The sequence below is a fragment of the Dactylosporangium sp. NPDC005572 genome (genome assembly GCF_040605515.1).
Classification (GTDB): domain Bacteria; phylum Actinomycetota; class Actinomycetes; order Mycobacteriales; family Micromonosporaceae; genus Dactylosporangium.
In genome coordinates, this window is record NZ_JBEXCY010000095.1 from 1 (window position 1) to 41,630 (window position 41,630).

At 73.0% G+C, this 41,630-nt stretch carries 41 protein-coding genes, 1 tRNA gene and 1 pseudogene; 23 read left to right on the plus strand and 20 right to left on the minus strand.

Annotated features, from left to right (window positions below):
* Together ABZS66_RS34570 and ABZS66_RS34575 are read right to left on the minus strand one after the other, a co-directional pair.
* Positions 1 to 248: pseudogene (locus tag ABZS66_RS34570) on the minus strand (hypothetical protein); the annotation flags it as partial.
* Between the two features lie 69 nt (positions 249 to 317).
* The gene (locus ABZS66_RS34575; protein WP_354765162.1) at positions 318 to 1,397 is read right to left on the minus strand and encodes a DUF5937 family protein; all 1,080 of its coding nucleotides are present in this window, start codon (positions 1,395 to 1,397) and stop codon (positions 318 to 320) included.
* A 100-nt stretch (positions 1,398 to 1,497) separates the two neighbouring features.
* Here ABZS66_RS34575 and ABZS66_RS34580 point away from each other — a divergent pair, with 100 nt between their 5' ends.
* Positions 1,498 to 2,838, plus strand: coding sequence for an MFS transporter (locus tag ABZS66_RS34580; protein ID WP_354765164.1), 1,341 nt, complete (start codon positions 1,498 to 1,500; stop codon positions 2,836 to 2,838).
* Here the strand turns inward: ABZS66_RS34580 and ABZS66_RS34585 are convergent.
* Complete coding sequence (locus ABZS66_RS34585; RefSeq protein ID WP_354765166.1) at positions 2,753 to 3,097, minus strand: YkvA family protein; 345 nt, start codon at positions 3,095 to 3,097, stop codon at positions 2,753 to 2,755. The genes ABZS66_RS34580 and ABZS66_RS34585 overlap by 86 nt on opposite strands.
* 29 nt (positions 3,098 to 3,126) lie before the next feature.
* Between ABZS66_RS34585 and ABZS66_RS34590 the strand changes: the two genes are divergently transcribed.
* From ABZS66_RS34590 to ABZS66_RS34630, 9 genes are all read left to right on the plus strand, one after another.
* Positions 3,127 to 4,239 carry a damage-control phosphatase ARMT1 family protein gene (locus ABZS66_RS34590; RefSeq protein ID WP_354765168.1) on the plus strand — a complete coding sequence of 371 codons (1,113 nt, stop codon included), beginning with the start codon at positions 3,127 to 3,129 and terminating at the stop codon, positions 4,237 to 4,239.
* A gap of 144 nt (positions 4,240 to 4,383) precedes the next feature.
* Positions 4,384 to 5,049, plus strand: a complete 666-nt coding sequence (locus tag ABZS66_RS34595; RefSeq protein WP_354765170.1) for a response regulator — start codon at positions 4,384 to 4,386, stop codon at positions 5,047 to 5,049.
* A gap of 99 nt (positions 5,050 to 5,148) precedes the next feature.
* Positions 5,149 to 7,113, plus strand: coding sequence for a peroxidase family protein (locus ABZS66_RS34600; RefSeq protein WP_354765172.1), 1,965 nt, complete (start codon positions 5,149 to 5,151; stop codon positions 7,111 to 7,113).
* 874 nt (positions 7,114 to 7,987) lie between these two features.
* Positions 7,988 to 8,263, plus strand: coding sequence for a hypothetical protein (locus ABZS66_RS34605; RefSeq protein WP_354765174.1), 276 nt, complete (start codon positions 7,988 to 7,990; stop codon positions 8,261 to 8,263).
* Positions 8,264 to 8,275: 12 nt separating this feature from the next.
* Complete coding sequence (locus ABZS66_RS34610; RefSeq protein ID WP_354765176.1) at positions 8,276 to 9,010, plus strand: hypothetical protein; 735 nt, start codon at positions 8,276 to 8,278, stop codon at positions 9,008 to 9,010.
* A gap of 63 nt (positions 9,011 to 9,073) precedes the next feature.
* The gene (locus ABZS66_RS34615) at positions 9,074 to 9,769 is read left to right on the plus strand and encodes a hypothetical protein (RefSeq protein ID WP_354765178.1); all 696 of its coding nucleotides are present in this window, start codon (positions 9,074 to 9,076) and stop codon (positions 9,767 to 9,769) included.
* A gap of 21 nt (positions 9,770 to 9,790) precedes the next feature.
* On the plus strand, positions 9,791 to 10,840 hold the full coding sequence (locus tag ABZS66_RS34620; protein ID WP_354765180.1) for a hypothetical protein: 1,050 nt from the start codon (positions 9,791 to 9,793) through the stop codon (positions 10,838 to 10,840).
* 101 nt (positions 10,841 to 10,941) lie between these two features.
* A complete protein-coding gene (locus ABZS66_RS34625; protein WP_354765182.1) occupies positions 10,942 to 12,393 on the plus strand; it encodes an NAD(P)/FAD-dependent oxidoreductase in 1,452 nt (483 codons plus the stop codon).
* A complete protein-coding gene (locus ABZS66_RS34630) occupies positions 12,390 to 13,196 on the plus strand; it encodes an alpha/beta fold hydrolase (RefSeq protein WP_354765183.1) in 807 nt (268 codons plus the stop codon). Before ABZS66_RS34625 ends, ABZS66_RS34630 begins: the two co-directional genes overlap by 4 nt.
* A gap of 12 nt (positions 13,197 to 13,208) precedes the next feature.
* Here the strand turns inward: ABZS66_RS34630 and ABZS66_RS34635 are convergent, their stop codons facing one another.
* From ABZS66_RS34635 to ABZS66_RS34645, 3 genes are read right to left on the minus strand one after another with little or no spacing between them, the layout of a single operon-like run.
* Positions 13,209 to 14,300, minus strand: coding sequence for a Zn-dependent alcohol dehydrogenase (locus tag ABZS66_RS34635; protein ID WP_354765185.1), 1,092 nt, complete (start codon positions 14,298 to 14,300; stop codon positions 13,209 to 13,211).
* Positions 14,297 to 15,637: an aldehyde dehydrogenase family protein gene (locus ABZS66_RS34640; protein ID WP_354765236.1), complete on the minus strand. Its 1,341-nt coding sequence runs from the start codon at positions 15,635 to 15,637 to the stop codon at positions 14,297 to 14,299. Before ABZS66_RS34640 ends, ABZS66_RS34635 begins: the two co-directional genes overlap by 4 nt.
* A 15-nt stretch (positions 15,638 to 15,652) precedes the next feature.
* Positions 15,653 to 16,804 (minus strand): acyl-CoA dehydrogenase family protein, encoded by a 1,152-nt coding sequence (locus tag ABZS66_RS34645; protein WP_354765187.1) that lies wholly within the window; start codon positions 16,802 to 16,804, stop codon positions 15,653 to 15,655.
* Between the two features lie 45 nt (positions 16,805 to 16,849).
* Between ABZS66_RS34645 and ABZS66_RS34650 the strand changes: the two genes are divergently transcribed.
* Positions 16,850 to 17,470, plus strand: a complete 621-nt coding sequence (locus ABZS66_RS34650; protein ID WP_354765189.1) for a TetR/AcrR family transcriptional regulator C-terminal domain-containing protein — start codon at positions 16,850 to 16,852, stop codon at positions 17,468 to 17,470.
* On the opposite strand, the gene ABZS66_RS34655 is transcribed toward ABZS66_RS34650, so the two are convergent.
* Genes ABZS66_RS34655 through ABZS66_RS34665 form a run of 3 tightly spaced genes read right to left on the minus strand, consistent with a single transcriptional unit; the run spans position 17,471 to position 19,006 of the window.
* Complete coding sequence (locus ABZS66_RS34655; protein WP_354765191.1) at positions 17,471 to 18,178, minus strand: hypothetical protein; 708 nt, start codon at positions 18,176 to 18,178, stop codon at positions 17,471 to 17,473.
* Between the two features lie 33 nt (positions 18,179 to 18,211).
* A complete protein-coding gene (locus ABZS66_RS34660; RefSeq protein WP_354765193.1) occupies positions 18,212 to 18,811 on the minus strand; it encodes a hypothetical protein in 600 nt (199 codons plus the stop codon).
* A gap of 42 nt (positions 18,812 to 18,853) precedes the next feature.
* Positions 18,854 to 19,006 (minus strand): hypothetical protein, encoded by a 153-nt coding sequence (locus ABZS66_RS34665; RefSeq protein ID WP_354765195.1) that lies wholly within the window; start codon positions 19,004 to 19,006, stop codon positions 18,854 to 18,856.
* Between the two features lie 9 nt (positions 19,007 to 19,015).
* On the opposite strand from ABZS66_RS34665, the gene ABZS66_RS34670 reads away from it, so the two are divergent.
* Entirely contained in the window at positions 19,016 to 19,681 is a 666-nt protein-coding gene (locus tag ABZS66_RS34670; RefSeq protein WP_354765197.1) for a response regulator transcription factor, read from the plus strand.
* Positions 19,678 to 21,054: a HAMP domain-containing sensor histidine kinase gene (locus ABZS66_RS34675; protein WP_354765199.1), complete on the plus strand. Its 1,377-nt coding sequence runs from the start codon at positions 19,678 to 19,680 to the stop codon at positions 21,052 to 21,054. Before ABZS66_RS34670 ends, ABZS66_RS34675 begins: the two co-directional genes overlap by 4 nt.
* A gap of 31 nt (positions 21,055 to 21,085) precedes the next feature.
* Here ABZS66_RS34675 and ABZS66_RS34680 read toward each other — a convergent pair whose 3' ends face one another.
* The 6 genes from ABZS66_RS34680 to ABZS66_RS34705 form a co-directional block, all read right to left on the minus strand.
* A complete protein-coding gene (locus ABZS66_RS34680) occupies positions 21,086 to 22,006 on the minus strand; it encodes a TAXI family TRAP transporter solute-binding subunit (RefSeq protein WP_354765201.1) in 921 nt (306 codons plus the stop codon).
* Positions 22,003 to 22,605, minus strand: coding sequence for an HAD family phosphatase (locus ABZS66_RS34685; RefSeq protein ID WP_354765203.1), 603 nt, complete (start codon positions 22,603 to 22,605; stop codon positions 22,003 to 22,005). The genes ABZS66_RS34680 and ABZS66_RS34685 overlap by 4 nt, the downstream gene beginning before the upstream one ends.
* Positions 22,606 to 22,670: 65 nt before the next feature.
* A complete protein-coding gene (locus ABZS66_RS34690) occupies positions 22,671 to 23,744 on the minus strand; it encodes a glutamate--cysteine ligase (RefSeq protein WP_354765205.1) in 1,074 nt (357 codons plus the stop codon).
* The gene (locus ABZS66_RS34695) at positions 23,738 to 24,724 is read right to left on the minus strand and encodes an aldo/keto reductase (protein WP_354765207.1); all 987 of its coding nucleotides are present in this window, start codon (positions 24,722 to 24,724) and stop codon (positions 23,738 to 23,740) included. Before ABZS66_RS34695 ends, ABZS66_RS34690 begins: the two co-directional genes overlap by 7 nt.
* Before the next feature lie 95 nt (positions 24,725 to 24,819).
* Positions 24,820 to 26,598 (minus strand): 5'-nucleotidase C-terminal domain-containing protein, encoded by a 1,779-nt coding sequence (locus ABZS66_RS34700; protein ID WP_354765209.1) that lies wholly within the window; start codon positions 26,596 to 26,598, stop codon positions 24,820 to 24,822.
* Between the two features lie 68 nt (positions 26,599 to 26,666).
* Positions 26,667 to 26,921 (minus strand): hypothetical protein, encoded by a 255-nt coding sequence (locus tag ABZS66_RS34705; protein WP_354765211.1) that lies wholly within the window; start codon positions 26,919 to 26,921, stop codon positions 26,667 to 26,669.
* Between the two features lie 131 nt (positions 26,922 to 27,052).
* Here ABZS66_RS34705 and ABZS66_RS34710 point away from each other — a divergent pair, with 131 nt between their 5' ends.
* Complete coding sequence (locus ABZS66_RS34710; RefSeq protein ID WP_354765212.1) at positions 27,053 to 28,579, plus strand: M28 family metallopeptidase; 1,527 nt, start codon at positions 27,053 to 27,055, stop codon at positions 28,577 to 28,579.
* 21 nt (positions 28,580 to 28,600) lie between these two features.
* Here ABZS66_RS34710 and ABZS66_RS34715 read toward each other — a convergent pair whose 3' ends face one another.
* Positions 28,601 to 29,200 carry a TetR/AcrR family transcriptional regulator gene (locus ABZS66_RS34715; RefSeq protein WP_354765214.1) on the minus strand — a complete coding sequence of 200 codons (600 nt, stop codon included), beginning with the start codon at positions 29,198 to 29,200 and terminating at the stop codon, positions 28,601 to 28,603.
* A 55-nt stretch (positions 29,201 to 29,255) separates the two neighbouring features.
* Between ABZS66_RS34715 and ABZS66_RS34720 the strand changes: the two genes are divergently transcribed.
* Positions 29,256 to 29,987, plus strand: a complete 732-nt coding sequence (locus ABZS66_RS34720; protein ID WP_354765216.1) for a hypothetical protein — start codon at positions 29,256 to 29,258, stop codon at positions 29,985 to 29,987.
* Here the strand turns inward: ABZS66_RS34720 and ABZS66_RS34725 are convergent.
* Positions 29,984 to 32,230 (minus strand): hypothetical protein, encoded by a 2,247-nt coding sequence (locus ABZS66_RS34725; protein WP_354765218.1) that lies wholly within the window; start codon positions 32,228 to 32,230, stop codon positions 29,984 to 29,986. The two genes, ABZS66_RS34720 and ABZS66_RS34725, sit on opposite strands and share 4 nt — an antisense overlap.
* Before the next feature lie 66 nt (positions 32,231 to 32,296).
* Positions 32,297 to 33,184, minus strand: a complete 888-nt coding sequence (locus tag ABZS66_RS34730) for a hypothetical protein (RefSeq protein WP_354765220.1) — start codon at positions 33,182 to 33,184, stop codon at positions 32,297 to 32,299.
* Between the two features lie 144 nt (positions 33,185 to 33,328).
* Between ABZS66_RS34730 and ABZS66_RS34735 the strand changes: the two genes are divergently transcribed.
* Together ABZS66_RS34735 and ABZS66_RS34740 are read left to right on the plus strand one after the other, a co-directional pair.
* Complete coding sequence (locus ABZS66_RS34735; RefSeq protein WP_354765222.1) at positions 33,329 to 33,871, plus strand: hypothetical protein; 543 nt, start codon at positions 33,329 to 33,331, stop codon at positions 33,869 to 33,871.
* Positions 33,872 to 34,687 (plus strand): fused MFS/spermidine synthase, encoded by an 816-nt coding sequence (locus tag ABZS66_RS34740; RefSeq protein WP_354765224.1) that lies wholly within the window; start codon positions 33,872 to 33,874, stop codon positions 34,685 to 34,687.
* 33 nt (positions 34,688 to 34,720) lie between these two features.
* On the opposite strand, the gene ABZS66_RS34745 is transcribed toward ABZS66_RS34740, so the two are convergent.
* On the minus strand, positions 34,721 to 35,266 hold the full coding sequence (locus ABZS66_RS34745; RefSeq protein ID WP_354765226.1) for a class I SAM-dependent methyltransferase: 546 nt from the start codon (positions 35,264 to 35,266) through the stop codon (positions 34,721 to 34,723).
* Positions 35,267 to 35,337: 71 nt separating this feature from the next.
* Between ABZS66_RS34745 and ABZS66_RS34750 the strand changes: the two genes are divergently transcribed.
* Positions 35,338 to 35,757: a MarR family transcriptional regulator gene (locus ABZS66_RS34750; RefSeq protein ID WP_354765228.1), complete on the plus strand. Its 420-nt coding sequence runs from the start codon at positions 35,338 to 35,340 to the stop codon at positions 35,755 to 35,757.
* 4 nt (positions 35,758 to 35,761) lie between these two features.
* Here the strand turns inward: ABZS66_RS34750 and ABZS66_RS34755 are convergent.
* Positions 35,762 to 35,835 (minus strand) — tRNA-Leu (locus ABZS66_RS34755).
* A gap of 85 nt (positions 35,836 to 35,920) precedes the next feature.
* Here ABZS66_RS34755 and ABZS66_RS34760 point away from each other — a divergent pair.
* The 5 genes from ABZS66_RS34760 to ABZS66_RS34780 all read left to right on the plus strand — a co-directional run bounded on the left by ABZS66_RS34760 (position 35,921) and on the right by ABZS66_RS34780 (position 40,760).
* A complete protein-coding gene (locus tag ABZS66_RS34760) occupies positions 35,921 to 36,532 on the plus strand; it encodes a response regulator (protein ID WP_238014984.1) in 612 nt (203 codons plus the stop codon).
* A gap of 171 nt (positions 36,533 to 36,703) precedes the next feature.
* On the plus strand, positions 36,704 to 37,984 hold the full coding sequence (locus ABZS66_RS34765; RefSeq protein WP_354765238.1) for a branched-chain amino acid ABC transporter permease: 1,281 nt from the start codon (positions 36,704 to 36,706) through the stop codon (positions 37,982 to 37,984).
* Positions 37,985 to 37,994: 10 nt separating this feature from the next.
* Positions 37,995 to 38,993 (plus strand): branched-chain amino acid ABC transporter permease, encoded by a 999-nt coding sequence (locus tag ABZS66_RS34770; RefSeq protein WP_354765230.1) that lies wholly within the window; start codon positions 37,995 to 37,997, stop codon positions 38,991 to 38,993.
* The gene (locus ABZS66_RS34775; protein WP_354765232.1) at positions 38,983 to 39,957 is read left to right on the plus strand and encodes an ABC transporter ATP-binding protein; all 975 of its coding nucleotides are present in this window, start codon (positions 38,983 to 38,985) and stop codon (positions 39,955 to 39,957) included. Before ABZS66_RS34770 ends, ABZS66_RS34775 begins: the two co-directional genes overlap by 11 nt.
* Positions 39,954 to 40,760 carry an ABC transporter ATP-binding protein gene (locus ABZS66_RS34780; protein ID WP_354765234.1) on the plus strand — a complete coding sequence of 269 codons (807 nt, stop codon included), beginning with the start codon at positions 39,954 to 39,956 and terminating at the stop codon, positions 40,758 to 40,760. The genes ABZS66_RS34775 and ABZS66_RS34780 overlap by 4 nt, the downstream gene beginning before the upstream one ends.
* Positions 40,761 to 41,630 lie beyond the last annotated feature (870 nt).

A 41,630-nucleotide genomic window follows, 5' to 3' on the forward strand; every position in this document is an offset into this window, starting at 1 on the left:
GTCGACGGGCGGAGGATGCCGGCGAGGTAGTTGCCGACGTCGGCTGCGCCGGCTGCGGTCTGGATCGCGGCGTTCGACGGCAGCGTGTAGGTCACGCCGGCCGCGGGCTGGGCCGACACCGGGGCGGGGACGACATCCTGGAGGTTCACCACGGCCGCGACCGCGGGAGCGGCGGTGGCGACCCAGGCGATTCCGGCGGCGGCGGTGACGGCGACCACCGCGGAGGCGAGCAGGGCGGGACGTTGCACGGCGTCCTCCACTGAAACTGTAAAGTTTCCTGTGAATTTGACGGCAAGCGATGTACCGCTGTCAAGGGGTCACCGCAGCAGGGACGCGAGCAGGTCGGCGCCGAGCGTGGCGGTCGCCGTGACGTCGAGGCTGTGCCGCACGTAACGGCCGCTCCGGACCGTCGTGATCAGCCCGGCCCGCTTGAGGACGGCCAGGTGGCGGGACACCTCGGGCGCGGTCAGCTCCCAGGCGCCGGCGAGCTCGCCGGTGGTGTGCGGGCCGCGGGCCAGGGTCCGGCACAGCCGCAGTCGCACCGGGTGGTTGAGCGCGTCGAGCCGCCGGCGGAGCAGGTCGAGGGGGAGCGGGGCGGCGTCGTGCCGGTCGGCCGCCGGGTACTGCACCACGGGCCGCCAGCCGGGCGCGTGCACCGTCAGCAGGTGCGGCCGGCCGTACACCGACGGGATGAACGTGACCCCGTCACCCTCCGCGCTCGTGTGGTTGTCCTGCAGCTTGTCGAGCAGGATGCGCGTCCCGTCGAGCGTGACCGCGGGGGAGACGGCGGCCAGCGCGGCGGCCAGGCCGCGGCGGGCGTGCAGCTCGCTCTTGTGCCGCGCGTCGGCGGCGAGACGGTGCTCGACCTGCCGCCAGGCGTCGTCGAAGAACGCGTCCGCGCACGCTTCGAGGAGCTCCCGCACCGCGGCCCGGACCACCGGCGGGTCGGCGAGCAGCCGCTCGGCGAACGCGGCCTGCCGCGGCCCGCGCGCCTGCGCCAGTTCGAGGGCCCGGTCGGCGGCGGCCGGGTCGGTCAGCGGCGACGCCCGCCGGAACGACAGCCGCGACGAGCCGCAGGTCGTCACCAGCGCCGCGGCGACGTACGCCTCGTCGCTCAGCCGGTCGACGGCGTCGAGCTCGGCCGCCAGGTCCGGCCCGGGCCGCCCGGGCACCAGGAAGTCGGCCCGCGACGAGCGCCACAGGAACTCCGCCTCCAGCAGCCGGTCGGCGAGCGCCGGCTTGAGCCCGGCGAGCGTCGCCGTGGCCCACCCCGACAGCGCCGGGTGGTGCCCGGGCTCGGCCAGCACGTGCAGCATCGACGTCAGCTCCGCGAGGGGCGACACCGCGAACGCGATGCGCTCGGCCGGCAGCGAGGTGATGTCGATGGTGAGCGTCACGCCCTTCATCGTGCCAGCGCTCGCCGCGCTCCCGCGGTGAGTTGACGCGGTCCGTCAATCGGCGTGCCCGCGGCGGGCCGGGCGGCCCAGGCTGCACGGCATGCGATTCGGCGGTTTCGGGGCGCGCTACGCGGTGGCGCTGGCGGTGGACGCGACGGGTTCCGGCCTGCTGCGGCCGTTTCTGGTGTTGTACGGCGTGAGCCTCCTGCGGCTGGACGTGCCGGACACCGGGCTGGCGCTGTCGGCCGGCCTGCTGGCGGGCCTGGCGGTGGTTCCGCTGGTGGGCCGCTGGATCGACACGGGCGCCCGCACGGCCCCCGTGGTCGCGACCCTGCTGGTCCGCGCGGCCGGCGTCGCCGTGCTGCTCCCGGCGGGCGGCTTCTGGCCGTTCCTGGCCGCCGCCGTGCTGCTCGGCCTCGGCAACCAGTGCTGGCCGCCGGCCCACGCCGCCCTGGTCACGGCCCTGGCCCCGGGCGCCGCCGACACCCCGCTGGCCGCCGCCCGCGCGCTGCGCAACGCCGGCCTGGGCGTCGGTGCCCTGCTGGCCGCGGCCGCGGTGGTGGCCGGCCCGGCGCTGCTGCGCCCCCTGGCCGCCCTGACCGGCGTCACGTACCTGCTGGCCGCCGCGCTGGTCGCGTCGATGCGCGCGCCGTCCCTCCGCGCCGCTGCTCTCCGCCGCGCCGATCTTGGAGTTGTGGCTCCTCACAAAACTGGTCATTCCCGGGTCATTCGGGAACCACAACTCCAAGATCAGCGCGAGGGGAAGGCCGCGGGGGAGGTGGGCGTGGCGCGCGGGAGGGCGGCCGGGCGTGCCGGGCTCTGGGTGCTCAACGGGGCCAACCTGCCGCTCGCGCTGTGCTTTGCCGTGCTCGAAGTCGCCTTGCCCGTCGTGCTCACCGAGCACCTGCGGGCCGGTGGGGCGTGGTCCGCCGTGCTGTTCGCCGGGAACACTGTGCTCGTCGTCGCCCTGCAGGTGCCGCTCGTCGCCGCGCTCGCCGGGCGGTCGCGGCGGGCCGTCTTCGCGTGGAGCGGGGTGCTGCTCGCCGTGTCGTACGCCGGGTTCTGGGCGTCGTCGTCCGCCGGCGTGCTCGCCGCCTGGGCGGTGCTCTACACGCTGGGGGAGATCCTCTACGCAGGCAGCGGGACGGCGCTGGTCACGGCGGCGGCCGACCCGGCCCGGCTCGGGGCCGAGCTGGCCCGGTGGCAGCTGTCGACCGGGATCGCCAACGCCGTCGCGCCGGTGCTGCTGCTGTGGCTGCTCGACGCCGGGGCCGGTCGACTGTGGATCACCCTCGTGGTCGCCACCCTGGCCGGCAGTGCCGTCGCCGGGCGGTGGGGCCCGCGCAACCCGCCGGTCAGCGGGTCTTCTGCGGCGGGCGGCGCGATAACTGCGGGGGCAGCGGCGGGCGGCCCTGCTGCTGGCGCTGCTGGCGGGTCTTGACGGCCAGGCGGGTCAGGTACAGCAGGGCGGCGCCGAGGACGCCGACGTCGTCGAGGTAGATCGGGTCGGGCAACAGGTCGACCGGGAAGATCGTGTAGATGATCGCGCCCCAGAACGCGACCTTGCCGCCGGCCCCCATGGCCTGCAGATACTTGCCGGTCTTCCAGACCCGGATCGCGAGGACGATGGCCACCACCAGCACGCCGATCAGCAGCAGGGCGCCGACGGCGATGAGGGTGTAGAACAACTCCTCGGACATGCGCCGATTCTACGGGCGATACTTCCCCCATGCCCGTCGAGCCACCCGCGATCCTCAGCAACGTGCCCGGGTCGTTCCCGGAGTCCGTCCTGCGCGAGCGCCACCCGGCGATCGTCGCCCGCGTGCTCGACGGGATCCCGTACGCACCGGCGGTACGAGATGAGCTTGAACGGCTCTTGCAAGAGCCCGTCATCGAGCCGCTGCCCGCCACCGCGCACGACGCCGCCGACTGGGCCCGGTGGGGTGCGGGGATGTACGGGCGGTCGTGGTACGACGTGCCGTTCCTGTGGGCGGAGAACTTCTTCTACCGGCGGCTGCTCGACGCGACCGGCTACTACGGGCCCGGTCCGTGGCGGGGGATCGACCCGTTCGGGCCGCAGAAGGCGGCGGACCTGCCGGGGGCGGCGGAGCTGGCCGAGCTCGACGCCTTGCAAGACTTGCAAGAGGACGACCAAGCCGCCGCGCTGACGGCGGCGGCGCTGTGGGGGAACCGGGCCGACCTGGGCTTCCGGCTGGTGTCCGGCGGCTCGCACCGGGTCGACGAGCTGGTCGCCGACGACACCAAGGCGCTGTGGGGGCTGCTGCGCGGCGGCGGCACGGTCTGCCTGGTGGCCGACAACGCCGGCCGGGAGCTGCTGCCCGACCTGGTGCTCATCGACTTCCTGCTGCGCACCGGGCGCGCGGGGCGGGTCGAGCTGCACGTCAAGCCGGCGCCGTACTTCGTGTCGGACGCGCTGCCCGCCGACGTCCTCGACGAGCTGCGGCGGTTCCCGCCGCGCAGCGCGGTGGGGCAGCGGCTGCGGGCGGCGCTGCGGGACGGCTCGCTGTCCCTGCACGCCGACAGGTTCTACTGTGCGCCGCTCACCTTCCACGACGTGCCGCAAGACCTTGCAAGCCGGTTCGCGGCGGCGGAGCTGACCATCCTCAAGGGTGATCTCAACTACCGCCGCCTCGTCGGGGACCGTCACTGGCCGGTGACCACGCCGTTCGAGGAGCTCACCGGATACTTTCCGGGCGCGGTCGCGGCGCTGCGGACGGTGAAGTCGGACGTGGTCGTCGGGCTGGGCGCGGGCGCCGAGCGAAGCCTGCCCGCGTCATGGCGTACCAGCGGCGCTTTTGCGCTGGTCCAAGTTCGCGGCTGAAACGGTCGTCGAGGTGAAGGTCGGGCCGGCCCAGATCGAGGTCATGTTCGTCATGGTGAGCACTCTGCCGCCCGCCACTTGGCGAGCACTTGCGGTCGGCTTGCGAAGTCCTTCAAGGGTGTCCGGCGTCACTAAGGTGTCGACATGAGCAAGATCCTTGTCGTGGACGACGAGCCGCAGATCCTGCGGGCGTTGCGGATCAACCTGGTCGCCCGGCAGTACGAGGTGGTGCTCGCCGCCGACGGGACCGAGGCCCTTCGCCAGGCCCAGCAGGCCCGCCCTGACCTGGTCATTCTCGACCTGGGGCTGCCCGACGTCGAGGGCGTCGAGGTGATCCGCAAGCTGCGCTCCTGGTCGCCGGTGCCGATCCTGGTGCTGTCCGGCCGGGCCGACTCGCGGGACAAGGTCGAGGCGCTCGACGCCGGTGCCGACGACTACGTGACCAAGCCGTTCAGCATCGACGAGCTGCTCGCCCGGGTCCGGGCGGTCACCCGCCGGCTCGCACCTGAAGACGACTTGCAAGCCGTGCAAGTCGGCCGCTTCGAGGTCGACTTCGCCGCACGGAGCGTCAGCGGCGGGGTCCGCCTCACCAAGACCGAGTGGCAGCTGCTCGAGCTGCTGGCCCGCAACCCCGGCAAGCTGGTCAGCCAGCGCCAGATCCTGCAGGAGGTGTGGGGTCCGACGTACCTCAAGCAGACCCAGTACCTGCGGCAGTACATGACCCAGCTGCGGCACAAGCTGGAGGACGACCCCGCGCAGCCCCGGCATCTCATCACCGAGCCCGGCATGGGGTACCGGTTCCAGCCGTGAGGCCGGCCTTAAGACAGACTTGAGGCGGCTTTCATTGACCGCCACCACTCCACGGCGAAGCATGTGTCTCGGCGAGGCGGATGCACCTGTGGAGGAGTCATGGGTCATCGCGTCGGCAAGCTCATACCGCTCGTAGCGATCGCGGTGGTGGTGGCCGGGGGCACGGCCCTCGCCGCCGAACGGACCGCCGACCGCCGCCGGCCACCCGGCCGGGGGAGCGGCCTCGCGTTCGAGGTGCAGAGCCTCGACGGGTCCGGGAACAACCGGGCGCACTCCGACTGGGGGCGCTCGGGCAAGCCGTACAGCCGGGTGGCGCCCGCGGTCTACGCGGACGGCCGCGGCGCGATGGTCCAGGGACCGAACGTGCGCTGGATCAGTAACCGCGTGTTCAACGACTCGCACCAGAACGTGTTCAACGACCGGCGGGTCAGCCAGTGGGGCTTCGTCTGGGGCCAGTTCGTCGACCACACCGTCGGGCTGCGCGACGCGCCGCCCGACGAGCAGCCGCCGCCGGGCGCGGCGGCCAACATCGTGTTCAACGCCGCCGACCCGCTGGAGACGTTCTCGAACACGCTCGGGATGATCCCGTTCAACCGCTCCAACGCGGCCCCCGGCGGCGGGGTCCGCCAGCAGACCAACCTCGTCAGCTCGTACGTCGACGCCTGGGCCGTGTACGGCGGCACCGACGCGCGCCTCGAGTGGCTGCGGGAGGGGCCGGTCGACGGGAACCTGGCCAACAACGGCCCGCACCTGCTGCTGCCGGGCGGCTACCTGCCGCGGCGGGACAGCCGGGGCGACGCGGGCAGCGCGCCGACGATGTCGATCGACGGGCTGCTGCGCGGCCGGCCCGGCACGGCGATGGTCGCCGGGGACGTGCGGGCCAACGAGAACATCGGGCTCACCGCGGTGCAGACCCTCTTCGCCCGGGAGCACAACCGGATCGTCGACAGGCTGCCGGCCAACCTGACCGCCGAGCAGAAGTTCCAGATCGCCCGGCGGGTCGTCATCGCCGAGCAGCAGTACATCACCTACGAGCAGTTCCTGCCCGCGATGGGCGTGCGGCTGCCGCAGTACCGCGGGTACGACTCCGACGTCGACGCGACGCTCTCGAACGAGTTCGCCACCGTCGGGTACCGCGCCCACAGCATGATCCACGGCGAGCTCGAGATGTCGTCGGACGCCGACCGGTACCCGACGGCCCAGCTGGAGGCCTTCCAGAAACAGGGCGTCGAGGTCACCGTCGACGGCGACGAGGTCGAGCTGGCCGTGCCGCTGAACGTCGCCTATTTCAACCCGGATCTCGTACCGGCGGTGCAGCTCGGCCCGCTGCTGCAGGGCATCGGCGGGGAGTCGGAGTACCGCAACGACGAGCAGATCGACAACCAGCTCCGCAGCGTGCTGTTCCAGATCCCGGCCCCCGGCAACCCGCGCTGCCTCGACGGCGCCGAGCTGCCCGACTGCTTCACCAGCGTCGTGGACCTCGGCGCGGTCGACGTGCTGCGCGGCCGCGACCACGGCATGCCGAGCTACAACGACCTGCGCCGCGCCTACGGCCTGCAGCCCCGCCGCTCGTTCCGGGCGATCACCGGCGAGTCGACGGAGGCCTTCCCGCGCGACCCCACCCTGACCGCGGGCAAGGAGATCGACGACCCGAACAGCCTGGACTTCACCGCCCTGTTCGACGTCGAGGGCAAGCGGATCGCCCCCACCTCGGAGGCGGCCGAGACCTCGGTCACCCGGGCGACCCGCCGCACGGCGCTGGCCGCCCGGCTCAAGGCGGTGTACGGCTCGGTGGACAAGGTCGACGCCTTCGTCGGGATGGTGAGCGAGCCGCACGTGCCCGGCACCGAGTTCGGCGAGCTCCAGCTGGCCATCTGGACCCGGCAGTTCCAGACCCTGCGCGACGGCGACCGGTTCTTCTACCGCAACGACCCGGGCCTGACGTTCATCCGCCGCGCGTACGGCCTGGACTACCGCCGCAACCTCGGCGACGTGATCGCCGACAACACCGACATCCCGAGGGCGGGCCTGTCGCAGAACGTCTTCTTCGCCCCACCCGCCTGACCCCACCCGCCGCCCGCCCGCCCCCGCCGGGGCGGGCTGGCCTGTCGCGCCGACGCCGTGTCACGCCCGCACCCCCAACGGGCACCTCCGCCCCGAGCGCCCGCCGCGCCCGCGCCCTGTCGTGCGTGCCCGTCGTCGCGCCTGCGCCCCTGCGGCCCGCCGCTTCCCTCCGCGCTCGCGCCCCCGCTCGGGCCCTCTCGCCCGTGTGGCCCCGCTCGCCCCCGCGATCTTGGAAGTGTGGTCCCGTGTTTATCGCGGTATATCCGATATTTCCGGGACCACGACTCCAAGATCGCGGGGGGGCCGGGGCGGGGTGAGGGGGCGGCGGGGGGTGTGGTGGTCACCTCTGGGTGGGAACGGGGGTGAGCACCGGCCGCGCGGGCTCCGGACGCGCCGATCGGGGTAAGGCTGGGGCTGGTCCGAAGGGGGGTGCGCGATGTCGCTGGCGGTCGCCTGTATCGGGATAGCCCTGCTCATCGGCACGCTGCTGCGCCTGTTCGTGCGCTCGCGCCGCCGGCCGGCCGGGACCGTCGTGTCCACAGTGGATTCCGTGGTGCACCGCGTGCGGGGCACCCGTCCCAGGGGCCGGGCGGCCGCGGCGAGTGTGGCGCGCCTCAGACCGGGTAGGCCCGTCCTGCACCGGTGCCCGGTTCGGCCGGGCCGGGCTTCGCCCGAGAACGAAAGGATCGCGCGCATGCAACCTGAAGGCGACGAACTGGCGCCCCAGGCTGACGAAGCTCCGGCAGTGTCCCCGGCCAGTGGTGTGCCAACCAGCGGGATCGCATACCGTGGCGCCGCCGGTGACTCGGCGGAGGCAATGCCTCCGCCCTCGGCCTCCGGCTCGACCTACCGGTCGAACAACGGTTCCGGCTCCGTGACCGCGCTCGCAGCCCTGTGGAACGACAACGACCGCCAGCGCATCCGCGGGCGGTGGCAGGAGCTGCAGATGCGCTTCCTCGACGACCCGCACCTCGTCGCCGGGGAGGCCGAGCGGCTGGTGCAGGAGGCGGTCAGCGCCCTGTCCGCCTCCCTCGACGCCCGCCGCAGCCAGCTGCACCAGCAGCGGGCCGCCCGCGGCCTCGACACCGAGAACCTGCGCGCCTCGCTGCGCGACTACCGCGAGTTCCTCGACCGCATCCTGAGCCTGTAAGGAGCCGACCAGATGAACTCAACGACCATCACGATCGGGCTGGTGGTGATCGCCCTCGCGGTAGGTGGGTGGATCCTGCTGCGTGGCGGCAAGGAGGAGGAAGAGGACGCCGAGGTCGGCGGGTCGGCGCCGCCGGCTCCGCGTCCACCGGCCCAGGCGGCCACGGCCGGGCTCCAGGCGGCCCCCGGCGTCCCGCCCACCGCGGCGCCCGCCGGGCTAGCCCAGCCGGGGATGCCCGGCATGCCCGGAGGTATGCCCGGAGGCATGCCGGGCGGGATGCCGGGCGGGATGCCCCCCGGCGGGGTCCAGAACATGCCCGGCATGCCCGGCACCGGGATGCCGGCCGCCGCGAGCGGGTACGGCCAGCCGATGCCCGGGGCGCCGATGTCGTCGGTGCCCGCGTACAACAGCGGCGGCGGCTACGGCACGTCGACGCCGCAGCCCGGGTACGGGGCGCAGTCCGGCGGCGGGTACTCGGTCACCGCGCCGCTCACCACCGAGGGGCACGCGTACGAGGTCCGGACCCGCTGGCAGGAGCTCCAGATGCGGTTCGTCGACGACCCGCAGACCGCGGCCGGGGAGGCCGAGCGCCTCATCGACGACGCGCTCGCCGGGGTGACGGCGTCGCTGAACGCGCGCAAGGACCAGCTGAGCACCTGGCGGGCGTCCGGCCGCGACGACACCGAGCAGCTGCGGGCGGCCGTCCACGGGTACCGCGACTTCCTCAACCACCTCGTGGGGCCGTGACATCGGTCGTTCCGTTTGAGGGCCGGTCATCGGCGGGAATACCTCCATTGAAGGAGGACCGCCATGACAGCCACCCAAGTTCTGCTCACGATCATCGTGCTCCTGGTGATCGCCGCGCTCGGCTACGGTATCTGGTTCGTCACCCGGCGGCGCGCCCTGCAGCAGCGGTTCGGTCCCGAGTACGACCGGGCCGTCGCCGAGGGCGACAGCCGCCTCGCCGCCGAACGTGAACTGCGCGAGCGGGAACGCCGCCACGCCACCCTGGAGCTGCGCGAGCTCGACCCCGCGGCGCGTGCCCGGTACGCGGCGTCCTGGGAGGAGATCCAGGCCCGCTTCCTGGACGACCCGGCCGGCGCGGTCCGCGACGCGGACGCGCTGGTCACCGACCTGATCGCCGAGCGCGGCTACCCGACCGGCGACTACGACGAGCAGGTCGCCACCCTCTCCGTCGAGCACGCGCGCACGCTCGGCCACTACCGCGACGCCCACGAGATCAGCGGGCTCAGCGAGCGTGGCGAGGCGACCACCGAGCAGCTCCGCCAGGCCGTGGTGCACTACCGGACGCTCTTCGCCGAGCTCCTCGGCACCGAAACCGCCGGGAGCACCGAGACCGCCGAGACCGCCGAGACCGCCGAGAGCACCGGGACCACCGGGACCACCGGCGCGACCCCCGCGCGCATCGACACCACCGACACCACCGACGTCCCCGCACAGCGGGCGTCCGACGACGTGCCCCACGACACCAGCAGCCGGTCGTAGGGCCGGGAAAGGACGCTTGCGATGCAGCAGGAACAGCGCGGGTCGCTCGACGAGACGTACGTCCCCGAACCCCGGCGGGCCGAGCACGACGACCGCGACGAGCCGGCCGTCGGCACCGCCCACGCGGCCGACGCCGACGGGGTGGACGCCGACCCCGATCGGGAGCAGACCTATCCGGCCGGCACCTATGTCTCCGGTACCTCCGAGTCCGGCCGCGACGACCCCGATGCCGAGGTCGTGGACCGCGACGACGCCCTCGCCGAGGAGGACGTGCGCGAGGCCGAGGACGACGACGTGCTCGCCGACCACCACGGCCGGGACGCGATCGGCGACCGCGTGGACGAGGACGTCGCCGCGGACCGCGCCGAGGAGAAGGCCGAGGAGAAGGCCGAGGAGGAGCGCACCGAGGAGGGGGCCGAGGCCACCGACGACCGCCGGTGGGAGTCCGGGCACTCCGGCCCCACCGACGTCAGCGACCTCGACGTCCAGCCCGTGGACGACCGGGCCCGCGACGACGCCGAGGACCGCGCCTGGGCGGCCGGGCACGCCACCCAGCTCCGCGCCGGCTCGATCGACACCGAGCCCCCCGCCCACACCGACGCCGACACGCTCGCCGAGACCGACCCCGAAGCAGAAGCCGAAGCCGAAGCGGACGTGACCGACGGTGAGGCCGATGCCGAGACGGAGGTGGCCGACAGTGAGGCCGCCGCGGAGGAGGAGGCCGCGGAGGAGGAGGCCGCGGAGGAGGAGGCCGCAGAGCCCGGGGTGGCCGAGGAGCTGCGGCCGGGCGCGGTCGAGCCGGAGCCGCTCGCCGCCTTCTGGGCCGACGGCGCCGCGGACGGCCTCCGCGAGCGCTGGCGCGAGCTCCAGCTCCGCTTCATCGACGACCCCCGCTCCGTGGCCGGCGAGGCCGACCAGCTGGTCGCCGAGGCCGTCACCGCCCTCACCGCCGGCCTGGAGGAGCAGCGCCAGCGGCTCACCGCCTGGCAGGGCGAGGGCGACGACACCGAGCGGCTGCGCGCCGCGGTCCGGCGGTACCGCGACTTCCTCGACCGCCTGCTCGGCCTGTAACGGCACCGCGAAGGGCTCCCGCACGGCACGAGGGAGCCCTTCCGCCGGCAAGCTACCCGGTGGTAACGTCCCTTGGTACCGTCTAGTACCAAGGGGGCCGCATGCACGTCCGCGTCGCCGTCGTCGGGGCGGGGTTCGGTGGCCTGGGCGCCGCCATCCGGCTCAAGCAGCACGGCCACCACGACTTCGTCGTCTTCGAGCGGGCCGACGACCTGGGCGGCACCTGGCGCGACAACGGCTACCCGGGCTGCGCCTGCGACGTGCCGTCCCACGTCTACTCGTTCTCGTTCGCGCTGAACCCGGCGTGGAGCAACACGTACTCGCCGCAGCCGGAGATCTGGGACTACCTGCGCCGCGTCGCCGACCACCACGACCTGCGCCCGAGCATCCGCTTCGGCACCGAGGTACGACAGGCGTCCTGGGACGGCACGGCGCGGCGGTGGCGGATCGAGACGTCCCGCGGCGTGTGGACCGCCGACGTGCTCGTCTCGGCCGGCGGGCCGCTCAACGAGCCGATCGTGCCGAAGCTCGCGGGCCTGGAGACCTTCCAGGGCGCGACGTTCCACTCGGCGCGCTGGAACCACGACCTCGACCTCGCCGGCAAGCGGGTCGCCGTGATCGGCACGGGTGCGTCCTCGATCCAGATCGTGCCGGCGATCCAGCCCGTCGTCGGCCGGCTGTCGCTCTTCCAGCGGACCCCCGCCTGGGTGATCCCGCGTCACGAGCGCCCTCGGCGGCCGTGGGAGCACTGGATGTACCGCCGGATCCCCGGCGCCCAGCGCGTCATGCGCACGATCGTGTATTGGCAGGTCGAGGCGACCGTCGTCGGCTTCCTGCGCCCGTGGGTCATGCGGTACGCGCAGCGGCTCGCCCTGCTGAACCTGCGCCGGGCGGTGCGCGACCCGGCCCTGCGCGCGAAGCTCACCCCCGGCTACGCGCTGGGCTGCAAGCGGGTCCTCAAGTCGAACACGTACTACCCGGCCCTGACGCGCGACAACGTCGACCTGGTCACCGACCCGATCGCCGAGGTCCGCCCGCACGGCGTCGTCACCCGCGACGGCACCGAGCACCCGGCCGACGTGATCGTGTTCGGCACCGGCTTCCACGTCACCGACCTGCCGATCGCCGAGCGGATCCGGGGCCGCGACGGCCGGTCGCTCGCCGAGGTGTGGCAGGGCAGCCCCAAGGCGTACCGCGGCACCACCGTCGCCGGCTTCCCCAACCTGTTCCTGCTGCTCGGCCCGAATACCGGCCTCGGCCACAACTCCGTGGTGCTGATGATCGAGTCGCAGCTCAACTACATCATGGCGGCCCTGGACCGCATGCGCGCCCGCGGGCTGGCGAGCGTCGAGCCGCGTCCCGAGGTGCAGCGGCGGTACCTCGAGCGCCTCGACCACCGGATGGCGTCCACGGTCTGGGCGACGGGCGGCTGCCAGAGCTGGTACCTGGACGCGACCGGCCGCAACTCCACCCTGTGGCCCGGCTCGACCTGGCGCTTCCGCCAGCGCATGCGCCGCTTCGACGCGCGCGCCTACGAGGAGGTCCCCGCATGACCGTCCACTTCGAACGCTCCGGCGCCGGCGAGCCGCTCGTCCTCGTCCACGGCATCGGCCACCACTGGCGCGCGTGGGAGCCCGTGATCCCCGCGCTGGCGCAGCACTACGACGTCGTCGCGGTGGACCTGCCGGGGTTCGGCCGTTCGCCGGTACCGCAGCACGACCTCGGCATGCCCAGTGCCGTGACGGCACTGTCGGAGTTCTTCGCCGAGCAGGGCCTGGACCGCCCGCACGTCGCCGGCAACAGCCTCGGCGGCGCGATCGCCCTGGAGCTCGCCGCGGCCGGCCTGGTCCGCTCGGCCACGGCCCTGTCCCCGGCCGGCTTCGCGACCCCGGCCCAGGTCCGCCGCGCCCTGGCGGTCCTGCGCGGCCACCGCTTCGGCTCGTTCACCCCGGCCCCGGTGCTGCGCCTGTTCTACCGCACGGCGTTCGGCAAGGCATTCTCGTTCGGCTGGCTGGTGACCCACCCGTCCCGGCTGACCACCGAGCGGGCCCTGTCCGACACCCTGGCCCTGCGCGGCGGCAAGGGCTTCGCGCGGGTGGCCCGCCACGGCCACACGTACGCGTTCACGGCCACCACCCTCCCGGTCCCGGTGACGGTGGCCTGGGGCGACCGCGACCGCATCCTGCTCCCGGTCCAGGCCGAGGCCGCCCGCGCCGCGCTCCCGGAGGCCCGCCACGTGGCCCTCCCGGGCTGCGGCCACGTCCCGATGAGCGACGACCCGGCCGCGGTGGCGCAGGTCATCCGCGAGACGGCGGCCGCGGCGGTGCCGTCCGGTGAGGCCGCCGCGGCCGGGTGACGGGCCGGACGGTCAGAAGCGGACGAGCGTGCGGGCGCCCCTGCCCTCGCGCATCCGGGTGAAGGCCTCGCCGATGTCGTCGAGCACGACGTGGTCGGTCACCAGGGCGGCCAGGTCCAGCCGGCCCGCCCGCCAGTGGTCGAGCAGGATCGGCACGTCGACGGACGGGTCGGTGCTGCCGTACATGCAGCCCGTGAGCGTGCGGGCGAAGTACGCCACCTCCAGCGCGCTCAGCGACAGCATGTCCTTGGGTGAGCCCAGGCCGACGACCGTGGCCGTGCCGCCCCGGCGGGTCGTGGACCACGCGGCGCGGATCGTGTCGGCGCGGCCGACGCACTCGATCGCGTGGTCGGCGCCGCGGCCGCCGGTCAGGGCGCGGATCTCCTTCGCCAGCCCGTCCGACGGCGGGAGGAAGTCGGTCGCGCCCAGGCGGCGGGCCAGGTCCTCCTTGGCCGGGGCCGGGTCGACGGCGACGATCGTCGTCGCGCCGGCGATCCGCGCGCCCTGCAGGGCGGCCAGGCCGACGCCGCCCAGGCCGACGACGACCACCGACTGGCCGGGGCGCACCCGCGCCGAGTTGGTGACCGCGCCGACGCCGGTGAGTACCGCGCAGCCGAGCAGCGCCGCCTCCTCCAGCGGGATGTCGGCCGGGACCGGGATGCAGGCGTGGGCGCCGACGACCGTCTCGGTGGCGAAGGCGCCGGTGCCGAGGCCGGCGTAGACGTCCTCGCCGGCGGCGCTGCGCGCGAACGGCACGGCGCGGGCGTCGTCGGCGTGCACGCACAGGTAGGGCTCGCCGGCCTCGCAGAACCAGCAGCTGCGGCACGGCGGCGACCAGTTCAGCACCACGTGGTCGCCGGGCGCGAGCGTGGTCACGCCGGCGCCGACCTCGACGACCGTGCCGGCGCCCTCGTGGCCGAGCACCACCGGGAACGGCTGGCGCAGGGTGCCGTTGGCCAGCGACAGGTCGGAGTGGCAGACGCCGGCCGCCGCGAGGCGGACCCGCACCTGCGCCGGGCCGAGCGGGTTGAGCGTCAGCTCCTCCGTCGTGAGCGGGCCGTCGAGCGCCCGCAGCACCGCCGCCCGGACGGTCGCCCCGCTCACAGCTGGATCGCCTTCACGCTGGTGAACTCCTCGTAGCCGAACGCGCCGAGCTCGCGGCCGTAGCCGGAGTGCCCGATCCCGCCGAAGGGCGCGAGCGGGTTGAAGGCGCCGCCGTTGACGTCGACCTGGCCGGTGCGCAGCCGGCGGGCGACGGCGAGCCCGTGCTCCTGGGACCCGGCCCACACGCTGCCCGCGAGGCCGTACCTCGTCCCGTTGGCGATGCGCACGGCGTCGTCCTCGTCGCGGTACCGGATGATGGACAGCACCGGTCCGAAGATCTCCTCCTGCGCGACGGTCGAGTCGGGGTCGACCTCGGCGAAGACCACCGGGGCGACGAAGTAGCCGGTCGCCGGCACGTCGGCGCCGCCGAGCACCATCTTCGCGCCGTCGGCGACGCCGCGCTCCACATAGGACAGCACCCGGTCGCGCTGGGCGGCCGAGGCGAGCGGGCCGAGGCGGGTGGCCGGGTCGGTGGGGTCGCCGGGGACGTACTTCGCCGCGGCGGCCACGGCGAGGTCCACCGCCTCGTCGTAGCGCGACTCGTGGACGAGCATGCGGGTCCAGGCCGTGCAGGTCTGGCCGGCGTTGAGGTAGCAGTTGGCCACGCCGACCTTGACCGCGGCGGTGTGGTCGGCGTCGGGCAGGATCACGTTGGCCGACTTGCCGCCGAGCTCCAGCGAGACGCGGGTCAGGTTGGCCGCGGCGGCCGCCGCGATCTTCCGCCCGGCCACCGTCGAGCCGGTGAACGAGATGAGGTCGATGCCGGGGTGCCCGGCCAGCTCGGCGCCGGTCGGGTCGCCGTAGCCGGTGACCAGGTTGTAGACGCCCGCGGGCAGGCCCGCCTCCACCGCCAGCTCGTGCAGGCGCAGCGCGGAGAGCGGGGCGACCTCGCTGGGCTTGTGCACGACGGTGTTGCCGGCGGCGAGGGCCGGCGCGAGCTTGGCGACGGTCTGGTGCAGCGGGTAGTTCCAGGGTGTGATGGCCCCGACGACCCCGGCCGGGTCACGGACAATCCGGGAGTTTCCGATCTGTACCTCGTCGAGCGGCCGCTCGAGGTGCGCGACCATCGTCGACAGCACCGTCAGCGGCAGCCCCACCTGGACCTTGCGCGAGACGCCGATCGGCGTGCCCATCTCCGCGGTGATGAGCGCGGCGAGCTCGTCGGCGTGCGCGGCGAGGAGGTCGCGGAGCCGCCCGAGGTGCGCGGCGCGTTCGGCGCGGGAGAGCGCGGCCCAGGCCGGCTGGGCCGCACGGGCCGCCTCGACGGCGGGGGACACCGAGGGCGTGACCGGCACCGAGGCGATGACCGCCTCGGTGGCCGGGTTGTGGACGTCGATCACGAACCGTCTCCCTTACGCGAACGCGCTCACACCCGTGCGGGCGCGGCCGATGATGAGCTTCTGGATCTGACTCGTTCCTTCGTACACCGTCGTGACCCGGGCATCGCGCAGGTACTTCCCCACGGGGTACTCGTCGATGTATCCATAACCACCGAAGACCTGGAGGGCGGCGTTGGCGGCGCGGACCGCGGCCTCGCTGGCGAACAGCTTCGCCGTCGACGACTCGGTCGCGAACGGCCGGCCGCGGTCGATGAGGTCGGCGACCCGCCAGGTGAGCAGCCGCGCCGCGTCGGCCTCGACCGAGATGTCGGCGATGAGCTGCTGCACCAGCTGGAAGCCGGCGATCGGCCGGCCGAACTGGGTGCGCTGCCGCGCGTAGCCGACGGCGGCGTCGAGGCAGCCCTGGATGATGCCGACGCAGCCGGCGGCGAGCGACATCCGGCCCTTCGCGAGCGCGGCCATCGCGATCGTGAAGCCCTGCCCCTCGTCGCCGAGCAGCGCGCCCGCCGGGACGTGCACGCCCTCGAACGTGAGCGCGGCGGTCGCCTGCCCGCGCAGCCCCAGCTTGCCGTGGATCTCGTCGATCCGCAGGCCGGGCGCGTCGGTCGGGACCAGGAAGGCGGAGATGCCCTTCGGGCCGGGCCCGCCGGTGCGGGCGAAGACCAGGGCCACCTTCGCCCACGTGCCGTTGGTGATGAACATCTTGGCGCCGTCGATGCGCCAGCCGTCGCCGTCCGGGGTCGCCCGGGTGGTGAGGGAGGCCGCGTCGGAGCCGGTGTCCGGCTCGGTGAGCGCGAAGCAGCCGAGCGCCTCGCCCGCGCACAGCCTCGGCAGCCACTCCGCCTTCTGTCCCGGGGAGCCGTAGCCGTTGATCGACTTCGCGACGAGCCCGAGGGACACCGAGACGATCCCGCGCACCGACGAGTCGCCGCGCCCGAGCTCTTCGAGGACGAGGCAGTACGTCAGGTGGTCGCCGCCGCTCCCGCCGTGCTCCTCCGGGATCGTCACGCCGAAGATCCCCAGGTCGGCGAGCTTCTGCACGACCGACAGGTCGACCTGCTCGGCCCGGTCCCAGGCGGCCGCGTGCGGGGCGATCTCGCGATCGACGAACTCCGCGGTCATCCGTCTGACCGCCTGCTGCTCGTCACTGAGCGTAAGGTCCATGCCGACACCCTTTAACTAACGCCGTTAGTTTCTAAGATCGTAGCCATGGTCCGTCCCAGAACGCCACTGCTCACGCGGGAGCGCATTGTCGAAACCGCCACAGCGATCGTCGACGCCGACGGGCTCGACGCCCTCTCCACCCGGCGGCTGGCCCGCGACCTCGGCGTGCAGGCGCCGTCGCTGTACAACCACTTCGCCACGAAGGAGGAGATCGTCGATGCCGTCGGCGACGCGATCGTGGCCGGCGTCGACCTGTCCATGCTCGGCCGCGACCCGTGGCCGGTCGCGCTGAAGGCGTGGGCGCGGGCCTACCGGGCGGCGTTCCGCGCGCACCCGAACGTCGTGCCGTTCCTGGCCCGCGGCCCGGCCCGCCGCCCGGCCTCGCTGCGCCTGGCCGACGCGGTGTACGGGGCGCTGGTCGACGCGGGCTGGCCGCCGGCGATGGCGACCCGGATCGGGGCGACGATGCGGTACTTCGTGGCCGGCTCGGCCCTGGGCTCGTTCGCGCTCGGCTTCGTGGACGACCCGTCCCTCTACGCCGAGCAGTACCCGCACCTGCGCGACGCCCACCGCCTGGCCGGGCACCACGAGCAGGTCGACGAGGGCGCGTTCGAGCTGGGCCTGGAGGCCCTGGTCGACGGCCTGGAGCGCCGCTTTCCCGGGTAGCTACTTGCGGCGGCGGAACCGGCCCCGGCCGCCGGCCGTGGGAACGCGTCGGGGCTGCTCCGGGCGCGGTTCGCGGCCGGGCCGTTCGGTGCGCGGTTCCCCGCCGGGCCAGACGACCCAGCCGACGGCCGCAGTACCCGCGGCGATCACCGCGATGTCGGCCCACAGCAGCCCGCTGCCGCTGCCGTACTTGCTCTCCAGCTCGGCCGGCATGACCCCGTCCGGGTCGACCAGCACGGCCACGGTCTCGCCGACGAACGGCGCGCCCGCGTTGCAGTCGAGCCAGCCGAGGTCGCGCCCGTCGTCGGCGCCGCGCACCTCGCACTCCGGCAGGCAGTTGCCCTTGCGGTCGGGGAGGCAGCGCTGCGCCACGATCGTGCCCCAGACCTGCTCGGCGCGCAGGCCCACGACGACGGTGTACCCGGTGAGCAGCAGGAAGACGCCGCCGACGCCGAGCACCGCCCACGCCGTCCCGGTCCGCCGGGTCGGCTTGAGCCCAGGATCACGCTCGCGCTCCGGCCGGCTCCTGCCGTCGCCGAGCCAGTCGGGCAGCTTGGCCACCCCGATGACGACGGAGAGGAACACCACGAGGCTCAGCACGACGAGCGGCTTGATGTCGTTGCTGATGCTGTAGGTGAGGAATGCGACGGCGGCGAGCCACGCGGCGACCGTCAGTACCGCCGTGCCGCAGCGCAGGATCAACGACATGCCCGGAGGGTACGATCCCCGGTCACGTACCGGTCAGGCGGCGGCCTGGGAGGGCATCACCAGCAGCAGCTGGCCGCCCGGGCGGGTGCTCATGCGCACCGGCAGGCGCATCATGCGGCCGGCCCGGATCAGCACGGTCGCGGTGTCGAGGTCGGCGACCCGCAGGCCGGGGGAGCCGGTGCGGGCCGGGCCGGAGACCAGCAGCACCCCGCGCCAGGCGGCCTCGGCCAGCAGGCGGGCGTGCCGGACCTGGCGGGTCGAGCGCGGGGCCTCGGGCGCGCCGCACAGCTCGGCGTACCCCCGCCACCACGCACGGTCGAGGAAGTCGTCGGTGCCGGGCTCGGTGAAGACGCGGGAGATCTCGTACCGATGGCGGTTGCCCGCCGTGTAGCGGTGCACGCTGGCCGATTGGCCGGCCGCGTGGAGCAGTTCGACCAGCCGGTCCGCGGCGGCGGGCCGGTTGAACTCGGCGAGCACCCCCGACAGGGCCTGCGCGGAACGTGCCCGGGCGCCCCCCAGTGCCCGGGCACGGCCTCCACCCCCACACACCCCGGTACATCGCACCAGCACGGCCGCCTCGAACGCGGCGACGGTCGAGGCCAGATAGCGCTCGCCGGTTGACACGATGTCCACGTGGACACCGTCGCGTGCGCGGGGGTGCCGGCGGAACCGTCGTCAGCGTTCCTTGAGGAACTCTTGAAGGAGGACGACCTGGGTGCAGCGGTTCTCGGCCGGCGTGACGCCGTCCGCGTCGCGCGGCGACGCCGCGCAGAACGCGACCCTGCGGGTCCGGCGCAGCACCCGGCCGACCGCCCGCAGCCGTACCATGAGCGCACGATGCGGGTGATGGTGGTGGAAGACGACGCGCGGGTGGCGGCCGCCCTGGCCACGGCCCTGCGGCGGCGCGGGCACGAGATCGTGCACTGCATGACCGCCGAGAGCGCGCTCGACACGTTCGCCGCCGAGCCGTTCGACCTGGTGCTGCTCGACCTCAACCTGCCCGACGGCGACGGCATCGACGTGTGCCGGACGCTGCGGCGCAAGGACGAGAGCGTGGCGATCATCGCCGTCACCGCCCGGGCCGAGGAGCGCGACCGGGTCGCCGGGCTGCAGACCGGCGCCGACGACTACGTCGTCAAGCCGTACTCCATGGCCGAGCTCAACGCCCGCATCGAGGCCGTGCTGCGCCGGGCCGTGCGGGCCCAGCCCGCGCCGGCCGAGGTCGTCGTCGCCGGGCCGGTGCGGATCGACGTCGCGGCCCGGCGGGTGTCGGTGCACGCCCGCGAGCTGGCGCTGACCCGCAAGGAGTTCGAGATCCTCGCCGTGCTGGCCCGCACGCCCGGCGTCGTCGTGTCGTACGACCGGCTCATCCTCGCCGTCTGGCAGACCAGCTTCGTCGGCCGGCACACCCTCGACGTGCACGTCGGGTCGCTGCGGGCCAAGCTCGACGTCCCCGGGCTCGTGCAGACCGTCCGGGGCGTCGGCTACCGGCTGGCGCCGTGAGGGTCCGCCTCGTCGGGACCTACCTGGTGCTGCTCCTGCTGGTGCTGGCGGCGCTGGAGGTACCGTTCGCGACCATCATCGCCGGCCGGGACACCCAGCGGCTGGTGGCCGACCGGCTGGCCGACGCCACCCGGTTCGCCACGCTCGCCGAACCCGCGCTGCGGGCCAACGAGACCGCCGAGATGTCGGCCGAGCTGGTGCGCTACGACGAGCTGTACGGGATCACCGCCATCGTCGTCGACCAGGACGCGCACCGCACGGTCAGCTCCCGGCCCGGCGCGTTCCTCGACGACGCCGACGTGCTCCGCCAGGCGCGCCGCGCCCTGGAGGGCCGGGAGGCCAGCGACGACGGCACGGTCTGGCCGTGGCGGACGGACCCGTACGTCGTGGCGGTGCCGGTCGGCCGCGGCGGCGAGGTGATCGGCGCCGTCATCACGATCTCGCCGACCCGGGACCGGGCCAACGCGGTCGGCACCGCGTGGAGCATCCTCGCCGGCGGCGGCCTGGTGGTGCTGTTCGCCGGCATCGCCCTCGCCTGGCTGCTGGCCCGCTGGACGCTGCGCCCGGTCGCCGAGCTCGACGCCGCCGCGCACGAGCTCGGGGCCGGCGACTACGCGGCCCGGGTGCCGGCCGCCGACGGCCCGCCCGAGCTGCGCCGCCTCGGCACCGCCTTCAACGAGATGGCGGCGACCGTCGCCGACTCCCTCGAACGGCAGCGGGCGTTCGTCTCCAACGCGAGCCACCAGCTGCGCAACCCACTCACGGCGCTGCGGCTGCGGGTCGAGGACCTCGGCGCCGACCTCACCGACCCGGAGGCCGTCGAGGGGCACAAGCTCGCCCTGGAGGAGGCCGAGCGGTTCGGCGACGTGCTCGACAGCCTGCTCGCGCTCGCCCGCGCCGAGCGGGGCCGGTTCGAGCTGGCCGACTTCGACGCCGGTGAGGTGGCCTGGGCGCGGGTGGTCGCCTGGCAGCCGGTGGCGACCAAGAAGCAGATCACGCTGCGGTACGTGCGGCCGCCGCACCCGCTGCGGGCGCGGGCCGTGACGACGGCGCTCGACCAGACCCTCGACGCGCTCATCGACAACGCGGTGAAGTTCTCCGGCCCCGGCGCCACGGTCTCCGTCCGGCCCACCGCCGACGAGGGCGGCGTCGCCGTGCACGTCGTCGACACCGGCCCGGGCCTCAGCGAGCAGCAGCGAGAGCTGGCCACCGTGCGGTTCTGGCGGGCACCCGACGCGCAGAACGTCGACGGCAGCGGCCTGGGCCTGCCGATCGTCGCGGTGCTCGTGGAGGCCTCGGGCGGCCGGCTCGACCTGATGCCGAACACCCCGACCGGGCTGCACGCCTGCGTCTGGTTCCCGCAGGCGCCCTGACCGCTTCCTTCGGCCCTCGGCTCCTGGCCGGTTATGCCTTCTGGTCGCGGTAGTAGCGGGCGGCGCCGGTGTGCAGCGGCAGCGGCGGGGTGCTGATGGCCGAGCGGATGTTCAGCCGGGCCGCCGCCTGGTGCGCCTTGGCCAGCTCGTCGCGGCCGTCGAAGAGCAGCCGCGTCACGCCGTACGCGAGCAGGTCCGGCATCGACGAGCGCACCACGAGGTAGTTGGCGATGCCGACCGCCACGACGGTGGTGATGCCCCGGTACGTCGAGGCGGGCACGACCCGCTCCGCGTAGTAGTCGCCGTAGTTGTGGCGCAGGTCGGACACCAGCGCCTGCAGGTCGAGCAGCCGGATCGGGAACGCCTGGGCCAGGCCGGTGATCGACGACACCGGCAGGCCGCCGGAGAAGAAGAACGCGTCGACGTAACCCCCCTTCAACGCCGCCGCCGAATCGTCGAGACCGAGCTGGACCCGCTGCACCGACACCCCGGCCACGCTGAGGATCCGCTCGGCGGTGACGGCGGTGCCGGAGCCGGGCGCGCCGATCGAGACCCGCCGGCCGCGCAGGTCGGCGACGCTCTGCACGGGGCCGCCGGCGGCCACCACGATGTGGATGTAGTCGTCGTAGATGCGGGCCAGCGCGGCCAGCCGGCCGGGGCTGGCCCCGTGGCCGGCGCCCGCGATGTCGGCCTGGGTGAACGCGACGTCGGCCGTGTCGTCGAGCAGGTCGGCGACGTTCTCCTCGGAGGCGGCCGTCTGCAGGACGCTGGGCCGGACCTTCGGCAGGTACCGCCGGGCCAGCGCCGCGATCGCCGTGCCGTACTTGTAGTAGACCGCCCCGGAGCTGCCGGTCGCGATCCGCAGGGTGCCGGTCGCCTCCTCCCCGGCCGACTCGCACGCGCCGAGCAGGACCGCGCCGGCGGCCCCGGTCAGCAGCGCGCGCCGTCTCACGCAGCGACCCCCAGCAGGGAACGCAGCGCCGAGATCGTCGCCGGGGTGTCGTGGTGGTGCAGCGTGGTCATGCCGAGCGCCCGGGCCGGCTTGAGGTTGCCCGGCAGGTCGTCGACGTAGACGCAGTCCTCCGGCGCCAGCCCGACCGCCCGCGCGCCCAGCGCGTAGATCTCCGGGGCCGGCTTGCGCAGGCCCACGTCGCCGGAGATGACGACGCCGTCGAAGAGCTCCTCGAGCAGCACCCGGTCGTACCGGTCCACGCCCCACGAGTTGGAGATGAGCCCGGTGCGGATGCCCTGCCGCCGCGCGGCGCGCACGAAGTCGAGCATTGCCACGTCGTCGTCGGTGCCGCCCATGAGCCGCTCGATGAGCCCCTCGGGCGCGACGCCGAGCAGCGCCGCGAAGCCCCGCTCGAACTCGGCGTCGGCGAGCGTGCCGTCCTCCAGCCCGGCCAGCAGCGCACGGGCGGTCCCGTCGCCGCGGAAGAGGTCGCGCACGGTGCCGGCCGGCAGCCCCTCCCGGGCGCAGAACGCGTCGAACGACGCGAACACGTCGGTGGTGAGCACGCCGCCGTAGTCGACGAGGAGGCCACGATGCATGAGGCGAGGGTAGTACGCCGGAGCTGCCCGGCCCTGTGGAGAACTCCACACGGCCGGACCGGGCGTCAGGCGCCGCGCGTCTCCGAAGCCAGCGCCAGGGCGTTCGCCCGCAGCGAGTCGTGCCTGCGCTGGCGGGTCGCCGACGTGCCGCGGCTGCGCAGGCCGGTGAGCAGGTCCACGGCCGTCTCCCACTCGCCGCGCGCCTCCAGGGCCGGCCGCACGTGGGTGAGCAGCGCGTCGATCCGCGCGCCGGCCGGGACCGCGGTGCGGGTCGCCGGGTCGACCAGGTGGCCGCTCAGGCCGGAACGGGCCGCCCGCCAGGTGGCCGCCCGCAGCAGCACCTGCGGCGCCTCGGGCAGCGGCCGCCCGGCCGCGTCCTCCTCGGCGGCCGTCGTGACCAGCGCCCGGGCCAGCGAGGCGAGCAGCACGACGTCGTCGATGCGCGGGCAGGAGTCGGCGACGCGGATCTCGACCGTCGGGTACCGCGCCGACGGCCGGGCGTCGAAGTACACCATCCCGGCATCGCTGATCACGCCGCTCTCCACGAGCGTGTCGACGACCTTCTGGTACTCCGCGGCGGAGGCCAGGTCCGGCGGCGGCCCGACCGTCGGCCACCGGCTGGTGACGACGGTGCGGTAGGAGGCGTAGCCGGTGTCCTGGTGCGCGAAGTACGGGGAGCTGACGCTCAGCGCGAGCAGCGCCGGCAGCCACTCCCGCACCCGCCGGGTGATCCGCACCGCCAGGTCCCGGTCGGGCACCCCGACCTGGACCTGGCAGGCGGCCACCTGCTGCTCGTAGACGAGCTGGCGGTACTCCTGGGCCATCCGCTCGTAGCGCTCGTCGGGGTACACCCGGCTCGGCCGCGCCCCCGAGCCGGGCACCGTGCCGGCGGCGACGACGGCCAGGCCGAGCCGCTCGCAGGTCTCGGTGACCGAGCGCCGCTTCTTGATCAGGTCGGCCCGCAGCGCGGACAGGTCGGTCTGCACCGCGCTGGCCGTCTCGACCATCGAGCGGTGCAGCTCCGGCTCGGCGTCGGCGCCGCGCAGCACCCGCCGCGCGGCCGCCTCCAGCTCGCCGGTCTCGGCGTTGACGACGTGGAACTCCTCCTCCACGCCGATCGTGTCGCCGACGTTCACCATCGGCTGTGCACCGACGCGCGGATCAGCTCGTCGTACACCTCGCGGACCGCGTCGTGGGTGGCCGCCGGCAGCGGCGGGAGGTCGCCGACGGCCGCGTTGCCGCGGGCCTGCTCGCCGTTGCGCGCGCCGGGGATGACGACCGAGACGGCCGGGTGGTCGGCGATCCACCGCAGCGCGAACTGGCTCATCGTCAGGCCCTCGGGCCTCAGCGGCGCGAGCCGGCGCACGGCCTCCAGGCCGGTGGCGTAGTCGACGCCGGAGAACGTCTCGCCCTGGTCGAACGCCTCGCCGTGGCGGTTGTAGGTGCGGTGGTCGTCGGCGCCGAAGGTGGTGTGCTCGTCGTACCGCCCGGAGAGCAGGCCGCTGGCCAGCGGGACCCGCGCGATGATGCCGACACCCATCTTCTCGGCGGCCGGCAGCACATCGTCGAGCGGCTTGAGCCGCAGCATGTTGAAGATGATCTGCACGGTGGCCACGTTGGGCCGGGCGATCGCGGTCAGGGCCTCTGCGACGGTCTCGACGCTCACGCCGTAGGCGTGCATGCGCCCCTCCTGGACCATGAGGTCGAGCCCGTCGAAGACCTCGTCGGTGGAGTAGACCTCGCTCGGCGGGCAGTGCAGCTGCACCAGGTCGAGCGTGTCGACGCCGAGGTTCTGCCGGGACCGGTCGTTCCAGGCCCGGAAGTTGTCGAGGTTGTACCGGTACGCCTCCTGCGGTACCCGCCGGCCCATCTTCGTCGCGACGGTGACCGTGCGCCCGGTCGGCAGGCTCCGCACGAACTGCCCGACCAGCCGCTCGCTGCGCCCGTCGCCGTACACGTCGGCGGTGTCGATGAGGTCGACCCCCGCCTCGTGCGCCGCGATGAGCGTCGCGAGGGCCTCGTCCTCGTTCACCTCGCCCCAGTCGGCGCCCAGCTGCCACGCCCCGAGCCCGACCACACCGACCGGGACGCCCGTGCGCCCCAACGTCCTCTGCTGCATGCCCTTCACCCTATGCCGCCGATGATCCCCCCGCCCGCGGTGTGCTGCGGGCAGGGGGATCCGGCAGGGGGATCCGGGCCGGGAATCCCGTCCGGCTAGAAGACCGGCACGCCCGCGCGGACCAGCTTCCAGTTCGGGGTGAAGAAGTCGGCCGGGTCGATCGCGCCCTTCGCCTGCGCCCAGTCGATGAGCAGCTGGCGGATCTCCTGCTGCGCGTTGTACACCTGGGTCTTCACGATGCCGGGGAAGTTGCCGCCGCCGGAGCGCCGGTAGTTGTTCACCGCGACGACGAACTGCTCGGCGTCGCCGACCGGCGTGTCCGTGCCGGGGTGGACGAGGCGGGTGATGCGCTGCCCGACCGGCCGGCTGATGTCGATGTCGTAGTCGACGCCGGAGATGGTGTCGTAGTTGTAGTCGGGCACGGACGGGTCGTTGATCGCCGCCGGGTCGACCGGGGCGCCCGGCGCGAGCGTCACGAAGTACTTCGCCGAGTACTCCAGGTAGGCGCGCACCTCGGCGCCGGTGAGCACGACGGCTTCCAGCGTGTTGTCGTAGATGTACAGCCCGGCGACGTCCTTGATGCGGACCTCGCCGGCCGGGAAGACCGCGGTACGCGAGAAGGGCGCGGCGATCGACAGCACCGGCAGGGCCGTGCCGAGCGCCGCGGTCACGGTGTCGGTCTGGACCTTGTTGATGTAGTCGAGGATCGCCGTGTCCTTGTACCGCGACTCCGCCGCCGACAGCGTCTCGGTCGAGGTGGCGACGACCTGGTTGACGTACGCGACCGTCTTGGCGTGCTGGGCGCGGACCGCGGCGAGCACCTTCGGGTCGGCCTCGACCGTGTTGGTGTTCAGCGTCGTCGCCTGCTTCGCCGTGATCGTCCAGCGGTTGCGCTCGCGGGACAGTGTGAAGTCCATCCGGGTCAGCCGCTGGCCCCACTTCGACGGCTCGGACAGCAGCACCTGCGCGCCGGTCGCGGTGTTGGTGACGAAGCGCTGCGGGATGTCGTTGTGCGCGTGGCCGAAGAGGATCGCGTCGATGCCGGGGACCTGCTGGGCGATGAGCGCCGACGGGTTCTCGTTCGGCAGCTCCGGTCCGTAGCTGGAGGTGCCGCTGTCGCCGCCGTGCGCGGAGATCAGGATGACGTCGGCGCCGCGGCGGCGCATCTCCGGCACGTACTTCGCGGCGGTCGCGACCAGGTCGTCGAAGCGAAGCTTCCCCTCGACGTTGGCCCGGTCCCAGATCGCGACGCCCGGGTTGGTGAGGCCGAGGATGCCGACGCGCAGCGTCGGGGCGCCCTTGCCGAGGTCGACCTTCTTGATGACGTACGGCGCGAACGCCGGACGGCCGGTCTTCAGGTTCACCGCGTTGGCCGCGAGGGCCGGGAAGCCGAGCTGGCGGATCCACAGGTCGAGCAGCGGCAGGCCGTAGTTGAACTCGTGGTTGCCGAGCGTGACGGCGTCGTACTCGATGACGTTCATCGCCCGAGCCATCGGGTGCTTCTCGTGCGTGGTGGTGATCGGCTCCTGCTTGGCGTAGTACGTCGCCAGCGGCGTGCCCTGGATGGTGTCGCCGGCGTCGAGCACGAGCGTCGCCTTGCCGCGCCGCTCGGCCCGGATCCGGTCGACGAGCGTGGCGACCTTGGCCAGGCCGACGTCGTTGTGGGCGCTGTCGTCGTACTCGGCGTCCTTGTAGTAGTCCCAGTTGTAGACGTTGCCGTGCGTGTCGGAGGTGCCGAGCAGCGTCAGGTCCCAGGTCTTCGGCGCGCTCGGGTGGTGCGCGTCGGCGACGGCCGGGGCGACGAACGGGGCCGCCGCCGCGGCCGCCGCGGCCGAGAGGACGGTCCGCCGGGTGGTGCCGGAGGGATTGGTCATGTTGCGCCTTCCATGGTGGTTCGGGCGCATCGACCATAACCACCGGCCGCGGTGCGGCGACCCGCGACCTAACCCGTCCAGCCCAGTACCGACTCGCCGAAGGACAGCACGCCGAACCACACGGCGGCGTCGGCGACCGGCACGACGAGGGTCCACAGCGGACGGTCACCGCGGGCGAGACGGAACGCGACGACGGTGAATGCCGCCCAGACGAGCAGCAGCAGGCCCACCGCCCAGCCCGGGGCGAGCAGCCCGGACGCGGCATACCAGACGAATGTGGCGAGGTGGGCGGCGAAGCCGACCCAGCCGAGGACACGCGGCACGGCCTCATGATATGAGCCAGTCAATAGGTTGACGTCCTTCGATGTACGTCGGGATACTCGGGCGGCCCGCAGCGGACGGTCGACCCCGCCCTGACGGGCCGTGACCCCCTCGACCCTTGGGAGCAGCCCACGTGAAGACGTCCCGCCTCCTCGCGGCGCTCGCCGCGCTCGCCCCGCTGGCGCTCGTCAGCCCGGCGTCCGCGGCGCCCGCGAAGATCATGCTGGCCGCGGCGCCGAACATCTCCGTCACGAACGTCAAGGCGCACCTGACCCAGCTGCAGAGCATCGCCACCGCCAACGGCGGCAACCGGGCGCACGGCCGGCCCGGCTACCTCGCCTCGGTGAACTACGTGAAGGGCCAGCTCGACGCGGTCGGCTGGACGACCGCGGTGCAGTCGTTCACCTACAACGGCGCCACCGGGTACAACCTCATCGCGGACTGGCCCGGCGGCGACCCGAACGACGTGCTCATGGTCGGCTCACACCTGGACAGCGTCACCGCGGGGCCGGGCATCAACGACAACGGCTCCGGCTCGGCGGCCAACCTGGAGGTCGCGCTGGAGGTCGCCCGGCAGAACCTCACCACCACCAAGCACCTGCGGTTCGGCTGGTGGGGCGCCGAGGAGCTCGGCCTGCGCGGGTCGTCGGCCTACGTGAACAGCCTCAGCGCCACCGAGCGGGCGAAGATCAAGGGGTACCTCAACTTCGACATGGTCGGCTCGCCGAACCCCGGCTACTTCGTCTACGACGGCGACAACTCCGACGGCGTCGGCTCCGGCCCCGGCCCGGCCGGCTCGGCCGCCCTGGAGAAGGTGCTCCAGGACTACTTCACCTCGATCGGCGTGGCCACCGAGGGCACCGACTTCGACGGCCGCTCCGACTACGGGCCGTTCATCAGCGTCGGCATCCCGGCCGGCGGCACGTTCACCGGCGCCGAGGGCCGCAAGACCGCGGCGCAGGCCGCGAAGTGGGGCGGCACCTCGGGCACCGCGTTCGACCGCTGCTACCACAGCTCCTGCGACACGACCGCGAACATCAACGACACGGCGCTGGACCGCAACGCCGACGCGATCGGCTACGCCGTGTGGACCCTCGCGACCGGCACCACCACCCCGCCGGGCACGACCGTCTGGAGCGACACGTTCGAGACGGCGACCGGCTGGACGGCGAACCCGTCCGGCACCGACACCGCCACCGCAGGCGCGTTCGAGCGCGGCGACCCGGCGGCCACCTCGTCGGGCGTGGCGCTGCAGCTCGGTACCACGGTGAGTGGCTCGTTCGACCTGGTGACCGGCGCCGCCGCCGGCACGAGCGCGGGCGACTTCGACGTCGACGGCGGGCTGACCAGCATCCGCTCTCCGGCGATCACGCTGCCCGTGTCGGGGACGCTGACGCTGCAGTTCTCGTGGTACCTCGCCCACCTGAACAACGCCACGAGCGCCGACTTCCTGCGGGTGCGCGTGGTCGGCACCACGACGACGACGGTCTTCACCCAGGCGGGCGCCGCGTCGAACCGGGCCGGGTCGTGGGCCACGGCCAGCGTCAACATCAGCGCGTACAGCGGGCAGAGCGTCCGCATCCTCGTCGAGGCCAACGACTCCGGCACGGCCAGCCTGGTCGAGGCGGGCGTCGACGACGTGAGGATCACGCAGTCCTGACGCCGCGGGGGCGGTGCCGGTTCACGCCGGCGCCGTCCCCAGCAGGCTGCGCAGGCCGTTGAGATACATCGTCCGGTCGATCCGGCCGACGGTCACGTTCTGCAGGATGTACCCCTGGACGAAGCCGAAGATCGCCGTGCCGGTCGCGACCGGGTCGGCGCCGGCCGGCAGCTGCCCGTCCCGCTGGGCCCGGGCGGCGAGCGCCACGGTGCTGTCCCGGATCTGCCCGTAGATCCCGGACACCATGGCCGCGATCTCCGGGTCGTGCGCGGCCTCGCCCCACACCTGCACCGCGATGCGGACCGCGCCCCCGGCGTCCAGCTCCCGGTCGACGTGCCCGAGCACCTCGTCGAGGACGTCGAGCAGGGGCGGCAGCGGCTCCTGCCGCAGGAGCCCCTCGACGGTCGCGACGACCATGCCGACCTTCTCGGTGGCGATCGCCTTGATGAGCTCGGACTTGCTCGTGAAGTATCGGTAGAAGGCGCCGACCGAGAGCCCGGCCTCCTTGATGACATCCTGCATCGACGTCTGGTGGAATCCGTTGCGCACGAAGCAGCGCGTCGCCGCCTCGACGATCTGTTCCCGCCGGGCCGCGAGGTGAGCTTCCGAAACGCGTGGCACCCTCCGATTGTAGAACGAACGATCGCTCACTTTCACGGAAACGCCGAGGTGACGGATGGCACGCTGGTGGCCGGCGCTGCTCGGGCTGGTCCCGCTGCTGGTGGCGGCGGCCGACGGCGCCTGGCCGGCCGGCGTCGTGCTCGCGGTCGTCGTCGCGGCGACGGCGTTCGTCTCGCCCTCCCCGCGCAGCGCGTGGGTGCTCGCCGGCCTCGCCTGCGCCGCTTTCCTGGGCTGCTGGCTGTGGTCGGCCTTCCCGCCCGGCGCCGGGAGTCCGCTGCGCCCGCCGGCGTTCGACTGGTACGTGCCGGCCTGCGTCGCGGCCGGGCTTCTGTTCGTGGTGGCGTTCGGGGTGCGCCTGCAGCACGCGCAGCCGATGGCGAGCGACGGCCGGGACGGACCGGCGCGGGTCCTCGTGCTCGGCCTGTCCGGCGTCCTGGCGCTGTGCTGCGGCGCCGGGACGGGCCTGGTGCCCGACGACGGGCTGACCGGTGACCGCACCGCCGACCTGCGGACCGACGCCTACCTGCCGCTGCCGGCCGGGCTCGAGGTGCGGCGCACCAAGCACGAGTGCCTAGGGGCCCACGCCCGGTGCACGGTCGAGTACGAGGTGTGGGCGTCCGACGGCCGCCCGGTGGACGGGCGCCTGGCCGCCCACCTGCGCGACCGCGGCTGGCCGGCCGGCCTCGCCGGGAGCATGTGCCGCCCGGTGCGGGGCATCTTCACCTGGGAGCCGTCGTGCCTGGACGTCTCCATCGGGGTCACGAAGGCGGTGCTGACCTTCGACTAGACGCGGGTCGCGTTGAAGATCATCGTGGTCATCACGACGCCGCCGGTGCCGGCGTTGGCCAGGACCAGGCGGGGGCTCAGCGACGTGACCGGGGCCGTCTTGTCCACCGCCGACGCCTTGCGGCCGCCGGTCGAGAACGCGGTCAGCTCCACGCCGCCGTCCGCCGTCGGCTTGCAGGTCACCTGCAGCGGGGTCGACGCCGTAGTCGGCGGGCCGGCGTTCTTCGGCTTGGCCGAGCCGGTGAGGCGGGCGTGCTGGTCGCCGGTGTGCTTCCAGATCTCGATCACGCCGTCGGCGGCGACCTCGAAGCTGTAGCCGTTGGCGAGGTTGGTGCCGTCGAAGCAGCCGGCGCCGACCTTGGCGCCGCCGGCCGACTTGCCGATCGCCGCGAACTCCAGGTCCATCGCGAACCCGCCGCCCGGCACGCTGAGGCGCTGCTCGGGCCCCGGCGCGAGGCAGCGGACGCCGGGCTGCTCGGCGGTCACCCGCAGCGCGTCCGGCACCTCGATCTTGCAGCCGCCGGCCGCGCCCCAGGCCGCCTTCTGCTGCAGGGCCGCGACGGTGCGGGTGCCCTTGAGCGTCCACGGCCCGACCGAGCCGAGCCAGCAGGCGATGACCGGCCTGGCGTGCCAGCCCTCCTCCAGGGACGGCGGCAGCAGGGGCGCCTCCAGGGGCAGGAAGGACTGCCCGAACGGTACCCCGAGATAGTCGCCGTACGACTGCTCGCACATCGCCTTCGCGGCCGCGTCGACGGCTACCTTGCCGGGGTTCACCGTGAACGGCAGGTGCCCGACGAACGTGACCTCGCCGACGTGCGCACCGTTGCACGGCGCCACGTACCGCAGCTGCGACGACCCGCCGATCCAGTCGAAGCACTCGCCGTTCTTGAGCTCGAACTGGTCGCCGACGTACAGCTCGGCGGCCGAGGTGCCCGGCTGGACGAGGGCCTTGGCGATCCGGTCGCCGTCGTCGTTGCCGGCCACCGGCAGCCCCTGGTCGAGCAGCGCGACCAGCGCCGGCGACAGCCCGTCGACCCGCAGGGAGGTGTCGTGCACCGACTGGACGTGCTGCGGCGACAGCCCGGCGACGACCACCACCTTGCCGTCCTGGGTGCGCAGGTAGTACTCGTAGCCGAGCCAGTGGCTGGCGCCGGCCAGGCCGAGCGGCACGACGAGCGCGACCGCGAGGACCGCGTAGCCGGTGACGGTGCCCCAGGCCCGCCCGACGGACGCCGCGATCACCGCGGCGGCCCCGGCGAGCACGCCGCCGAGCAGGGCGATCGCGCCGCCGGAGGCGAGCAGCAGGCGCAGCGGCTCGGCGAGCAGGAAGCCGACCAGGCCGCCGGCCCGGTTGGTGCCGCCGTCGAGCAGGTTCGGGTTGCCGCGCACCAGGTGCAGCAGGCCGAGGGTGGCCAGGACGATGCCGCTGGCCCGGGTCAGCACCCGCTCGCGCAGGAACGCGAGGGTGGTCACGGCCAGCTCGCGCAGCTCGGCGCCGGTCCACAGCCGGCGGTCGGCGACCGGGAGCAGCGGCAGCCGCCACGACCAGCGCGGGCCGCGGCGCAGGCGGGGGAGGGGCCAGGCGAGCAGCAGCGGCAGGACGGGCAGCGCGAAGGCGCCGTACCCGACCACGAACTGCGCCGCGGTCCGCGCGACCCCGCTGACCGGCACCTGCGGCACCCAGAGCAGCGCGGCGAGGGCGGCCGCGATGAGCGTCGTGACGACGAGCCGCACCCAGGACGGCCGGACCGGCCGCGCACGGGCGGGCGGTTCGGGCCGGTCGGTGCGGGCGGGCGGTTCGTCGGGTTCGCCCCACAGGTCGCCGGTGGTCGGCACCCGCCGGGTCCGTCCGGTGAAGATCCCGGTCTCGGTCCGCTCGTCGCCGCCTTCGCGGAACTCCCCGGCGAGCACCCGGTCGCTGGTCTGCTCCAGGAGCCGGCCGCGCTCACCGGTCCGCTCGCCGCCCAGCTCGCCCGCCAGGTCGATCAGCCCGCGCCGGGGCCGCCGGTGCACCCCGGACTCGGCCGCGGTGGCGCCCTGCCAGTCGGTGAGGGCGGCCCGCACCTGGTCGGCCGCGGCGATCCCGAGCAGCACCGCCGCGACCAGCGTCAGCGCGATCTGCCAGACCGGGGGAGCGGGCGCGAACCCGAGCAGCGTCGAGACGCCAAGCATTGCCGCGGTGGCCAGCGTCAGCAGGCCGACCGCGGGGAGCGCACCACGGACTCGGGGGCCGACCTCGGACACGGCTGCGAGCATGGCACCCGCCGTACCCCATCGCAACTGGCCTAAGTCTGGCTTAAAAGTCGCGGGTCACATCTGCGTGTGGCCGGCCGCGCACGCATCGATGACCGCCTTGAAGGCAGCCACCTCCAGATCGGTGATCTTCAGCTCCGTGTAGAGCGGGGCGCCGCCGTCGAGGCTGACGAACGCGGGGAAGACGTACGGCTTCTTGATCTCGGCCAGGGCGTGCGGCGTGCAGCGCTCGCCGTCGACGACGATCGGGATGCGCAGCTCGTCCTCGCCGGGCTTGAGCACGCCGTACGGCTTCGGGGTCGCCTCCCGCAGCGGTACCGGCATGACTTCGAGGAGGATGCTGCCGGTGAACTCCTGCAGGGTGACCGTGCCGGGGAAGCCGACCCGCTTGACCACCACGGTGCCGCTGACCCAGCCGCTCGGCAGCGGCGTCCACGGGCCGAAGGTGAAGGTGGCCTGGCGGTCGAGGTACGCCTGCTGGCAGTCGATGGCCAGCAGCTTGTCGAGCATGGCGTTCGGGCTGGCCAGGGGCAGCCGCAGGTCATGGACCCGCCCGTCCTCGGTGCGCACCTTGAACGCCACGTGCGACGGCGCGCTCCTGGGCTTCAGGTCGTCGCCGGCGCAGATCCCGGTGCCGTAGGAGACCGGCACGTCGACCCGCAGGCCGCCGACGGGCAGCGGCGCGTCGACGGTGACCGGCCCGGCGCCCTTGAACGACGGCGCCTGCAGCTCGACCTGGAGGACCGTGATCTTCGCGGGACCGTCGTTGTTCATCGCGATCTGCACGGTGTGCCGCACCTCGTCGACGCGGCCCTGCTGCAGCTCGACCCGCAGCTGCACCGCCGGAGCCGCCGGCTGCTCGACCGGGGCCGGCGCTCGGCCCGACAGCGCGGCACCGCCCAGGACGACGATCACGGCCACCGCGGCGAGCCACACGCGCTTCATGAACGCCTATGTTGGCACGATCCGGCGCGGCGGCGCAGTACGTGACCGCGGTGGTACCGGCCTCCATGTCCCTTCTTTCGTCCGCCGGGAGCCCGGAATGAGGGTTTCGCATCGGCTGGGGTACCTCGGGTAGGTTGTGGCGCGATGCGACGTGTACTGGCAACGACGCTGCTGCTGCTGACCGTGACCGGCTGCACCGCCGATCCCGGGCCGTCCGAGTCGGCCGGACCGGGCGGCCGCACCGGCGGCTGCGCGTCCGCGGCGGCTGCCCCCGGCGGCGGAGCCGACGCGGTCGACGTGGCCGGCCAGATCGGGCAGAAGGGCGAGACGGACTACGCGGCCGTCTTCGCCGGTGCCCGCGTCGCCGACGACGGCACGAGCGTCGAGGTCTACCGCAAGCCCTCCGCCGACCTCGACAAGTGGGTCCTCGACACCTTCGCGTCGGCCTGCGTGGTGCTCAACGACGCGAAGTTCTCGGCCGCCGAGCTCGCCAAGCGCTACCAGCAGGTCAACGACGACCACGAGTACTGGTCCGGCCAGGGCGTCGCGGTCAACAGCGTGAGCTCCGACTTCGTGCGCGGCGTGGTGATCGTCGGCACCGACGACCCGGACAAGGCGGGCCCGCTGTTCAAGACCCGCTACGCCGACGGGGTGCCGGTGGAGCTCGTCAAGGAGGCTCCCGCGTAGGTGGGCGCTTGGCGGGAGATCGTCAACGGGATCGGCGAGCGCACCGAGTTCGGCTCGGCCCGGCTGCTGCGCGACCCGCGGCGCAAGGGTGGCTGGACGCTGCTGGTCGAGGAGGTCCAGCAGTCGTACGTCGACGTGCACGACCCGACGTACCTGAGCTTCGAGTACACCCGCCGCCTCGGCTCGATCGTGGACGCGATGGCGCCCGCCGGCCGGCCGCTGCGGGTCCTCCACCTGGGCGGCGGGGCGTTCACGATGCCGCGGTACGTGGCGGCCACCCGGCCCGGCTCGGCGCAGGTCGTGGTCGAGCGGGACCGCCGGCTGGCCGAGTTCGTGCAGCGGGTGCTGCCGCTGGAGGTGCCGGTCGACCTGGTCTTCGGGGACGCGCGCGAGGTGGTCACCGGCTGGTCACCGGCCGACGACTTCGACCTGGTGATCGGCGACGTCTACGACGCGGCGCAGATGCCGGAGAGCGTCTCCGACGTGACGTTCGCCGCGGCGGTCGCCCGCCTGGTGCGCCCGGACGGCGTCTTCGCGGTCAACGTGGCCGACCTGGCGCCGCTGGAGTTCTCCCGCGGCCAGGCGGCCACCCTGCGTACCGCGTTCGCCGACGTGTGCCTGATCGTCCGGCCCGACCTGCTGCGCGGCCGGCGCTTCGGCAACGTCGTCTTCGCGGCCGCGCTCGAGGCCGGCCGGCTGCCGATCGCCCGCCTGGCCGCGGTCGCCGGCCGTGACCGGCAGCCCGCGCAGGTGGTCACCGGGGCCGGCCTCGACCTGCTGACCCAGGGCGCGTCACCCGTGGTGCTCGACCAGTGACCGGGTCCAGCGCCGAACCGGCCCCGACCGGCATCAGCTGGACGGCTCGATCAGCGCCCGGGTCAGCCGCCCGAGGTGCGGGATGCCCCACGGCAGCTCGGTGCGGGTGACGGCGGCGCCGGCCGGGAGCACGGCGTCGAACGGGGCGGCCGGGAAGTCGTACAGGCAGATCCGCCCGCCGGGCCGCAGGACCCGCACCAGCTCCGGCGCCGCGGCGGCGGGGTCCGCCCAGTGGTGCAGGCTCAGCGATGACACGACCAGGTCGAACGAGCCGTCGGGGAACGGCAGCGCCTCGGCGGTGCCCTCCGTCACGCGCGCCCGGCCGCCGTGGCCGGTCAGCCGGCGGCCGGCGGCGGCGACCATCGCGCGGGCCGGGTCGACCGCGGCGACCGTCAGGTCGGGGCGCAGCCGGGCCAGCTCGTCCGGCAGCACGCCGGGGCCGGTGCCGACGTCGAGCACGGCCGCGCCCGGCCCGGCCAGCGCGGCGGCGTCGCGGGCCAGCCGCCGGTAGACGAAGCGCAGCAGCCGCCCGGCCAGGAAGCTGTACCACCGGGCCCGCCACCCGTCGAAGTGGTTCATGTCGACTCCTTAAGAGTTGCACCATGCAACTGTTCTTCGACGGTAACGCCCGACAGTTGTATCTTGCAACCATGGAGGATCATCGGCTGCACGAGGTGTTCATGGGACTGGTGCGACTGGTGTCCGCCTGGCACTTCGACACCCCCGGCGGCCTGTCGCTCTCGCAGGCCGCCGCGCTGCACACGCTGGACACCGAGCCGCCGCTGTCCCAGCAGGAGCTGGCGGACCGCCTGGGGCTGGAGAAGAGCTCGGTGAGCCGCCTGGTCGGCGACCTGGAGCGGCGCGGGCTACTGGAGCGCCGCCGCGACGCGGACAACCGCAGGCTCAACCAGCTGCGCCTGACCGACGCCGGCCGGGCCGCCCATCACGGCCTGGCGGGCAGCTTCCACGGCCAGTTCGAGCAATGGAGCGCCGGCCTCACCGCGGAGGAGCGCGACGCCCTGGTCCGAGGCCTGTCGGCGCTGCTGCGCGTGGCCCGCGACGACCACTGATGCGTGCCCCGGGTGGGATTCGAACCCACACTGTCGGAGGTTTGAGCTCCGTTCCTCTGCCGATTGGGATACCGGGACGAGTACGCCGCACCAGGGTACCCACTACTCTGATCGCGACGGTAACCGCCGTCGAGTCGTGTCGGACGCGGATCGGGAGTGGCTAGTGGCCGAGGCACAGAGCCGTCGGGTGCTCATCGCGGAAGACGAGGCCCTCATCCGCCTCGATCTCCGGGAGATGCTCGTCGAGGAGGGCTACGACGTCGTCGGCGAGGCCGGCGACGGAGAGACGGCCGTCCGCCTCGCCGAGGAGCTCAAGCCCGACCTCGTCATCATGGACATCAAGATGCCGATCATGGACGGTCTGGCCGCGGCGGAGAAGATCGCCGGCGGCCGCATCGCGCCGGTCGTCATCCTCACCGCGTTCAGCCAGCGGGACCTGGTCGAGCGGGCCCGGGCCGCCGGCGCGATGGCCTACCTGGTGAAGCCGTTCCAGAAGAGCGACCTCGTGCCGGCCGTGGAGATCGCCGTGTCGCGCTTCGCCGAGCTCGCCGTGCTCGAGGCGGAGGTCGCCACGCTGACCGACCGGCTGGAGACCCGCAAGGTCGTCGAACGGGCCAAGGGGCAGCTGATGGCCACCTACGGCATGAACGAGCCGCAGGCCTTCAAATGGATTCAGCGCACCGCCATGGATCACCGGATGACGATGCGCGAAGTGGCCGATCGGATCATTGCGGAAACGGCGGGAGGTAACAGCTCCGTAACCCCGGAGTCGTGACCTTTTACCTGCGCACGGTGTGTTTGACGCAGCTGGCTCAGCAACGGATAACGGCTTGGTAACGGCCCGCAATTGGCTTGCGGCTCGGGCTATGATCCCGCAGTCCCGAGGGTCGGGACGCCCCCGTCATCACCGTTGATTCGAGGAGCACCATTGCGTAGAGCCGTGATCATGCTCACGGCCTTCCTGGCCTGCGTGATGCTCTCCTTCGGCTTCGGCGCCACGAGCGCCTGGGCCGCGGGAGAAACATTGCAGGGAACGTTGACCAATAACGGCGCCCCCGTCGCCGATGTGAAGATCAAAGCGTTCAGCCAGGACGGCGCGTCCGTCGGCGAAGCGACCTCCGACGCTCAGGGCAAGTGGAGCATTCCGGTTCCCGGTCCGGGGACCTACAAGGTCGACCTCGATCAGTCCACCCTGCCTTCGGGCGTGACGGTGACGAACGGGCGACCCAGCCTGACGCCCGCCGTGGCCGAGGGACAGCAGCGCAACGTGCTGTTTCCGCTCGGTGGCGGCGCGGGCGGCGCGACCACCGGGAACAGCAACCAGCCGGCCCCATCGGCGCCGTCGGAGTGGAACCGGGTCGCCGACCTCTTCTACGCCGGCATCCACTTCTCGCTCATCATCGCGCTCGCGGCGCTGGGCATCTCGCTGATCTTCGGCACCACCGGCCTGACCAACTTCGCCCACGGCGAGCTGGTCACGTTCGGCGCGCTGATGGCCTTCCTGTTCAACGTGACCATCGGCCTGCCGCTGGTCCTGTCCGGCCTCATCGCGGTCGCGATCGGCGCCGCCACGGGCTGGTTCCAGGACCGCGCGTTCTGGGGCTGGCTGCGAAAACGCCGCACCAACCTGGTCACGACGATGATCATCTCGATCGGTGTGTCGCTCGCGGTGCGGTACATCTTCCTGTACTTCTTCGGCGGCGACTCCCGCGCCTACTCGGAGTACAACGCCCAGCCCGGCGTGGAGATCGGCCCGTTCACCATCGCGCCGAAGAACCTCGTCACCGACGCCATCGCGATCGTCGTGCTCGTCGCGGTGTCCATGGCGCTGGTCATGACCCGCCTGGGCAAGGCGACCCGCGCGGTCGCCGACAACCCGGCCCTCGCGGCGGCCTCCGGCATCAACGTCGACCGCATCATCCGGCTGGTCTGGACGCTCGGCGGCGGCCTGGCCGCCCTCAGCGGCGTGATCCTCGCGGTCTACCAGAACGTCAGCTACCAGATGGGCTTCCAGATCCTCCTGCTCATCTTCGCGGCGGTCACGCTCGGCGGCTTCGGCACCGCGTGGGGCGCGCTGCTGGGCAGCCTGGTGATCGGTCTGTTCATCCAGTTCTCGACGTACTGGATTCCGTCGGAGCTCAAGACCGTGAGCGCGCTCGCCGCGCTGATCGTGATCCTGCTCTTCCGGCCGCAGGGCATCCTCGGCCGCCGGCAGCGGATCGGCTGAGGGGGACACGATGAACTGGGAGAGCATTTTCAGCGTCTCGCTGGAATCGATCATCGGGTCCACCACTATTGCCTACGCCCTCGCGGCCATCGGCCTCAACGTCCACTTCGGCTACACTGGCCTGCTCAACTTCGGCCAGTCGGCGTTCCTGGGCGTCGGGGCGTACGGCATCGCCATCACCGTCTCCACCTTCGACCTGCCGCTGGCGCTCGGCATCGCGATCGGCCTGGCGGCCTCGGTCATCCTGGCCCTGCTGCTCGGTATCCCGACCCTGCGGCTGCGCGCCGACTACCTGGCCATCGTCACCATCGCGGCGGCCGAGATCATCCGGCTCCTCTACCGCGCCACCGATCTGCGCAAGTGGACCGGCGCCTCGGACGGCCTGCAGGGCTTCTCGCAGGACTTCTACGCGCTCAACCCCTACGGCACCGGCGCCGGCGTCAACATCGCCGACATCATCACGTTCAGCCCCCGTGACCTGTGGATCCTCACGGTCGGCTGGGCCCTGGTCCTGCTCAGCTGCCTCGTGGTCTGGCTGCTCATGAAGAGCCCGTGGGGCCGCGTGCTCAAGGCCATCCGCGAGGACGAGGACGCGGTGCGCAGCCTCGGCAAGAACGTCTTCTCGTACAAGATGCAGTCCCTGGTCCTCGGCGGCGTCATCGGCTGCCTCGGCGGCTTCGTCTTCGCCCTCGACCGGGCGGCGGTGCAGCCGGACACCTACGGCACCGAGTTCACCTTCTTCGCCTACACGATCGTGATCCTCGGCGGCGCCGCCCGCGTCTTCGGGCCGGTCATCGGGGCGTCGATCTTCTGGGTGCTGCTGGTCTTCATCGACTCGACGCTCAGCGAGATGTCGAACAACAAGGTCCTGCCGGAGTGGTTCATGAACACCACGCAGGCCGGTTCGGTGCGGTACATCCTGGTCGGCCTCGGCCTCGTGCTGCTGCTGATCTACCGCCCGCAGGGCATCTTCGGCGACAAGAGGGAGGTCATGCTCGATGTCCGCTGAGACGACCGGGCGAGTGGCCCGGGAGCGGGCGGTCGCGGCCCTCGCCGACGTGCCCTGCGAGCCGGGTGTGCCCAAGCCCGACCCGATTCTCGTCGCCGACAACGTGGTGCGCCGCTTCGGCGGCCTCACCGCCGTCGACGTCAAGCACGTCGAGGTGCAGCGCGGCTCGATCACCGCGCTCATCGGCCCCAACGGCGCCGGCAAGACGACGTTCTTCAACCTGCTCACCGGCTTCGACGCGCCGGACGAGGGCAGCTGGACGTTCAACGGCAAGTCGCTGTCCGGCGTGCCCGCCCACAAGGTGGCCCGCTCCGGCATGGTCCGCACCTTCCAGCTCACCAAGGCGTTGTCGAAGCTCAAGGTCATCGACAACATGCGCCTCGGCGCCACCGGGCAGAAGGGCGAGAGCTTCTGGCGCGCCCTGCTGCCGGGCACCTGGAAGCAGCAGGAGGACGAGATCACGGCGCGGGCCGAGGACCTGCTGACCCGCTTCAAGCTGATCGCCAAGAAGGACGACTTCGCCGGCAGCCTCTCCGGCGGCCAGCGCAAGCTCCTGGAGATGGCCCGCGCCCTCATGGTGCAGCCGGAGATGGTCATGCTCGACGAGCCGATGGCCGGCGTGAACCCGGCCCTGACGCAGTCGCTGCTCGGCCACGTCAAGCAGCTGCGCGAGGACGGCATGACCGTGCTCTTCGTCGAGCACGACATGGACATGGTCCACGACATCAGTGACTGGATCATCGTCATGGGCCAGGGCGGCGTCATCGCCGAGGGCACGCCCGACAAGGTGATGGCCGACCCGCGCGTGATCGACGCCTACCTGGGCGCCCACCACGACGGCGCGGTCAAGAGCGTCGGCGGCGAGGAGATCGACGCCGGCGACCTCGACGAGAGCGACTCCGTGACGCTCGTCGGCGCGGTCGACGAGCTCGAGGACGAGGACGGCAGGAGGGGACGGGAATGACGGACGCGATCGAGGACGACGAGGCGCCGGCCCCGACGAGCAACGAGATCATCGACCGGACCGACCACGTGTCCCGAGCCGACGGCGCGGTGCTGCGGGCCGACGAGGTGGTCGCCGGCTACCTGCCCGGCGTGAACATCCTCAACGGCGCCGACCTGTACGTGCAGGACGGCGAGCTCGTCGGGATCATCGGCCCCAACGGCGCGGGCAAGTCCACGCTGCTGAAGGCCATGTTCGGCCTGGTGAACATCCGCACCGGCACGGTCACTCTGCGCGGCGAGAACATCACCAACTTCAAGGCGCACGCGCTGGTGGAGCGGGGCATCGGCTTCGTGCCGCAGACGAACAACGTCTTCGCCGCCCTGACCATCGAAGAGAACCTGCAGATGGGCACGTTCCTGAAGCCCAAACGCTTCAAGGAGCGCTTCGAGTTCGTCACCCAGCTGTTCCCGACCCTGGCCGAACGCCGCAAGCAGCGGGCCGGCCTGATGTCGGGCGGCGAGCGCCAGATGGTGGCGATGGCCCGGGCCCTGATGATGGAGCCCACGGTCCTCCTGCTCGACGAGCCCTCGGCAGGCCTCTCCCCGGCCCTCCAGGACGAGGTCTTCTTCCGTACGAAGCAGATCAACTCCACGGGCGTCACGGTCGTGATGGTCGAGCAGAACGCCCGCCGCTGCCTGCAGATCTGCGACCGCGGCTACGTCCTGGACCAGGGCCGTAACGCCTACACGGCCTCGGGCGAGGACCTGATCAACGACCCGCGCGTGATCGAGCTCTATCTCGGCACCCTGGCAAGGGCCTAACGATCGTTTTGTCAGTCTGACAACCCGCGCCGGCCTCGTTCCGGCGCGGGTTTTCAGCGGCTCTTTCCGGCCCGTTGTTTTCACGCGTCTGTAACACCACTCGTCTTGCATTCAGAATTTCTTTTCATTTGCGGACTGCTCGGGTCCGTACAAGGCGCGACCGTCGCTCCCGCCAGACACCGCTCTTCCCGGCGCGACATCCGTCCCGCCGGGAAGACGCTGCCACCACCGTCGTCCCAAGAACCCGCGGGCTCCGCCCGCGCACCCACCGCCCCCCACACACCCTCCGACTGGTCGGTTCGGTCGGTCGACCGACCCACGTCGTGAGCGCGTCGCAGGCCGGCCCACCGCCCCGTACGCCCCGGTCCCGTGCACCTACGGTCGGCCGCCACCGCGACCCCTGCTGTGCCGGCCCATCGTCGCCGACGACCTGGCGCACAGCCCCCGCCCGTCTCGGTCGGTCGACCGGCTCTCCCCACGACCGTGTCTTGGCTGGCGCATCGCCGCTTGGGCCCCGGTCCGCGCAGCTCTCGCCCGTTCCGGTCGGTCGACCGACCGAAACTCTCCCCACGAGCGCCTTTACGGCGGCTGGTGGTCGCTTGGGGCCTGGTTCGCGCACCTCTTGGCCTTTCGGTCGGTCGACCGACCGAAACTCTCCCCACGAGCGCCTTTGCGGCGGCTGGTGGTCGCTTGGGGCCCGGTTCGCGCACCTCCCAGCCTTTTTCGGTCGGTCGACCGACCGAACCTCCCGCGAGCGCCTCCCGCGCCAGGTAGCCGTCGCTCGGCGGCCCTGCGCGCGGCTCCGGCAGCGTCGACGCTCATCGCCTCTGAGGACCTTGCGGCGGTTTCGGTCGGTCGACCGACCGAGAC

Coding starts and splice junctions, on each gene's coding strand:
- ABZS66_RS34625 (WP_354765182.1), top strand. CDS start 10,942: ATGCACGTCCGCGTCGCCGTCGTCGGGGCGGGGTTCGGTGGCCTGGGC.
- ABZS66_RS34580 (WP_354765164.1), top strand. CDS start 1,498: ATGCGATTCGGCGGTTTCGGGGCGCGCTACGCGGTGGCGCTGGCGGTG.
- ABZS66_RS34750 (WP_354765228.1), top strand. CDS start 35,338: ATGGAGGATCATCGGCTGCACGAGGTGTTCATGGGACTGGTGCGACTG.
- ABZS66_RS34595 (WP_354765170.1), top strand. CDS start 4,384: ATGAGCAAGATCCTTGTCGTGGACGACGAGCCGCAGATCCTGCGGGCG.
- ABZS66_RS34770 (WP_354765230.1), top strand. CDS start 37,995: ATGAACTGGGAGAGCATTTTCAGCGTCTCGCTGGAATCGATCATCGGG.
- ABZS66_RS34735 (WP_354765222.1), top strand. CDS start 33,329: ATGCGACGTGTACTGGCAACGACGCTGCTGCTGCTGACCGTGACCGGC.
- ABZS66_RS34700 (WP_354765209.1), bottom strand. CDS start 26,598: ATGACCAATCCCTCCGGCACCACCCGGCGGACCGTCCTCTCGGCCGCG.
- ABZS66_RS34665 (WP_354765195.1), bottom strand. CDS start 19,006: ATGGTACGGCTGCGGGCGGTCGGCCGGGTGCTGCGCCGGACCCGCAGG.
- ABZS66_RS34620 (WP_354765180.1), top strand. CDS start 9,791: ATGCAGCAGGAACAGCGCGGGTCGCTCGACGAGACGTACGTCCCCGAA.
- ABZS66_RS34670 (WP_354765197.1), top strand. CDS start 19,016: ATGCGGGTGATGGTGGTGGAAGACGACGCGCGGGTGGCGGCCGCCCTG.
- ABZS66_RS34690 (WP_354765205.1), bottom strand. CDS start 23,744: ATGGTGAACGTCGGCGACACGATCGGCGTGGAGGAGGAGTTCCACGTC.
- ABZS66_RS34745 (WP_354765226.1), bottom strand. CDS start 35,266: ATGAACCACTTCGACGGGTGGCGGGCCCGGTGGTACAGCTTCCTGGCC.
- ABZS66_RS34590 (WP_354765168.1), top strand. CDS start 3,127: ATGCCCGTCGAGCCACCCGCGATCCTCAGCAACGTGCCCGGGTCGTTC.
- ABZS66_RS34585 (WP_354765166.1), bottom strand. CDS start 3,097: ATGTCCGAGGAGTTGTTCTACACCCTCATCGCCGTCGGCGCCCTGCTG.
- ABZS66_RS34765 (WP_354765238.1), top strand. CDS start 36,704: ATGCTCACGGCCTTCCTGGCCTGCGTGATGCTCTCCTTCGGCTTCGGC.
- ABZS66_RS34730 (WP_354765220.1), bottom strand. CDS start 33,184: ATGAAGCGCGTGTGGCTCGCCGCGGTGGCCGTGATCGTCGTCCTGGGC.
- ABZS66_RS34645 (WP_354765187.1), bottom strand. CDS start 16,804: ATGGACCTTACGCTCAGTGACGAGCAGCAGGCGGTCAGACGGATGACC.
- ABZS66_RS34655 (WP_354765191.1), bottom strand. CDS start 18,178: ATGTCGTTGATCCTGCGCTGCGGCACGGCGGTACTGACGGTCGCCGCG.
- ABZS66_RS34650 (WP_354765189.1), top strand. CDS start 16,850: ATGGTCCGTCCCAGAACGCCACTGCTCACGCGGGAGCGCATTGTCGAA.
- ABZS66_RS34630 (WP_354765183.1), top strand. CDS start 12,390: ATGACCGTCCACTTCGAACGCTCCGGCGCCGGCGAGCCGCTCGTCCTC.
- ABZS66_RS34685 (WP_354765203.1), bottom strand. CDS start 22,605: ATGCATCGTGGCCTCCTCGTCGACTACGGCGGCGTGCTCACCACCGAC.
- ABZS66_RS34780 (WP_354765234.1), top strand. CDS start 39,954: ATGACGGACGCGATCGAGGACGACGAGGCGCCGGCCCCGACGAGCAAC.
- ABZS66_RS34610 (WP_354765176.1), top strand. CDS start 8,276: ATGAACTCAACGACCATCACGATCGGGCTGGTGGTGATCGCCCTCGCG.
- ABZS66_RS34615 (WP_354765178.1), top strand. CDS start 9,074: ATGACAGCCACCCAAGTTCTGCTCACGATCATCGTGCTCCTGGTGATC.
- ABZS66_RS34600 (WP_354765172.1), top strand. CDS start 5,149: ATGGGTCATCGCGTCGGCAAGCTCATACCGCTCGTAGCGATCGCGGTG.
- ABZS66_RS34720 (WP_354765216.1), top strand. CDS start 29,256: ATGGCACGCTGGTGGCCGGCGCTGCTCGGGCTGGTCCCGCTGCTGGTG.
- ABZS66_RS34775 (WP_354765232.1), top strand. CDS start 38,983: ATGTCCGCTGAGACGACCGGGCGAGTGGCCCGGGAGCGGGCGGTCGCG.
- ABZS66_RS34695 (WP_354765207.1), bottom strand. CDS start 24,724: ATGCAGCAGAGGACGTTGGGGCGCACGGGCGTCCCGGTCGGTGTGGTC.